Raw genomic sequence first — 56,919 nt, 5'->3', positions numbered from 1 at the left:
CGTCAGCCCGGACGTGGCGCAGGTGATGAGCACGGCGCGTAAAGCCAGAACAGAGGCCGTCCTGGCCTACTGGACAGAAGAGCGCATGCGCAAGGCGATCCCGGTCTCGCAATCCCCCAACAAGAATCCCGCTCAAGAGTCGCCGTCCGACGTCCAGGCGGCGGTCCCCAGAAGCGTCCAGCCCGCGGCGCCGCCGTCCCTCAAGGGGGTGGAACGCGGCAAGGCCGGCCGAGGCACCAGCCAGAACGTCAACGTGCTGGTCAACGCGTCGATCGCCGTCGGCAAGGTCTTCTACCGCAACGCCGTGGACGGACTCGACTACGTCTGCTCTGCCGGCGCGGTCAACAGCCCGTCCAAACGCATCGTGAGCACGGCCGGTCACTGCGTGCACGGGGGCAGCGGCGGGAACTGGCACCAGAACTGGGTCTTCGTCCCCTACTTCAATTTCGGAAACCGTCCGTACGGCACCTTCGCCGCGAATTGGCTGATCAGCTTCAACGGCTGGATCAACAACGGCAACTTCGATTACGACGTCGGCTTCGTCAAGACATTCAACAACGAGCACGGCCAGATACTCGTCGACACGGTGGGCGGTCACGGTTTCCAGACCGGACAGCCGAAATCACGCTTCCTGACCATGCTCGGCTACCCGTCGGAGTCCCCTTACCCGGGAGACTGGCAGTATTTCTGCCAGGGCACCACGTCCGCCTCCGGATCGAATCAGATCACGATGGGTTGTCCGCTGACGCGCGGCCAGAGCGGCGGTCCGTGGCTCTGGTCGTACGACGACAGCACCGGCCTCGGATATGTCAACGGCACATCCAGCACACTGAACAGAATTGTCAACCCCACCCAGTGGTGGAGTCCTTATTTCGACAATCCTGACTGGGATCTCTTCAACTACGCCGACCAGATATCCTGACGAACAGTGAGGCGGGGCGCCCCGGCTCCACGCCGGGGCGCCCCGCGCCCGTCCTCAGTCTCCCGTCGAGGGGAGGTCCTGGTCTTGTCCAGGACGGTCATAGCGGCAGCCGCGACCGCGGTCCTGATCGCCCTCGCCGTGATCGCGGTGCGCATGGCGACGTCACAGCCCGCGGAGGGCGCTCGCCCCACTCCCGGCGACACCGGCGTTCCAGCCTCGCCGACTGCTCACCGCGTCGCGACTCCCACGCCGGCTGAGGATTACTGGACGGACGAGCGGATGCGTCGAGCGTCACCGGCGCCCGCGCCCGTCCAGACGGAGTGAGCGCGCCTCCGTTCAGTGCCTGCCTGACGCGTACCGGGGCCCCTCAGCCTGGACGAACGGCCGGCCGCCCGCACGACGACCATGCGCCGGCTACGGCACATCAGCTACCGGCTCAACGTTGACGCCGCTCGCCCGACTCGGCATCGCACCTCAGCAAGGCCGCGGCCGCCCCCGTTGGGAGTCCCAGATGTCTTCAATCAGCCGGCGCCGGTTCATGCAACTGGCCGGAGGCACGGCCGCCAGGCTCAGCGGAGTCAGCGCGATACGCGCGTTCCCCGGCGGTCAGTCGTGGGTGATGATCACCTTGCCGAAGCCGCCGCCCGACTCCACGTAGCGGAAGGCATCGGGGACGTGCTCGAACGGGAACATCCGATCGAGCACCGGACGCAGCCGGTGGGCCTCGACGGCGCGGTTCAACTCGGCGAAATGGGCCCGGCTGCCCGTGGCGACGCGGTGCAGCGCCGCACCCGCCCCGAACAGGGTCGCCGGTTCGATGGGCCGGGCTCCCTCGGCGCCGGAGAGCCAGTAGCCGACGAAGGCCACCTCTCCGCTGAGCGCCACGGACTTCAGCGACTGCTCCAGCGGCCCCGTCGCATCGACGACACGATCGACGCCCACGCCGCCGGTGAGGGCACGGACCTTCTCCGACCATGCCGGTTCGTCCCGGTAGTTGATCACCTCGTCCGCCCCGAGGGCCTTCAGCCGGTCGGCCTTGGCGGCGCTGGACGTGGTCACGAGCACCCGGGCACCGGCCAGCTTGGCGAACTGCAGCACGAACAGCGACACGCCTCCCGACCCCAGGGTCAGCACGGTGTCCCCGGCGTGCGGCGCGCTGCCCGCGGTCAGGGCGTTCCAGGCGGTCACCGCCGCCAGCGGCAGTGCCGCGGCCTCCTCGAACGAGAGGTGCTCCGGGATGTGCACGACGCCGTCCTCGCTCACCACGGCGTACTCCGTCAACATGCCGTCGACCGTCGTTCCGAGCTGCGCGGCGTTGTCAGGCATGAACGGGCCGTCCAGCCAGCGGGGAAAGACGGTGGCCGCCACCCGGTCGCCCGGCTTCACCCGGCTGACCTCCTCGCCGACGGCCACGACCTCCCCCGCCCCCTCACAGCCGGCCACCACGCCGGGTCTGATGGGCAGCGGATAGTCGCCGGCGAGCACCCTCAGGTCGCGGAAGCCGAGCGAGTTCGCGCGAACCTTGATCACGACCTGCCCACGCCCCGGTGCGGGTTCGTCGTGGTCCTGGACCGTCAGCCCGGCGAGGCCACGTCCCGGATCAAGGTGATAACTCTTCATGAAAACGGCCTTTCACGCTCGTGGTCATGCGTGGAGGCCGGCCCCGCGATGCGTCGGCGGGCGGCCCCACGTTTCACGACGGGATCCTGCTGAGTGGCCGCGGCGTCCGGCAATTCCCTCGAGGGAATCGCCGGCGCCGATGGGGACTGGATAGAAATGTCTGGTGAGCAGCACGATCGAACGGAGCGGCGTCGGCACGGAGCTGAGCCGCTGGCGCCGGGCGCGCCGGCTCAGCCAGCTCGAACTGTCCGCGCTGGCCGGCACGACCCAGCGTCATCTGAGCTTCATCGAGAGCGGTCGCTCCCAGCCGGGGCGGGCCCTGGTGATCCGGCTGGCCGAGTCACTCGGCCTGTCGCTGCGGGAGCGCAATGACCTGCTCGCCGCGGCCGGGTATGCGCCGATATTCACGGAGTCGGGCTTGGACGAATCCGCGCTGCGGCCGGTCCGCGACGCCCTCGAGCAGATCCTGCACGGGCACATGCCGTACCCGGCGCTCGTCGTCGCGCCCTACGGCCGGGTGGTGGCGGCCAACGACGCCGTCGAGGTGTTCACCGAGGACGCCGCACCCGGGCTGCTCGCGCCGCCGGTCAACATGCTGCGCCTCATGCTCCATCCCGACGGGATGGGACCGAGGGTGCGAAATCTTGACGAGTGGGGCCGGCATGTCATCGAGAACCTCCGCGCCAGGGCGCGGCGGAGCCCGGACCCGCGCTTGGACGAGTTCCTCACCGAACTGGCCGGATACGTCCCGCAGACCCCGGTCGGCCCCGGGCACCTCGGCTTCTCCGTGCCGATGCGGCTGGCGTCGGCCGACGGTGAGCTGCGTCTGATCACCACGCTGACCTCGTTCGCCACCGCGACCGACATCACGCTTGCCGAGCTCCACCTGGAGGCGTTCCTGCCCGCCGATCAGGCCACCGCCGAACTCCTCCGGATCCGGGCGGAGCGGCGCCGAACCGGAAAGAGCGCGGGGTAGCCCGGGGCCGGTTCCCGGCTCCCTCGCGGCGGGTAAGGCCCTGGATGGAGAAATGGAACGTTCCCGTACTGGTTGGACAGAGTTTGGCAACAGGGGACGCGCAGGAACAGGCTGAGGGGATTAAATGGTTTCCAGGTAGGAAATATGTCTTAGCGAGGTGACTGCCATGAACCAAGCGACGGCGGCGATCGTGAAGCCACTGCCCGACCACCTGTTCAGGGTGCACGGCCTGAACGCGGAGATGCGGTGGGAGGCCATGTCGGGGCAGGGATACCACACCCCGATCGACCGGTTCTTCGTGCGGAACCACACCTCCACCCCGATCATCGACGTCACCACCTGGCGGCTGCGGGTGCACGGGGCGGGCGTCCGATATCCGCGGGAGCTCGGCTACGAGCAGCTGCGGGCCATGCCGTCGCGGACGTTCGACGTGGCGATCGAGTGCGCCGGGAACGGGCGGCGCTTCTACGGCACGCAGCAGCACGACTCCGCCCCGGGCACGCAGTGGGGTCTGGGCGCGATCGGGGTCGCGCGGTGGCGCGGGGTTCCGCTGAAGTACCTGCTCAAGGAGGTCGGGCTGCTGCCCGGGGCGGTCGACGTGCTGCCGACCGGGCTCGACGCGCCGTTCGAGGACTACGGGCACGTACGCAGGCCGCTGCCGCTCGGCAAAGCCATGGACGACGTCCTCGTCGCGTACGAAATGAACGGCGAGCCGCTGCCCCCCGATCACGGATTTCCGGTGCGCCTGGTGGTGCCGGGATGGGTGGGAATAGCCTCCATCAAATGGCTCGGCGATATAGAAGTGTCAACGACGGAGCTCCGCACGCCGTGGAACACGGTCTTTTACCCGGACGTCACGGTCCAGCCGGTGAAGAGCGCGTTCGAACTTCCCTGGAATGCGCGGCTCCCCCTCCACGGCCCGCACATCCTGCGCGGACGGTCCTGGTCGGGGCGGGGCAGGATCGTGCGGGTGGAGGTCAGCTTCGACGGCGGGCTCAGCTGGCGCCAGGCAGAACATCACGGGCAGCACCTGGTCGGCGCGTGGCTGCCATGGCACATTTCATGGGCGCCACGCCACCGGGGAGCTCGGGTGCTGATGGCCAGGGCCACCGACGAGACGGGCGCCACCCAGCCACTGGTCACGCCGCGGCACCCGTACGGGTACGGGTTCGACGCCGTCGTGCGCCATCCCATTGACGTGGTAAATGGATAGGTAATTGTCACCGATCCCGACTGAGCTGGGAATTCACTAAAGTCTGGTACGGCGCGCCTGAATTCATCTGAAAGACTCTCGCGGAAACCTGCCGGAAATCCCTTCGTGTGATGCTCCACACATCCCGGGAAAAGGAGAGCAGATGCGCCAGCTGACCGCACTCGACGCCCAGTTCCTCAATGTCGAGACCGCGACCACCGCCGCGCACGTGGCCGGACTGGCGATACTCGACCCGGCCGGCGGAGCGGTCAGCCGGGACGCCTTGGCGGAGCTCCTGCTCGAGCGCCTGCACCTCTCGCCCGCGCTCAGCCTCCGGCTGGCCGAGGTGCCACTCGGGCTGGACCACCCGTACTGGGCGGCCGACCCGGACTTCGACATCGGGAACCATCTCTTCGAGCTGACGTTGCCCGCTCCAGGGGACGGCTGGCAGCTGGCCGAGGCCGTGGCGGCCATCCACGCGCGCCGGCTGGACCGGGCACACCCGCTGTGGGAGATGCACCTGATCAACGGGCTGGCAGGCGGGCGGGTCGGCGTCTACACGAAGGTGCACCACGCCGCCATCGACGGCGTCTCGGGCGCGGAGACCCTCGCCACCCTGCTCGACCTCACCCCCGACGGCCACCTCACGAGAAGAGGCCTCTCCACCGACGGCCACCTTACGAGAAGAGTCCTCTCCGCCGCGGACGCCGACCGCGCCCGGCCACGTACTCGCCCCGCGGCGGCAGGCGCTCCGGACGATCATGGCGACGGCGGTCACGGCACGCCGGACGCGGATCGCTCCACCCGCGACGCCGGCGCGGCGACGGGCGGAGACGTTCCCGTGCCGGTGAAGCGGGGCATCCCCGGGCTGCCCGAGCAGGACGTGCCCGGGCTGGCCGGGATGCTGGCAGGAGCGGCCATGCGGACGGCGACCCACCCCGTACGGGCCGTCCAGTCGGTCGTCAGGGCGGCGGGAGACCTGGACGCCATCCCGCTGGCGGCGGGCATCCCCGGCGCCAGGTTCATCGCCAGGGCCGCGCGGCTGGTCGCCGGCGACCGGCACGACCGCCCCGAGCTCCCCAGCCTCACCGTCCCCCGGACCCCGTTCAACGGCCCCATCAGCGCCCGCCGCCGTCTCTCGTTCGGCTCGCTCCCGCTCAAGGACGTCAAGAACGTCGCCAAGACCAACGGCATGAGCGTCAACGACGTCGTCATGGCCCTGTGCACCTCGGCACTGCGCTCTTGGCTGCGGGAACGCGACGCGCTGCCGGAGGCGCCGCTGATCGTCGCCGTCCCCGTGGCGGTCCGTACGGCCGAGGCCAAGGACCTGGTCGGCAACCAGATCTCCGCCATGGTCGCCCCCATGCCCACGAACGTCCCCGACGCCGGGGAGCGCCTCCAGGCCGTCGGCGCCGCCATGCGCACGGCCAAGCGGCGTTTCGCGCTGGCCCCGGCGACGTGGCTGAGCGAGCTGTGCTCGGTGCTGCCCGCCCCGCTGACCAGCCTGGCCACGCCGGCGATCTCCCGGCTGGCGGGGATGGCGTTCCCGCCGGTCAACCTCATCGTCAGCAACGTGCCGGGCCCGCAGTTCCCGCTCTACCTGTGCGGCGGGAGGGTGCTGTCGTACTACCCGCTGTCCGTGCTGACCGACATGAGCGGCGGCCTGAACATCACCTGCTTCTCCTACGACGGCATGCTCGACTTCGGCATCGTGGCCTGCCCCGAGCGGATGGACGACGTGTGGGGGCTGCTCGGCCACCTGCGTACGGCGCTCGAGGAGTTGTCAGACGAGGGAATGGGCGATGAGTTCCGCGACGGCGTCGGGATCGATCTGGTGGCCGGTTAGCTGGCAGAGATTTTCCTGGTAGAGCAGGACGGCGGCGAACGTGGCCGCCGCCACCTCCAGCCTGGCCGCGTCCCCGCGCGCGCCGGGCAGCGCCAGCTCAAGCGCGAACCTGGCGCGCCTGATCAGCTCGCCGTTGAGCCGCCCGAGCCGTTCCTTGACCGAGCCGTGGGTGTCGGCCTCCCTGAACAGGATGCGCCGCATCGCGGGTGAGGCCCGCAGCGGGAGGCCGCGCGCCAGTTTGGACAGCGTGCGCGCCGGGTCGCCGGGCACCGCGTCGACCTCGCGCCCCTCCTCGACCAGCGTGCGTTCGTCGACGAGGGCGACCAGCACGTCGATCTTGTGCGGGAAGTAGTGGAAGATCAGCCCTTTGGGCACTTTCGCCAGCCGGGCGATGACCGCGGTCGGGGTGGCCTCGTAGCCGCCGCCCGCGAACAGCTCCTCGGCCGCGTCCAGGATGCGCGTACGCGCGTCACCGATCACCACAGCTCGCACCATAGCGCGACCTGCGACTTCACCGCCATCCCGGGAGAGCGAGACCCCCGTGCCGGGCCCTCGCAGAAGGCTCCACGCCATAGTCAATCATGTAGCATATGAGACGCAATTGTCTCAAACGATACGGAGACGTGTGATGGCGATGAGCCGTGAGCAAGTCATGAGCGCGGCGATCCAGCACCTCAACGAGAACCCGGCCGCCTCCATGGCCCAGCTCGCCGAGGCGGTGGGGATCAGCAGGGCCACGCTGCACCGCCACTTCAGCAGCCGCGAGGAGCTGATGCTGGCCCTGGCACACCGCGCCCACGACCAGTGGGAGCAGGTCCAGGTGAGCATCGGGATGGCCGAGGCCACCGCGTCCGGAGACCGCGAGGCGCTGGAGAAGGCATTGAACGCCCTGCTCACGGGCCTGATCGAGGTGGCCGACGAGTACGGCTTCGGCCTCACCGACGATGCCCTGGCCGTGCACCCGGAGCTCAAGCACCGCGCGGACGTGCTGGAGGAGCGCGAGATCGCGCTCTACACCGCCGCCCAGCGCGCGGGCCTGCTCCGCGCCGGCCTGCCGCCCCGCTGGGTGAGCAACACGGTGTACGGCCTGCTCGTGGCCGTCCGGGAGAGTCTGCGCCGCGGCGACGTGGCGCGCAGGGACGTGCCGGGGCTGCTGCTCGGCACGTTCCTGCACGGCGCCGGGGAGGACGCGTGATCGACAGGAGGTGGGTGGGCCTGGCCGTCCTGTCGCTCAGCCTGCTGCTCGTGGTCATGGACATGACGGTGCTCAACGTCGCGCTCCCCGCCATCTCCGAGGACCTCCGGCCGGACTCGGTCGAGCTGCTCTGGATGGTGGACGCGTACGCGCTGGTGCTGTCCGGGTTACTGGTCACGGTGAGCGCGCTGGGCGACCGCTGGGGACGCAAGCGGATGCTGCTGACCGGGTTCGGGGTGTTCGGGCTGGCCTCGCTGGCGGTGCTGGCGGCCGACAGCCCCGGGGAGGTGATCGCCGTACGGGCGCTGCTGGGCGTGGGCGGCGCGATGATCATGCCGTCCACGCTGTCCATGATCCGCACTCTGTTCACCGACCCCGCCGAACGCGCCAGGGCCCTCGGCGTCTGGGCCGCGACGGCCGCGCTGGGAGCGGCGCTCGGCCCCATCGTGGCCGGGGTCCTGCTGGAGCATTTCGGCTGGCACTCGGCGTTCCTGGTGAACGTGCCGGTCATGGGCGTGGCCATCGCCGCCGGGCTGTTCCTGCTGCCCGAGTCCAGGAACCCCGCGCCCGGCCGGTGGGACGCGCTGGCCACGGCGTTGTCGATGGCCGGCATGGCGGCGCTGGTGTTCGCCGTCAAGAATTTCGGCAAGCACGGCCTGGCCGATCCCGCGGCCCTGGTGGCGTGCGCGGTGGCGGCGGTGACGCTGGGCTGGTTCGTGGCGCGGTGCCTGCGCAGGCCGGATCCGCTGCTGGAGGTCCGGCTGTTCCGCAACGGCCCGTTCTCCGCCGGGGTGGTGACGGCGCTGGTCACGGCGATCGCGATGGCCGCCGTGCTGCTGCTGCTCGCGCAGTGGATGCAGCTCGTGCGCGGCTACTCGCCGCTGGAGACGGGCGTGCGGTTGCTGCCCGCCGCGCTGGCCGCGCTCATCGCCTCACCGCTGGCTCCGGCGCTGGCGGCGCGGATCGGCGCGCGTGCGGTGCTGGCGGGCGGCCTGGCGGTGACCGGGCTGGGGTTCCTGCTGCTCTACCTGGCGCCGGACCCGCTGGGGTACTGGCCGATCGCGACCGCGCTGACGCTGATCGGCGCGGGGAACGGCGCGCTGGCCATCGCCTCGGCAGTGATCATGTCGGGTACGCCGGCCGCGAAGGCGGGCAGCGCGGCGGCCATCGAGGAGACCAGCTACGAGGTGGGCGGGGCGCTCGGCGTGGCCGTCCTGGGCAGCGTCGCCGCCGCCGTCTACCGTGGCGAGCTGGCGTACGGGGGCGTCGCCGGCGAGTCGCTCGGCGGGGCGCTGGACGTGGCCCGCGAGCTGGGGACGGCCGGCGAGACCCTGGCCGAGCAGGCCAGGGCGGCGTTCACGGAGTCGCTGACGCTGACCTGTGGGGCCGGGGCCGCGCTGATGCTGGCGGGCACCCTCGTGGTGTGGCTGCTCACACCTCGCGGCCTCGACCTGTCGTCCGCCCAGCACTGAGCGAGGGGGTGCCATCGGGCAGGCTCGGCGAAGGTGCCGATAATGGCGTAATGAGATCAATAGGCACGACGGACCTGTCCGTTTTCCCGATTTCGCTCGGCACAAATGTCTTCGGCTGGACGGCTGACAAGGAGTCCGCGTTCGCGGTCCTGAACGCGTACGTCGAGGGCGGCGGCAACTTCATCGACACCGCCGACGTCTACCCGTACTGGGCGACCGGCGAGTCCACCTCCGAGATGATCATCGGCGAGTGGCTGCACACCCGCCGCAACCGCGACTCCATCGTGCTCGCCACCAAGGTCGGCATGCTGGAGGGGCTGAAGGGGCTGGCCCCGGCGACCATCCGGACGGCGGTCGAGGACTCGCTGCGCCGGCTCCGTACGGACTACATCGACCTCTACTGGGCGCACGTGGACGACCACGACACGCCGCTGGTGGAGTCGCTGGCCACGTTCGACGCGCTGGTCCGCGAGGGCAAGGTCCGGCACGTCGGGGCGTCCAACTACGGCGCGGAGCGGCTGGCTGAGGCTCTCAAGACCTCAAGCGAGGAGGGCCTGGCCCGGTACGTGGCCCTGCAACAGCAGTACAACCTGGTCGAGCGGGGCTACGAGGGCGAGCTGCGGGACGTGGTGGCCAGGGAGGGGCTGTCCAGCACGCCGTACTTCGGGCTGGCCCGCGGGTTCCTGACCGGCAAGTACACGCCCGGCGTGACGATCGACAGCCCCCGTGCGGGGATGGCGGCCGAGTACCTGCAGAAGGAGCACGGGCGCCGGGCCCTGGACGCGCTGACCAAGGTGGCGGCCGAGCGGGCGGTGGCTCCGGCCACGGTGGCGCTCGCCTGGCTCGCCGCCCAGCCCACGGTCGCGGCGCCGATCGCCAGCGCTCGGGACGTGGCCCAGCTCGAGCCCCTGCTGGCGGCCGCGGAGCTGGCGTTGAGCGAGGAGGAGCTGACCCTCCTGGACGAGGCCTCCCGCCCCTGACGCCTGTGCGCCGTCCTGCCGCGCCCGGCGGTCCCGCACGCACAAAGGGCGCGGCGAGGTGCCGGGGCAAGGCAGGAGGGTCAGTGGACGCGGTTCACCAGGGACGCGCAGAGCGCGCGCAGGTCCGTGGCGCCCGGCAGGCACTCGTCCATGACCGCCAGCGCCGCGGCAAGGTGCCCGTCGGCCCGGGACTGGGCGACGGCGCGGCCGCCGGCCTGCTCCACGAGGCGGGCGGCGTGGCGTAGCGAGTCCTCCTCCGGGACGCCGGCGGCAAGGAGGGCGGACAGCTCGCGGGCGGCCGGGTGGTCGGCGGCGAGGGCGGCGAGGACGGGAAAGGTCTTCTTGTCGCGCCGCAAGTCGGAGTACACGGGCTTGCCCGTGATGCGCGGGTCACCCCAGATGCCCAGCATGTCGTCCGCGATCTGGAAGGCCACCCCCAGATCCCGCCCCATCCCCCACATGCGGTCGGCGAGCTCCGGCGCGCCCCCCAGTGCGACCCCCGCGGCGACGGCGGCCCCGAGCAGGCTGCCGGTCTTGCCCGCGGCCATCTCCGTGTACTCGGAGATCGTGACCGCGTTGGGCCCGCGCCAGGGCCGGTTCTCGAAGGCCATGTCCGCGGTCTGTCCGTTGACGAGCTCGATCAGCGCCGCCGACAGGTACTTCATCGCCTCAGGCGACCCCGAGAGCTGGTTGATGGCCAGCGCGAGGAGCGCGTCGCCGGCCAGGAGCGCCGGGCCCACGCCGTACGCCTTCCAGAGGGCCTCCCGGTGCCGCCGCCGCTCGTCGTGATCGATGATGTCGTCGTGCACCAGCGAGAAAGCGTGCACCAGCTCCACCGCCACCGCCCCCTGGAGCGCCGACTCGGCCGTGCCGCCGACGGCCTCGGCGCTGAGCATGGCGATGGCGGGCCGCACGCCCTTGCCGCCGTCCCCGTTGTGCGGCCTGCCGTCCGCATCGGACCAGCCCAGCGCGAACGCGGCCATCCCGGCGCCCCACGGGTGCAGCGCCGAAACGGCCTCCCGTAGAGCCGGCTCGAACAGGCGCCGGCAGCGGGCCACGGCGTCGCCGCCCAACGGATGGCTGAGATTCAATCGGTGCTCCTACCCCGGTACGATCTTGAATCTACATGCACAAGCATGTGATACTCCACCCAACAATTGACATTTGTCAGGAAATGTCCGTGATGTGAGACGTGCACTGTACGCGACGGAGGCGACACAAGTGACGAGGACCCGCGGTCCCACCGCAGGAGCCGCCGCCGCCTCTCCCAAAATACGACAAAGCAGACATTTTCGTATAAATCATCTTTTTGCGCGATAGATATCCGCCCAGCTGTGTATCGCATCCTGGATTGGGGAACGCAGCCATGCCGCACACCACGGGAACATCCGTGATCAAACCCACCGTCGTTCCCTTTTACCGGGCCATCCCCCGCCTCGTGAGGAACCCCGTCACCGAGCTGGCCCGCATGGCTGCCGATGCCGCCGGGCAGGTCGTCCGGCTGGATCTCGGCCCCTTCCGCCCTTACCTGATCACCCATCCCGACCACGTCCAGCAGGTGCTCAAGACGGACTGGACCAACTTCGTGCGCGCGGGCATGTTCTGGCAGCCGCTCCAGCGTCTGATCGGTCAGAGCATCATGGGCGAGGGCGAGGCCTGGGAGTCCGCCCGGAAGATCCTCCAGCCGCTCTTCACCGCTCGCTACACGAACTCACTGGCTGAGGACATGGCCGACATCATCGCCGAGCGCATTGTCGAGCTCGACGACTACGCGCGGACGGGCCGCCCGATCGACGTTGAGCACCAGATGACCTCGATCGTCAACCAGGCCGTCATCCAGCTGCTGTTCGGCGGCCGCATCAACCGTGAGACCGCCGAAGAACTGGCGCCGCATTTCGCCACGTGCGCCGCCTCGATCGGCTTCCGGATGCTCTTCCCGTCCGCGCCGTACTCGATCAGGGTCCCGGGCGACCGCGCCTTCCTGCGCTCCACGAGGAAGATCCACGAGATCGTCGATCCCCTCATCGAGCGGGCGCAGCGCGAGAACACCGGGAGCAAGGAGGTCGTCTCGGCGCTGCTCACGGTCAGGCGCGAGCAGGGGGGCGGGGCGGACCTGCGGCAGATCCGCGACGACCTGGTGAACGTCTACGGCGCCGCTTCGGAGAACACGGCGATGTCGCTGATGTGGCTGTGGACCGTGCTGGACGAACACCCGGAGGTGAACGCCCGGCTGCAGGAGGAGATCGACCGTGTGATAGGCGGCGGCCCGGTGCGGCCGTCGCACGTCGCCGAGATGCCGTATATCCGTATGGTCCTGCAGGAGCTCGTGCGGGTCTACCCGAGCGCCTGGGTCGTCCCACGCCAGACCGTGGCGGATACGGAGATCGGCGGCGTCCGGATCAAGGCCGGCTCGCAGGTGCTGATCAGCCCATACGCCACCCACCGGCTGGAGGAGTTCTGGCCCCGGCCGACGGAGTTCGACCCCGAGCGCTGGGCCAACGACAAGACCGAACGCCGGCACCGCTACTCGTTCATCCCCTTCGGCGCGGGCCCGCACGTCTGCCTCGGCCAGCACCTGTTCTACATCGAGGCATCTCTGTTGATCGCCAACCTGTTCACCAGGTACCGGCCGGCGCTGCCCTACCCGCAGAAGCTGACGCCCGTACTGGGGGGAGCCACCTTGCGGCCCAAGGAGAAGCTCTTCCTCCAGCTGCACCCGATCGAACGGAATCTCGCGGCGTGAGCATCGGCGAAGCAGCGGACATCACCACGGAAGCGGGCGACCTCGTCGCGAGCCTCATGCTCAGGCCGTGGGGGCAGGTTTCCCCCTCGGTCTACGAGACCGGCCGGCTGGTCTCCCTCGCCCCCTGGCTGACCGGTCACCTGGAACGCATCGACTACCTGATCCGCACGCAGCGGCAGGACGGCGCCTGGGGCGCCCCCGACGGGTACGGCGTGGTGCCGACCTTGAGCGCCACCGAGGGGATCCTTTCCGCGCTGACTCGCGGGGACCGGGGCACGGACCGCGAACGCCTCACCGGCGCGGCGGACCGCGGCCTGCGGGTGCTCGCCACCTGGCTGAGCAGCCCGCTCGAGCTCCCCGACATGCCGGCGATCGAGCACATCGTCCCCTCCCTCGTCGCCCGCATCAACCAGCACGTCGAGGGCTTACCGGGCCGGGCGCCGATGCCGTTGCCCGAGGCCATGAGCTACGACACCCTCCACGCTGTCCGGTCGTGGGTCAAGTCCGGCGTGGAGGTGCCGGAGAAGCTGCTCCACGCCCTGGAGATCGCGGCCGAAGATGCCGCCGGAGCGCCCGGCATCCGGCCCACGCCCATCGGAAGCGTCGGCGCCTCGCCCGCGGCGACCGCCGCCTGGCTGGGAGAGCGCGGGGAACGCGACGCGCACGAATGGGCTCGGGGACATCTGGAGGCGGTGGTCCGGTTGTACGGCGGCCCCGTGCCTGTCGGGCTGCCCATCACTGTGTTCGAGCGAGGCTGGGTGCTGAGCTGGCTGCTCCGGGCGGGCGTGCCCGTCGAGGTGCCGCCGGAGATGGTGGCCGACATCAGAGCGGCCATAGGTCCGGCCGGAACCCCCGCGGGATCCGGGCTGCCGGCCGACGCCGACACGACGTCCGTGGCGCTGCACGCCCTGGCACTGCTCGGCGCGCCGCACGAACCGGACAGCCTGTGGGGTTTCCGCTCCGGCACCCACTTCTCCACCTGGCCGGGCGAGCAGGGCGTCTCGGTCAGCGTCAACGCGCATGTGCTGGACGCCTTCGGCGAGTACGTCCGCCGCAGGCCCGCCGCCGCCCCCCGCTACGACGAGACCATCGCCGAGCTGGCCGCCTGGATCCGCGATCGCCAGCAACCGGAGGGGAGCTGGACGGACCGGTGGCACGCGTCGCCGTACTACGCCACCGTCAGCTGCGCGCTGGCACTCGACTCCTTCGGCGGAGACGCCTCGGAGGAGGCGGTGCGCGCGGCGGCCGAGTGGACGCTGAGGACTCAGCGGCCGGACGGCTCCTGGGGGCGCTGGGAGGGCACAGCGGAGGAGACCGCGTACGCGATGCAGATCCTGCTGCTGACCCGGGGACGTACGGATCCGCGGCGCATGCGTGCGGCGGATCGGGGCCACGAGTACCTGGCACGCTCGACCGGCAGCGACCACCCGCCGCTCTGGCACGACAAGGACCTGTACGTTCCGCTCGCCGTGACCCGCGCCGCGGTGATCGCCTCGTCGCACCTCATCCGGCAGGCCCGGGCCCAGGCGGTCTGACTCTGATGAGCTTGCCCTCGTTCCTGTCTCGCCGGAATCTCGTGATGTCATTGGCCAGGCGCAGGCACGCTGCGCCGAGATCGGTGACCGGCCCGATGGATCGCCGATCGTCCGCCGGGGACGGGAAGATTGCCACCATCGTGCTCCCCGTCCCACGGCACGGCCGGCGCCAACGACGTCTCGGCCTCCACCGTGCGCCGCTGGGTCAGGGAGTGGGGATGGTGTTGCGGGCGCAGGTCTTTCCAGCCCCGGCTCAGACGGTCCAAAAATCACTGCCGTTGAAGTAAAAGCCCCAGGTGGTCATCATTTGCTGGCGAAGATCTTCGGCCACGCCCGGGCAGGACTGCGCGAGCCGGTCCAGCTCCAGGTCACATGCCTTGCGTTCGTCGGCGATCAGTTCCAGCAGAGCGTGCTCGTCGAGCCCGAGCATCCGTGCGTTCAGGTCCGCCCATTGGCGGTCGCGTTTGAAGGTGCGCAGGTCGTTGACCAGGCGCATGACCCGTTGAGTCGCATTGGCGGCGTCGATGATCGCCGGCAGGTGCTCGCGAGTGGCTTCCGGTTCATCGGTGCTGATCAAACGGCTCACTCCGACAACGGTGGAGCCGAAGTTCGCCGCATTACCCAAGTACTCCTTCAGGGTGGGCACGGCGGCGGTCTGCCGGGCCGCGGTCTTCCAATCCCATTCCCGCGCCATCGCATCGAGCATCGCGGCCAGCTCGGTACGCCATACCGGTCCCAGATGACCGAACGCGGGCGCGTGAGCCAGGTCATCGCGGATGTCAGCGAGAAGCCGGGTCAGGGGCGTATGGGGGTCGGCGCCGGCGATGACGTCCTTGCACTCCTCGACGATGGCCCGTACCTGCGATCGCTGTGTCGCATCACGGTCGATGGCCGCGTCGAGTGGGAAAATCCACAACGCCAGTTGGGAGGGACTCCGCAACATGCCCGTACCATGGCGCGGGGTGCCATAGACCATCATGTTCGCGATCTGACCAGGGGTGTCGGCGAACTCACCAGTGTCGAAGAGTTCGGGGTAGCTCGCGGCAGTGCGGCGAAGGTCACGGGCACATTCCGCTGCGCGGGCGGACAGCGCACCGGATGAAAGCTCGTCAGGGAGGGACGGCGAGGGGCTCATGACGGCTCCTGTCAGGTACTCCCAGCCAAAAGGGGTACCGCGGTTGAAACTGTGCGTTGTTCGGAATCGGTCAATGATCACACCGCGACTGAGGTGACACAACGCGGGCGGCACCCGCGCCACACGCCGACCCGGCGAGCGGGGGCCGAGCCTGTCTCCGTAGCCAAACGTCTGGGGTGTCGACGAACCGACAGGAGCTGGCAAGCCACTCCCGCCGACAGGTGATCATCCCCCATGTTCGGCACCCACTACCAGCCAGAGCACGCCCTCAACGGAACGTGAATCCGGCACGTACGCGTCGGCGCCGTCGTACGCCGGAGAGGACGGCGGACAGCCGCCGGAACAGGGCGGTGTAGGGGTGCGGAAGCCATGACACGTCAGGGACGGAGTCCAGCGCGAGCCCAGGACGTCGCCGCGATCCTGCAGCGGCACGCCCGCTAGCTGGTGCGATTGTTCAAGAAGATGGTCCGCGAGGTTGTTACGAATGCTGAAATAACTGGAGGCAGGGCCAGCCACCTGCGAAGCATACCGATTCTCGACACCTTTTGGTGCAAAATTGACTAATAGACGTCAGAACCTGACATCTGGGATTAATGTTTCTTGAGAGGCGCTTTGCGAGTGCGCTAGAGTTCCTTGATCGATACTGTATGCAACCTCGCCGCACTCAAGGTGTCCGGCAAACCAGATTTGACTTGCACAGGGTGGGTACGATAATGCGCTTCCGCAAGACGGGGCTGCGGACCAAGATCACGGCTCTGCTACTCTCCCTGACGGCCTTGTGGGTCTTCGCTGCGTGGGTCACCCTCCGTGAGGGAGTCAACCTCCTGTGGGTCTCCCAACTCGACTCCTCTCTGGCAAACCCCAGCGACCCGGTGCTCTTCGGCCTGCAAAAAGAGCGCCGGCTTTCGGCCGTGAGGTTGAGCGAGAAGACTGCCCAATCCCGCAAAGAGCTCGAAACACAGCGTAAGCAGAACGACCGCGTTATCGCCGCTTTCCAGGAGTCGGCCAGCGGCGGGCTGGTCAGCTGGGCGTTGGACGATCAGGGCGAGAAGCGGCTCGCCGACCTGCTCAAGCAGCTCGAATCGGTCAAGAAGATACGCGAGGCCGTCGACACGAGCAGGCTTAGCCGAGCGCAGGCGACGACCGCGTACAACGACGCCATCGACCCCATCTTCAACCTCTACGGCTCGATGGCGACGCTCGACGACAAGGAGATCGCCAAAGACGTCCGCACCCTCGTCGCCCTGAGCCGTGCCCGAGAGCTCCTCGCCCGGGAGGACGCGCTGCTCGCCGGCGCGCTCGCCGACGGGCGGCTGACTCCCGCCGAGCAGGCGGAGTTCAGTCAGGCCGTGGGCGCCTGGCGGATCGTCGCCGGACAGGCCGCGGCCGACCTGCCCGACTCCGAAAGGGCCCACTACGACAAGCTGGCCAAGGGCCAGTCGTTCGTCCGGCTCCAGAACATGGAAACGCAGGTCATGGAGCATGATCCGAACGCTCTGAGCCTGCCGTTCACCGCGGACGAGTGGAAGTCGGCGACCGAGCGCTTCCTGGACGACTTCAACACCATGGTGCTCGGCGGGGGCGACCGCATGGTGGACCGGATCGTGCCCGTCGCCGTCAACGTGATCATCCGGCTGGTCCTGGCCGGCGGTCTCGGCCTCATCGCGGTCATCGCCTCGATCATCCTGTCCGTCACCACGGCCCGCGACCTGCTCGCCCAGCTCAAGAAGCTGCGCGACGCCGCCCACGAGCTCTCCGACGACCGGCTGCCCGGCGTCGTCGAGCGCATCGGCCGAGGCGAGGAGGTCGACCTGGCCAAGGAGGCCCCCGACCTGGACTTCGGCGACGACGAGATCGGCCAGGTGGGCCAGGCGTTCAACACCGTGCAGCGCACCGCGATCAGCGTCGCGGCCGAGCAGGCCGAGCTGCGCCGCAGCATCCGCGACATCCTGCTCAGCCTGGCCCGCAGGACGCAGGGCCTGGTCCACCGGCAGCTCACCGTGCTCGACGTGATGGAGCGCCGCGAGACCGATCCCGAGGAGCTGAAGGAGCTCTTCCGGCTCGACCACCTCGCCATCCGCATGCGGCGCAACGCGGAGAACCTCATCGTCCTTTCCGGCTCCGCCCCGGCCCGTACGTGGCGCCGCTCGGTCCCCATGGTCGACGTCGTCCGCGGCGCCCTGGCCGAGGTCGAGGACTACACCCGCGTCACACTCATGCCGATGGGCGACGTCGTGCTCGTCGGCCGCGCGGTCGGTGACGTCATCCACCTGCTCGCCGAGCTGATCGAGAACGCCGTGTCGTTCTCGCCGCCGTACACGAACGTGCAGGTCAGTGGCCAGCTCGTGGCCAACGGGTACGTGATCGAGATCGAGGACCGCGGTCTGGGCATGAAGCCCGAGGACCTGGAGGCCAACAACGCGCGCATCGCGGACCCGCCCGAGTTCCGCATCACCGGCACCGCCCGGCTGGGCCTCTACGTGGTCAGCCAGCTCGCCAAGCGCCACGACATCCAGGTGGTGCTCAAGGCGTCGCCGTACGGCGGGACGACGGTCGTGGTGCTGCTGCCGCAGGAGCTCGTACAGCTCGACCCCACGCCCGAGCCGCAGAGCGGCCAGCAGCGGGAGCGCCTGCCGCGCAGGACGACGGCCGTGGCCACCGCGATCCGGCCGGTCACCGCGGAGAACGTACGCACGCTCAAGCCCGCGCGCCAGGCTCCCCCTCCGGAGCCCGCCCCTGCCCCCGTGCCCTCGCCGGCCCCCGCTCCTTCGCTCGCCCCTGTGCAATCAGAACCCGAAACGCCGGCCGAACCGGAGCAGAGGCCTGTGACCGAGTTCACGTCGAATGGGCTGCCCCTGCGGGTGCCCCAGACCAATTTGGCGCCAGCGCTGCGGGACGAGACGCCCACGCAGCCCGACTTCGAGGAGGACGATGACGAGCGCTCGCCGGAGGAGATCCGCGCGATGATGGGATCTCTGCAGTCAGGCACGCGTCTTGGCCGGAGCGAGGCCGCCAAGATGCTGGACGAGCAGTCGAGAGGTGAGGCATGACCCCCTCCCCCGGCACTGATCTCAACTGGCTGCTCGACGACCTCGTCGGCCGTGTCAAGGAGGCCGAGCACGCCATCGTGCTGTCGTCCGACGGCCTGCTGATGGCCTCTTCCGCCGGGTTGCAGCGGACCGACGGCGAGCACCTGTCCGCCGTCGCCTCCGGGCTGCAAAGCCTGGCGAAGGGTGTCTCGGACCAGATCTCCGGCGGCACCGTACGGCAGACGGTCGTGGAGTGGAAGCACCAGTTCCTCATCGTGACCACGGCCGGCGAGCGGGCCTGCCTGGCCGTCCTGTGCGCGCAGAACGCCGACATCGGGCTGATCGCGTACGAGATGGCGATGATGGTGGCCCGCGTCGGCCAGTACCTCACCTCGGGCGCCCGCAACGCCGAGGCCATCGCCGGGAGCGACCGGTGAGAGGCGTGGACGAACCGACGGACGAGCACTGGGTCGATCCGGAGATCATCCGACCCTACGTGGTCACCCGTGGCCGCACGCAGCCCGCGCACGGCCGGTTCGACCTGATCTCCATGGCCCTCGCGGTGGGCCCACCCCCCGGCCCCGACGCCGGGCTGGATCCCGAGCACCTGCGGATCCTCCAGCTCTGCCGCGAGCCCAAGTCCGTCGCCGAGATCGCCGCATACCTCGATCTGCCGGCCGGCACGATCCGGGTGCTGCTCGGCGACCTGTTCGACCGCGAACTCGTCTCTGCGCAGGAACCACAATCCGAGGTGGACATGCATGACATGAAGATGTACAGGGCGGTGCTCGATGGCCTTCGGTCGCTCTGAGCGTCCGCGCCTGCCGACGGCGATCAAGATCCTGATCGCGGGCGGCTTCGGCGCGGGCAAGACGACGATGGTGGGCGCGGTCTCCGAGACCCGGCCGCTGCGCACCGAGGAGGTCCTGACCGACCGCGGGATCGGCGTGGACGACCTCACCTCGGTGGAGGCCAAGCGCACCACCACCGTGGCGATGGACTTCGGCCGGATCACGCTGGGCACCGACTACGTCCTGTACCTGTTCGGCACACCTGGGCAGGAGCGGTTCTGGTTCGTCTGGGACGAACTGGCCGAAGGGTCGCTGGGCGCCGTCATTCTGGCGGACACCCGGCGACTGGCGGACTGCTTCCCCTCGGTGGACTATTTCGAGCGACGGGGCACGCCGTTCGTGGTGGCGGTCAACTGCTTCGAGGGGGCGCCTACGTTCGAGCTGGACGAGGTACGCCTGGCGCTGCAGCTGAACCCGTCGATCCCCATCATCATGTGTGACGCCCGGAAGAAGGACTCAAGCCGCGAAGTCTTGATCAGCTTGGTCAAACACTCGGCGCGCCTCCGCGCCGAACCAGTCGGAAGCTAGGGGTCGCGGGGGGGCGAAAGCAAGGCCTTCCATGGGGGGCGCTTCGCGCGCGGGATTCCAGACAGCGCCTCCCAGGGGGGCTCACGCCCCCCTTCGCCCCCGAAACCCCGCTCGCTTCGCTCGCCGTCACCCGCCCGTTGCCTGGTTACCGGGTTGGCCTGCTGCACCCCGTCACGGCGACCTCACCGGCCTATCCTCCGGTTTGGACGCGCTCGCGAAGCGGTTGCCGCACGGATGGCAGACGATCCTGTCCTCCGAGTTCCCCTCCGGCACCGACATCGGGGACGCCGAGTGGGAGACGGTCCTGCGGCTGGCGGACCGCGCGGTGCGCGCCGCGGCGTTGGGGATGGTGCACCCCTTGCTCCTGGTCGCCGTACTCCCCCTGTGCTGGCCCGGGGCGATTCACGGGAGCCTTCTCGGGGAATACCTGCTCACCGCTCACAAGGAGCACAGTTCCGTCGTGGGCGCCGCGTTGCGGCGGCGGTGCCGCGCAACCGTCCGCCGGTACCTGGCACAGCACCTGTGCCATGCAGCCGGCCTGATCACAGCGGCGCTGTGCGTCATGGCCGTGCAGGCGGCTGGTGGCGACGTCGGCCGTGTCGGTGTGCTGGTCGCCTTCCTCGCTCTCACCGTCCGAGGGCCGGGGCCTGCGTGGAGAACACGGCCCGCGCGCGGGTGACGGCGTAGGGTGGAGCCCATTGGCAACCGCCTGGGAAATGTTCGCATTGCGGCGACAAGATCAGCAGGCTTACCCTGCTCGTCGTGAACGAACCCGTCGAGATCGTGTCCTATCAAACCGAATGGCCGACGGCCTTCAAGGAGCTGGCGCAGCGCATGCGCTCGGCACTCGGGGATGTGGCGGTAAGAATCGACCATATCGGATCGACCTCGGTACCCGGGCTGGCGGCGAAGCCCGTGGTGGACATACAGGTGTCCGTGCGCTCCTTTGACCCCGAGGAGGCGTTCCAGGCACCGCTGGAGGCACTCGGGATGAAATATCGCCGAAACAATCCGGAGCGCACCAAGAGGTACTTCCGGGAAGCGCCCGGAAAGCCCCGTACACATATTCACGTGCGATTGCTCGGCAGTTTCTCGGAGCAATTTCCCCTGCTTTTCCGCGATTATCTGCGCGCCCACGAGCTCGACGCCGCCGAGTACGCGGCCGTCAAGCGACGTTGTGCCGCCAGGTTCCGCCACGACCGCGTCGGCTACGTGGCAGCCAAATCGGCCCACATGTGGGAGATCGTGCGCCGTGCCGACGAGTGGGCGCAGCAGATCGGATGGGTGCCGGGCCCGGCGGACGCTTGAGCAAACCCGTCAGGTCATCGGAATCGGTCCCACCTCGGAGCGGTGCGATCCGAAAAGGCGGTCGGTGAAGTCATGCGCCCACTTGACCGGATTGCCGTCGAGGTTGCCGTACTCGTCTAGATGGCCCAGATCCTCCGGCGCCAATGCATTCACCAGATCCAGCGGTACCGCGTCGGGAAACAGTTCGCGGCAGTAGTACAGGGCGTAGTGGACACCCCGCTGCGCTCCGTGCCGCAGCACCTGGTCCCGGAAGCTCTCGCAGAAATCATCGGAACCCCGCACGGCGAGGAACTCGGCGATGTCGACGAATTTGGCGATGCGCAGATCCCGGCCACGCCCCACAAAGAAACGCATTCCGCTTCTTTGTACAGATGTGTGCAGAGATCGATTAACTGGTCGACGGGGGCGCGGACATAATCCGGCTCGCCCATCAGCTCGGCAGGCTGGCATCGCGACAACAGCTCCTCGGTCGTCACGCTCACCGCCGCTTTCATCTGAAAGATGTTCAGGCATAGATCGACGGTGTAGCTGTCGATCCCGTCGTCCTCGGACATCTTTACGAACGGCAGCGCGTTGTTGACGTTCAGCTTCCGGAACGCCCGGGTCCCGCGGCTGAAGGGGACGACCGAGGTGCCTTCCAGGGACGGCCGCCCTTGAACGTATCCGAGGTCGCGCAGCACCTCCGCGACTTCGTCAAGGCCCGCAGGACCCGCGCGTACTCGGTCAGCTGCGCGGCGTTGCGGCTCCTGTTGCCTTCGAGCACGCAACCGTACAGCCAGAAGTTCGGTATGTGCTGTCCCTTGTCGGTGAAGCCGACACGGCCGCGTGAGACGTTCCACGCGATCTGCGGCAGCACCCGATGCCGTGCCGCCTGGTGCAGGAACCATCCCCAGTCCGCGTCGGCCCCGGTCCGTTCCACCAGCGCTCTGGCGGTGTCGCGCCGCTCAGCCGACATCCGGGGCCGGCACAGCATGAGCAGCAGTCGCGCCTCAGGGCGGAGTTGCTCGAGAGCGGCGACGTGACGGTGCTCAAGGCCTTTCGTTCGCGTCGCGTTTAGTGCGCCAACGCCGGAGGGTTGCCGGTTCCTCTCAGGCGTCCCACTTCGCGTTCGGCATACCTTGCAGCGGGATGGACGGGGCAGTCAAGCCCGATGCAAACTGATCCCCATGCACGATCACCAACCACGAAGGAATGCCGCCCTGCCGGGCGGGGAGCGACCGGCATGGGCGGTGATCGGCCCGGGAATCGCCGCGCTTACCGGTCTCTACCTGCTGACGATGACCTTCGGGCCCGCAGCGCGGCTTTCGCTGCAGTTAGATCTGGGTTTGACCAGCCAAACCACCCTGGTCATGGCTCTCGTCGCGTATCTGGTCAGCGCGGCAGCGGGTGGGGCGCTGGGCGTTGGCCTTGGTGGACGTCTGCTGACGACAGTGGGCACGGCGGCCATCGCCTTAATGATCATCGGTGTGCTGCTGAACGCGCTCGCCCCTGACTCCGGAATCTATCTGATCGGCCGGGTGCTGAGCGGGCTCGGTGGCGGCAGCGCGGTGGGGGCGACGGTGGCATTCGCGCGGCGGGCGGGCCGCCACTCGGGCGCGCTGGCCGGCATACTTGCAGGTCTTGGTATCTTCGCCCTGATTCTTGGCCCGGTCATCAATCATTGGCTGGCGAGCGCGTTGGCGTGGAGGTGGGGATACCTGATCACGATACTGCCATTGATCGTGGGGTTGGTTGCCACCGCCGTCAGCGGATTCGTGCTGCTCCTGACCCGGCGAGCCGGGCAGCCCAGTTCGTCCGGCATGCCTCATCCGCCAGCCGGGCAACGGCCTTGGAACGCCCCTCCGGGGGTCTGATCGACATATCGTCCGCGTCCTCGGCGGCCGGCCTCAGGACCTGCCGGCCCGGATCGAGCGGCACCGGCCGCTCAGGCCCAGCCCGAGGTGGGCAGTGGCCGCTTCGTGCTGGGCCGCTCCCACCCGCCCGCCCCTCGTGAGCGATCGCCCGGACACCGCTCAGACGGTCTTCAGGCGGGTGGCGTCAAGCCGAGTGACGCGATCAGGGCGATCATCTCGTCGCGGTAGATAGCGGCGGGCTCGTGGGTGAGCGTGCGCAGGTGGCCGTAGATCTCCAGGGAGACCAGCCCGTGCATGCGGCCCCACACCCGGACCGTGAGCGCCACCGCGTCCGGCGGCAGGCCCGGGAACGTGGCCTGAATGTCCTGCGCCAGGTCCGGGTCGAAGTGTGACCAGTCGTACTCGCCCTTGTCCGGCCCGCGCCAGGCCGCCGCGACCAGGCCGGTGAGGCCTCGGCAGGCCCGGTGTTCGGCCTCCTTCGCCGGGCCGTCCGCCGGGGGCTGGTAGCCGGGGACCGCGTCGCCGTAGATGAGGCGGAAGCCCTCCGGATTGCGCAGCGCCCACTCCCGTACGGTTTCCGCCCAGGCCAGGACGCGGCCGCCCGCGTCTTCGACGGGCACGGCGTCGCGGGCCGACTCGGCCGCGTCCACCAGGGCCGTGTAGAGGTCGGCGATGAGCGTGGTGACCAGGTCGTCGCGGGTGGCGTAGTAGCTGTAGATCGCGCCGGCGGTCATGCCCATCTCGCGGGCGATGGCACGTAGCGAGATGGCGTCGGGGCCGCCGGCGGCCATGAGTTTGAGCGCGATCTCCTTGATCTCCGCCGTGGTCTCCGCGCGCAGCCGCTCGCGCCTGCTCATCGTCTGATCACCCACCCTTGACAGTCTACAGAGTTGGGCTACTGTTCTGCGTGCTGAGATTGAACAGCGTGTAGTAATCATTCGCCGTATAGAAATCCTTCCTGAGGAGGCCTCTCGTGACGCTTGCCGCCTCTCGTGCGCCGACCGACGTGGGCCGTTCCGGGCTCAGGCTGGCGCTCCTGGCGTTCACCCAGCTCATCGTGGCTCTTGACTACAACATCGTTTACGTGGCGCTCCCCGACATCGGAGCGGCCCTGGGCTTCAGCGCGCGATCCGTGCAGTGGGTGGTGAGCGCGTACGCCATCGGGCTCGGCGGGCTGCTGCTGCTCGGTGGCCGGGCCGTCGACAAGCTGGGCGCGCGGCGCATGTTCGTGCTCGGCCTGTCGCTGTACGCCGTGGCCTCGCTCGCGGGCGGCCTGGCGACGGGATCCGCGACTCTGGTCGTGGCCCGTGCCGTCCAGGGCGCCGGCGGGGCGCTGCTCACGCCGGCCACACTCGCGTTGATCTACCACGGGTTCGAGGAAGGGGCCGCGCGCAACCGGGCCCTGGGCGCCTGGGGCATGGCGGGGAGCGCGGGGTTGGCCGCCGGGTCGCTGCTGGGCGGCGTGCTGACCAACTACCTGGGCTGGGAGTGGGTGTTCTTCGTGAACGTCCCGCTGGCCATCGGCGCCGCCGCGGCGGCGCCCCGCCTGCTTCAGCCCGACTCCGGAGACGCGTCCAGGCCGGGCGGGTTCGACCTGCCGGGGGCGCTACTGGCCACGGCGGGCTCGACGCTGCTCGTGTTCGGCCTGGCGAGCGGGCCGGAGTCGGGATGGGGGTCGGTACGCGGCGCCGGGGCGCTGGTCGCCGGCGTGGCGCTGCTGGGTTTGCTGCTGCTGGCCGAGTCGCGTACCCGGGATCCGCTGATCCCGCCGCGGCTGCTGCGCCGGCGCGGCCCGGCCACCACGATGATCGTGATCGCCGTGTTCCAGGGCACGCTGGGCGGCGGCTACTACGTGCTCACCTCATACCTGCAGCCGGTCCTCGGCTACAGCGCCCTGGCGGCGGGGCTGACGTTCCTGCCGCTCACCCTCGTCTGCATGGCCGCCGCACTGAAGGTCGCGCCGGTGCTGCTCGGCAGGTGGGGAGTCCGTACGACGCTCAGCACCGGGATGCTCGGCACCGGAGCCGGGATCGGCGTGCTGACCGCCGGCATGTCCATCGACGGCGGATTCTGGACGCTGCTGCCCGGCAGCGTCGTCTGGGGATTCTTCGGCGGCGTGGCCTTCGTCGCGCTGTTCGCCTCGGCCGGCGCCGGGGTGGCGCCCGAGCAGCAGGGCGTGGCCTCCGGCCTGGCCAGCACGGCCAAGGAGGTCGGCGGCGCGATCGGGCTGGCGGCCTTCGTCGCCGTCGCCACCGCGACCCAGGCCACCGGGATGCTCGGCGGCCTGCAGACGGCCGGTTGGACGGCCGCGGCCGTCACCGCCGCGGGCGGCCTCATCGCTCTCGTACTCGAACCAACCGGGAAAGGAACCACATCATGATCAACGACCTCATCGGCAAGTACCTCGACGTCTGGAACGAGCGGGACGGCGCCGCCCGTGACGTCCTCATCAAGGACGTGCTGACCGGCGACTCCGTCTACTCCGACCCCGACTACGCCGGGCTGCGGGGGCACGGCGAGCTGTCCGAGGCGATCGGCCGGGCTCAGGAGAAGTTCGGCGATCTGGTGTTCACCCTCGGCACGCTGATCGGCGCCCATCACGACACGGCGCTGTTCACCTGGAGGCTGGGCGCGCCGGGCTCGGACACGCCCGTGGCCACCGGGTACGACGTCGTGGAGTTCGAGGGCGACCGCATCCGCCGCGTGGTCGGGTTCTTCGACTAGACCTCGCTTGTGCTCGGCGAGTCCGGGCGGGCGGCCTCGGCATGGCCGCTCCCCGGACGCTCGCCCTCACGTGGAGACCCGGCGAGCCGCGATCACGAGCAGCACGATCGCGGCGACCGTCATGATCGCGTTGCTGGTCAGGTCGGCCGCCAGTCTCACCGGCTCGGTCGAGATCACCTTCCACGGGAAGGAGTGCCACGCGTACGTGAGCGTGGCCCCCGCCGCCAGCGCGAGCCGGTGCGCGTCCGACCAGTTGGACCGGTGCGACCAGCGCCTGACCAGGACGCCGACCGTGGCGAACAGTGCCAGGTAGATGAACACGCTGGCCCAGGCCGGGATCGGGATCGCCAGCCACGGCGACAGGCCGGTGGGGTCGACCGCGTAGAGGAGGACGAAGACGGCGTCGGCCACCAGGGCGAAGGCGAACACCGCCCACGGGCCGGGCGCCCGGCCCTCGACCGCGAGGCCATGACCCCCTGAATCCGCCCTCCCGAGCGGTGTGGACAATGGTCGGATGCCCGTGCGACACACCCCCTGGGACCGGCCGGAGACGCGGCCCGCCATGGCCAACACCGACGACCCCCGGCCCGGACTGGCCCTCACCGACCGCTCCCTCTGGCGTGACAGCCGCCGGTGGATCCCCGTGACGGGCGAGCTGCACTACAGCCGGGTGCCGCGCGAGCGCTGGCAGGACGCCTTGCGCCTGGCCAAGGCGGGCGGGGTGAACGTGCTCTCCACGTACGTCTTCTGGATCCACCACCAGGAACACGAGGACCGGGAGCCGGTGTTCGACGGCGGGCTGGACGTGGCCGCGTTCGTCGGGCTCTGCCTGCGGACGGGGCTCGAGGCGATCGTACGCGTCGGGCCCTGGTGCCACGGCGAGGTTCGCAACGGCGGCCTGCCCGACTGGGTCGCTCCGGCCCGCCGCGACGACCCGGCGTACCTGGAGCAGGTGCGGGCCTGGTTCGGCCACCTGGGCAGGGAGCTCGGCCCGCTGTGCGGCCCTGACGGGCCGATCATCGGGATCCAGCTCGAGAACGAGCTGTACGACCAGCCTGGCCACCTCGTCACGCTGAAGCGGATCGCCCGCGAGTCCGGCCTTCACGCCCCGCTCTGGACGGCCACCGCCTGGGGCAGCGCGGACCTGCCCGTCGGCGACGTCTTCCCCCTGTACGGCGGCTACGCGGACGGCTTCTGGGTGGACACGGCCGACGGCTGGGACGACACCTTCCGCGCCCACTTCCGCTTCTCCCACCAGTGGGACGACCCGGGCATCGGCAAGGACCTGGCCGGGGACCGGGCGGGCGGCGTCAAGCACCCGGACTTCCCGGCCGCGACGTGTGAGCTGGGCGGCGGCATGGCCACCGCGTACCACCGCCGCCCGCTGCTCGAAGGCGCGGACATCGCCGCGGTGGCACTGACCAAGCTGGGCAGCGGCTCGGCCTGGCAGGGCTACTACATGTACGCGGGAGGCGCCAACCCGCGCCCGGGCCTGCAGGAGTCGCACGCCACCGGCTACCCCAACGACCTGCCGGAGTTCAACTACGACTTCCACGCCCCCATCGGGGCTCACCTGCAGACCCGCGACAGCTTTCACCTGCTGCGCAACCAGCACGCCTTCCTGGCCGCGTTCGGCGACCGCCTGGCCGCCATGAACGCCACCATCCCCGGCCAGGAGTCGCTGCGCTGGTCGCTGCGCTCGGACGGGCGCAGCGGGTTCGTCTTCGTCAACAACCACCAGCCGTACGAGCCGCTGCCCGCGCACCGCGACGTGCGCTTCGACGTCGAGCTCGACGAGGCCCGCGTGCGCTTCCCGCACCGCCCGGTGGACGTCCCCAGCGGCGCGTTCTTCTGCTGGCCGGTCAATCTCGACGTCCGCGGGGTCACGGTCAACTGGGCCACCCTCGGCGTCCTGACGCTGGTGGAGGACTCCGTACTGGTCCTGACGAGAACGGACGGGATCCCCGCCCACCTCTCCCTGCCCGCGGGCACGTCCGTCACCGGCCATCCGGCCCTGGAGCGGGACGGCGAGGTGATCCTGGAGGACCTGCCGGCGAGCCGCGAGCCGATCACCGTCGAGACCCCGGACGGGGCCCGGCTGCGCCTGCTGGTCCTCGACGCGGCCGACGCCCGGCGCGCCTGGACTCCTGGCGGCCGGCTGGTCATCTCCGACGCCGACATCGTCGAGGCCGACGGCGCGCTGACCGCCATCACCACCGGCCCCGCGACCGTCGAGATCCTCAGGGACGGCGCCTTCGAGCGCCACCACCTCGACCATCCGGCGGCCCCCGCCCTGGTGAAGATCGTGCGGACGGCCGAGGCCACGCCACCGCCGGCCCGCCCGATCACCGTCCCGGGTCGCGCCTCCGCGCCCGATCCGGAGACGCTGGCCGCCCACGCGGCCCGCTACACGATCACCGTGCCCCCGGGCGGCGAGCGCACGCTGCTCCGCCTCGACCTGGTCGGCGACGTGGCGGTGGCCAGGGCCGGCGACCGCACGGAGGACCTGTACTGGGACGGCGCGCCCTGGGACATCGACATCTCGGGCGGCATCGAGACGGTCGAGGTCATGATTTATCCGCTCACACCGGACACGCCGGTCTGGCTGCCCGAGGCCGCGAGAGGCTCCGAAGGCGCCCGCATCCTGGACGCCACCGTGATCGACTACCGCGCCCACCCGTTGGGCTCACTCCACCGGTAGGCGCCGTCGATCACCAGGCTTCCACCGTGCACGCGCCCTTGCGGACGCCCAGCTCGACCAGGTCCGTCTCCACCGCGGAGAGCGGATCGTCGAGCGGGATCCGGAAGGTACGGATCTGGTTGGGCCCGAAGTCCGCCGTGAGCCTGATCCGGGCCAGCGGGATGTCCAGGGTCGCCAGGGCGGCCCTGCCCGTGGTCTCGACAGCCCTGACGACCAGGTCGCGCGGCGTGTCCTCGTGCAGCTTGACCGCGGTCACCATGACCTGGCCGCCGCCGTCGTCCAGGTGGCCGCGCGCCGCCGGGAGCGTGCCGTCGTGGAAGCTCTCCAGCATCGCGCGTACCGGGGAGCCGAGCAGCGCGGCCCGGCGGGTGAGCCCGGCGGCGCGCCAGTCGCCCGCGTGCGGCACCAGCAGGTACGTGAACCGCTGCACCCCCTGGTCCTGGTACGAGTAGTGGCCGTCCGGGTCGAGCAGGCGCGGGTCGTGCCAGGCGTAGACCGGGCTGCGCACGGCCGTGATGCCGATGCTGTGGCCGCGGCCCGGGGCCGGCGGGGAGACGTCGTAGCCGTGCTTGGCGTTGTTCACGACGGCGAGACCGGCTCCGGCGCCGGACAGGTCCGCCCACGACTGGGCGGGCTCCTCGGCGCCGTCGATCGGCCTGGTCAGGTGCCCGAACGGGATCTCGTACGTGGCCACCGGGCTCTCCAGCGCGACCGGGAAGCGCAGCTTCATCAGATGCGCCTGCTCGCGCCAGTCGAGCGTGACCCGCACCTCCACCGCGTCGTCCCCGACGCCCAGGATGAACTCCTCGGCCATCGTGGAGCGGCCCCACTCCCGCTCGACGCGGATGCGGGCGCGCAGCGGGCCGCTCTCGCGCAGCACGATGCGGGTCGTCGTCATCGCCTCGCCCGGCCAGTCGTAGGACACCACGCGGTGTCCCCAGGTGTCGGTCGGGTCCGCGCAGATCTGCGTGTGCTCGCCCGCCGCCCCGGCCACGAGGTCCACGCCGGTGCGCTTGTCGAGCAGGCCGGTCAGCCAGCCCGTCTGCGGGTCGATCTCCAGGCGGAGCACGTCGTTCTCAATGTGGTGCTCGGACGCGCTCAGGCCGCTGGTGTACGGCGTCTCGCCCTGGCGCAGCCGGTAGAGGCGGTAGCCCAGGGCGGGCAGCTCCGCCTGGAACACGGTGGCGCCGCGCCCCTTGTCGTCCGTGGTGGCGACCGGCTGGATGGGCTGGCAGGGCACATCCTGGCCGTCGGCGTCCACGACCCGCACGCCGGTGGGCGCGAGGCCGTACTGCAGCTCGACCCGGGTCGTGACCGGCCACGGGTGCGGGTTGAAGACCACCACCGGCTGCGTGCCGGGCTCCTCGGGCACGTCGATGTCGCGGGCGATCACGTTGTGCGCCCGGGTGATGATCCGCTTCGAGATCGCGACCGCCTCGCCGAGCTGGTCGCGGGCGTCGTCGTAGGCAGGCTCGATGGCCGAGCCGGGCAGCACGTCGTGGAACTGGTTGAACAGCACCTGCTTCCAGGCCCGCCCCAGCTCCTCGCGCACGTCGTGGCCCGCGACGGCGGCCCAGCGCTCGGCCGACAGCAGCGCCGCCTGCGCCCTGCGCTGCCACGCCTTGATCCCGGAGTGCGAGGAGTAGCAGCCGGCCGCGTGGTGCTGCAGGTCGTCGCGCCAGACCGGCAGCTCGGCCAGGCCCTGCTCGCCCAGGCGCTTGGCCACCTCGTCGAAGTAGCGGCGCGGCGAGGACATCGTCAGCTCGCCGAACGTGCCCATCCGGTCGTAGCGGTGGATGGACTCGATGTTCGCCTTGGTGGGGCCGCCTCCGTGGTTGCCCACGCCGTAGAAGATCATCAGGTCGCCGAGCGAGCGGTCGAGCTGGCCGAGCGCCTTCTCCGTCTGGCCCGCGACCTCGCCGGGCGGGCTGCAGTACTCGAACGGGATCCGGTAGGCCAGCACCCGGCTGCCGTCGGGGCTCTCCCACCAGAACATCGTGCCGGGCAGCTCGCTCTCGTGCGGTCCAGGGCGCAGGAAGCAGTAGGAGTCCATGCCCTGGCCGCGCAGGATCGCGGGCAGCATGGCGTTGTGGCCGAACGGGTCGGCGTTCATGCCGACCGTGGCCGTGACCCCGAACTTCTCCTTCAGGTAGCGCTGGCCGTACAGGCCCTGGCGGGCGAACGACTCCCCCGACGGCATGTTGCAGTCGGGCTCCACCCACCAGCCGCCGACGTTGACCCAGCGGCCCTCGGCCACCCTCTCCTTGATGCGGGCGAACAGCTCGGGGTCCGACTCCTCCACCCACGACAGCAGGACGACCTGGTCACAGGTGAAGACGAAGTCCGGGTACTCGTCCATGCGGTGGATCGCCGACCAGAACGTCGCCCGCGCCTCCTGGTAGCCCTCCTGCCACGGCCACAGCCACACCGGGTCGAGGTGCGCGTTGCCGATCATGTGCAGGGTGCGGTCGGGGGTGGCCACCGGCCTCGGCGCCCTCGGGAGACCGCGGGGCTGGCTGCCCGAGGGGGCGTTCGACATGGGGGCGCTCGGGGGCCTGGTCATGCGGCCGCCCATGCGTCGACCTTCTCGCTGATCATGTGCAGCATCAGTGTGTGGATCTCCTGGATGCGCGGGGTCTCGGAGGAGGGGGCTAGGAGGAGGCGGTCGGCGAACTTGGCGGCGGCGCCACCGTCGCCGCCGCCGAACAGTACCGTGACCGCGCCATTGCTCTGTGCGGCTTCCAGGGCGCCGACCACGTTCGGGGAGTTGCCACTGGTCGTGAACGCGGCCACGACGTCGCCCGGGCGGACCAGGGCCCGGACCTGCCTGGCGAAGACGTCCTCGTAGGAGTAGTCGTTGGCGATGCACGTCATGACCGTGGCGTCGGTCGTGAGCGTCACGGCGGGCAGCGGGCGGCGGTCGCGCTTGTAGTGGCCGACCAGCTCGCCGGTGAGGTGCTGCGCGTCGGCCGCGCTGCCGCCGTTGCCGAGGGTGTAGAGGGTGCCGCCACGGGTGAACGCCTCGATGAGCAGGTCCGCGGCGGCCTCCACGGCCGGGAGCAGCCGCGCGACGCCCTGGGCGGCGGCGAGGTGGGCCTCGACGTGCTCGGCCAGCACGGACGCCGCCGAGGCGGACGGCGCCGCGCCGGACCGGGACGTGTGCCCATTCACGGCCGGAGGAGATGCGAGCCCGTTCTGCCGGGACGCGGGTGGGTGCAGGCGGATCGGGTCAGGCATGGCACTTCCCTGAGGCAAGAAGGTCGTGGGCCACGGCGCCGGCGCCGACCACGCCGACGCCCTCGCCCAGCTGGGCCGGCTCGATGCGGGCGGTGCGGGCCGCGGGCGGCATGGCGTCCCGGGCGACGGCGGCGCGTACGGGGTCGAGGAGCCGGGCGCCGGAACGGGTCACGCCGCCGCCGAGGACGACCAGCTCCGGCTCGAAGGCGTTCACCAGATCCGTGATCGCGCTGCCCAGTGCCCATGTGGTCTCGTTCCACACCTCGGTCGCGAGCGCGTCGCCGGCCTCGGCGGCGCGGAAGACGTCCTCGGCCGTCGGGAGCCCGATCGCGGACAGGGACGAGGCGCGACCGGCGGCGAGGGCCTCGCGGGCGCGCTCGGCGATGGCGGTGCCGGACGCGTACGCCTCCAGGCAGCCCAGGCGGCCGCACGAGCACTTGCGCCCGCCCGGCCGCACCACGACGTGCCCCAGCTCGCCGCCGTTGCCGGCCGCGCCCCGGTGCAGGCGGCCGCCGATGACGGACCCGCCGCCGACGCCCGTGGAGATCGTGAGGTAGAGCATCGTGCTGGTGCCGCGGCCCGCGCCGTACCGGAACTCGCCGAGGGCGGCGGCTGTGGCATCGTTCTCAAGCGCGGACGGCACGCCGAACTCCGCCGCCGCCATCGGCCCCACGGGGACGTCGATCCACCCGGGCAGGTGCGGCGGGCACTCCAGCACGCCGGTCGTGGTGTCCAGCGGTCCCCCGCAGGAGATGCCGACGGCCGCCACCTCGGGCAGTCCCGCCTCCGCGACGGCCTTCCTGCCCAGGTCGAACAGCCTGGCCAGGACCCGCCGCGGCCCTTGCTCCCTGCGGGTCGGGGCGACCTGCCAGCCGTGGATCAGGCCGTCGCCGGTGACCACGCCCGCGGCGAGCTTGGTGCCGCCGATGTCCAGCGACAGGACGGGGGGAAGATCGTGCTCCATTGGGCCTCCGACGGGAACGAGTGCCACGTCAAGGCGGTGTGACATCGTTCCCACACGGATCCTAGGGCGACCCTTTGCCATGGGTCAACGCGCCCGACTGGGTGAAATGTCAGATCATGGGAGGCGGTGCGGTGGATTCGCGGGTGACGAGCCGGACCCCCAGCACGGTGGTGACGGAGTCGGCGTCCGGCAGCTCGATCCGCTCGTCCAGTCTGCGCACGGCGGTCGCGCCCAGGTTGAACGTGTCCTGGGAGACGGCACTGACCTGCGGCGAGACCATGCTCATCCACGGCGCGTCGTCGAAGGCCACCAGGCTGATCTCCTCGGGCGCCCGCAGCCCCAGCTCGCCGATCGCCCGCCAGACGCCCTCGGCGAGCACGTTGTTGGCGGCGAAGACGGCCGTCGGCCGGTCGGGCCCGGACAACATGTCGAGCGCCCTGCGCCGCGAGTCGGCGACGTCCCAGCCAGACGAGACGACCAGGTCGGGATCGACCTTGATGTCTGCCACGCCGAGCGCCTCCAGATAGCCGTGGTAGCGCTCGTAACCGGTGGTCCAGTCGGTCTCGTCGATGAACAGCGCGATCCTGCGATGGCCCAGCTCGATCAGATGGGCCGTGGCGGTGCGGGCTCCCACGCGGTTGCCGACCACGACGCCATCCGTCGAGCCCGCCGCGAACTGCCGGTCCACCTCGACGACCGGGATGCCGTGGGAGCTGAGGTAAGTGGACACGGCCGGGGAGTTGGGCGTCACGATCGCCCCGGCCACCCTGAGCGCGACCAGCGCCTCGGCGGCCTCGCTCTCCGCCTCGGCCGACAGGCTCGTGTCCGCCAGCACCATCGTGTAGCCGCGCTCGCGGGCCTCCCTGCTGGCCCCCGCGGCCAGCTCCGCGTAGAACGGGTTGCGCAGGTCGCTCACCAGGACGCCCACCGACCTGCTCACCTGCTGCTTGAGTGTGCGCGCCATCACGTCGGGCACGTAACCGAGCTCTGCCGCCGCCCGCAGCACGCGCTCGCGTACGTCGCTGGCGGCGTACCCGCGCCCGGTCAGCGCCCGCGAGACGGTGGAGCGCGAGACCCCGGCGGCCTCCGCCACGTCCTTGATCGTGGGCCGCCTGGAACGGCTGGCGGGGCTGCGCCGCTCCATGGTCATCGATCCCCTTCCCCGACCACGTCGACCAGCGCCTCGGCGTGCTGCCCGAGGCGCAGATCGCCGATGGTCAAGTCGACCGCGAGGCGAACGCGGCGCCGCGGCACGACGTCCGCGCCCAGACGGAGATGTACCTGGTCCATACCCCCCGCGGGGAGCCTCAGCGTCACAGAGCCCGGTTCGCGGCGCCAGCCCGGCGGGACGACCGGCTCGATGGTGGCCACCGCCTTGTCCGGCCACGGGTTGCGCACGGTGGCCGTCAGCACGATCTCACCGCCCGCGGGGACGCTCGAGTAGTACGGGGTCAGGCGGCACAGCACCCCGTCGGCTCCCAGGTCGAGGCGGTCGAGCGGGAGCAGGTCGTGGTGGAGGGCGACCAGCTCCTCGCCGCGCTCGGTCAGCATGTGCAGGTAGTCGTCGTCCACCCAGCGGGGCCGCCAGTGGCCGCTGACCATCAGGTCGGGGCGCAGGCGGCGGTAGAGCGCGGCGCTCTTCCGGTAGTCCTCGATCTGAAACCGATTCTTGTACTGAAAATTCAGGATCTCCTGGCGTGCCAACTCACTGGCGTCCGTGGTGCCCATCCCGTCCTGCTGGTCGCCCGTGACCAGCACGCGGTGCCCGTCCACCTCGAACTCGTACGCCGCCGCGAACAACGTGTGCCCGGGCAGGTCGTGCACGGTGATCTCGTACTCGCGCCAGCGCACCGTCTCCCCCAGCCCGAGCACCCGGTCGGCGGGGATGGGCTCGAACCACTGGCACGGCAGGTCGTGGTGGAGGGGCGTGGCCAGGATGGGGGCGATGTGGGAAGGCGCCCAGATCTCGGTGCCCTCGACGTCGCGCAGCAGCGGCATGCCCGCCACATGGTCGTCGTGGTAGTGGGTGGGCATGGCGACCTCGACGCTCGTGACGCCGTAGTGCTCGCGGAGCGCGGGCATGGAGGCCAGCCAGGGGCGGCGGGCGGCGCGGGAGGTGTTGTGCACCAGGCCGGTCGACATGTCGTACCCGAAGTCGAACACCATGGCCGCGCCGGACTCCGACAGCAGCACGTAGCTGTGGGACTGGCTGCTCTTGTTCATGAGCAGGTGGGGGGTCACCTGGACGAACGGGTTGGCCAGGAGGCCGCGGAGGTCCCAGGGGTGGGGGTGGGGGCGGCGGAAGTTGACGTACCGCTGCATGGCGGTGGAGAGCTGCTTCAGTGCGTCTCGGGGGTCGGTCATCGGCTCGCCGTGCGACGGCAGTAACACCTCGAGCTCCTCCCGCTGGAGGAGTTCGGAGCTCAGGACGACCATGGCGGGGCCCTCGTTCTCGGTGTACGACCACTGGGTGGCCGCCAGCGACCACACCTTGCCCGGGGCGTAGATCAGATCACCGGTGAAGGCGACCTTCCCGACGACGTACGTCACGGACCCGGGGGTGTGCCCTGGGGTGGGCAGGACCCGTACGTCTATGCCTCCGTAGTCGGCCGTCCGGTATTCGGGCACGACGCCGTCGATCCGCACGGGGTCGAGCAGCGAGAACCGGTCGTCGCGCAGGTCGTAGTCGTTGCTGATCTGCCGGCCCGCCCACATCTCGTCGACCCGCTCGAACAGGTCGCGCTCGACGGGCGGCACGTGCACCCTGACGCCTTCGTCGACCGCCCTGCGCAGGCCCTGGGCCTGGTCGCGGTGGTGGTGCGTCATCAGGACGTCGGTGAGGCGGTCGAGGCCGAGCTCGCCGAGGAGATCCAGCACGCGACCCGAACCGAAGTCGATGGCGATCCCAGTGCGTTCCGCTCCTTCGGCGGGAGCGGCGATGACGTAGACGTTGCAGGTGTCCTCAATACGGAACACACCGGGCACAACTTCGGTGACATCCTTGCTCACAGGGCGGGATACTATCCGCAATCGTTCCCACAATGGACGCATCACCTCCTGAACCCCCACCATTTCGCCACGAGGTCGAGGTCCTCGCCGCTGATCCGCTCGCCGGAGTTGTCGATGGACTCGACGTAGTACAGGGCGGGCACGCCGAGCGCGGGCTGCGCCTCGGCGTAGGCGAGCCAGTCCGCCCTGCTGGGCATCGGCCACTGGTCGGTGTCGATCAGGTGCCCGGGCATGGCGCGGGTGGCCACCGCGTGCCGGAAGCGGAGCTGGTCGACGGTGGGGACGGGGTCTCCGTGGGGGTCGCACTCGAGCACGTCGTTGAGCCGGATCATGTCGCTGACGTCGCCGAAGGCGGGATGCGGGGTGTGGGTGACCATCAGGGCGTCCGGCTTGACGCTCTTGGCGGCCTCGTACATGGTCCTGAGCAGCTCGTGCAGGAGGGCGAGCCCCCAGGTGGTCCCGTACGACTTCAGGTGCGAACCGCTGGGGAACCTCTGCGTGAAGTCGATCTTGAATCCGTCGGCCCCGAGGTCGCCGAGGAGCCTGTCCATGATCGTACGGATCCGGCGCCGGTAGGCCGGGTTCGAGGGGTCGGCGGCCACGGGGCGGCCGCCCGCGTCCGTCACGCACTCCTCGGCGGGCAGCCCGTCAGGCGCCCATGCCCGCCACCACAGCAGCACGCGCTGCCCGCGCGCGTGCCTGGCGGCGATCCACTCCCCTAATGCGGGCCACTTGGCCGGGTCGGGCACCGGGTCGCCGTACGCGAGCTGCCACCGGTCGTCGATCACGATCGTCCCTGGCACGATCCCGTGCCCCTCCAGCCTGGACAGCCACTCGTCGTAGAGCTCCTGCCGGGACAGCTCGGTCGGCGAGACGCCGTCGGCCCTGGCGCACTGCGCGCCCCAGCCGCAGAAGATCGGCCTGCTCCACCAGTCGTGCCGCTCGCCGGCGGATGCGGCCAGGCCGTGCGCGAGCAGGTCCTGGCGGTGGTGCGAGATCGCCTCCCACGGCGACGACGCGGCCCGGAACACGACCGCCGGGGAGCGCCAGCTCCCGCTCACCGAGGTGCGGCACTCGTAGTCGAAGCGCAGCAGCGCCCCGCCGTCGAGCGGCTCGTAGCCGAGCTCGGTGAAGGTCAGGTCCCCGATGCCGGCGCGTACCGAGGCGCCGAGCCAGGGCCCGCCGGGCACGGCGGTTGGGCCGTCCGGCTCCTCCTTGCAGAAGGCCAGCACCAGCGGCGGCGGCGAGAAGACCGCGTGGAGGCGGCCCGGCGAGGCGTCGCCGATGACGGTGAGCGCGACCGGCACGGACACCGGCCGCACCACCTGCACCGGGTGGGTGGGCGTGGGGTTGAAGACGCCGCGCGCGTGCAGCCCCGTGCGGAACGTGCCCGCCGCGCGGGTGTGGAGCACGGCCCGCCCGCCGAGCAGCGTCACGTCGCTGATCACGCCGTGGCCCTCGACGCGCACCTCCACCGCGATCGTCTCGGGAGTGCAGGTCAGCCGGACCGTCTTCGCCTCCCACCCGGTCGAGCGCTGGGGGAAGTCGAAGATCACAGCGCCCTCGCGCTCGGCGAGCACGGGCGGCAGCGTCTCGTACGTCTCGTCGCGCCCGCCCGCGGTGTTGACCGAGGCGATCAGGCTGAGGGTCATCCAGCCTTCCAGCTCGGCGCTGGGGTCGGTACGCGAGACCGTCAGCCGGTAGGAGCCGGCGTCCAGGTGGTACGCCTGGTCGGTGGGAGTGATGTGCATGTTCTAGCCGAACGCCTCGATCCGGTGCGCGGACGTGCCCGCGCCCCGCCTGTGGCAAAACCTCATCCCTTGCTCCCTGTCGTCGCGATGCCCTTGATGAAGTGCTTCTGGCCGAGGAAGAACAGGATGACCATCGGAATCGTGGTGATCACGCTGGCTGTCATGACGATCTCCCAGTGCCACTCGCCGCCGAACCCGAACTGGTCGAGCAGCGCCTTCAGCCCGCGCGGCACGGTGAACGTGGCGGAGTCGCGCAGGTAGATCAGCGGCCGCATCAGGTCCGTCCAGGCGGCCTGGAACTCGAACATCAGCGTCACCACGATCGCGGGCCGGCACAGCGGCAGCGCGATCTTGGTGAAGATCTTCCAGTTGTTCGCCCCGTCGATCCTGGCCGCCTCGAACGGCTCGCGCGGCAGCCCCATGAAGAACTGCCGCAGCAGGAAGATGTAGAACGCGCTGCCGAACAGGTTCTGGGCCCAGAGCGGGGTGAGGGTGCCGACCATGCCGAGCGAGTTCCAGATGAGGAACACCGGGATCATGGTGACCGCGCCCGGCAGCATCATCGTGGCCAGCACGACGCCGAACAGCACTCCCCTGCCGGGGAAGCGGAAGTAGGCGAACCCCCACGCCACCATCGCGCTGGTGATCGTGACGGTCACCGCCGCCAGCACCGTGACCAGCAGCGTGTTGAACATCCAGAGCGCGAGCGGCGCCTCCTGCCACACCTTGACGTAGTTGTCGAGGATGAACGTCTCGGGGATCAGGCGGTGGTCGAACACCTCACTTCGCGGCTTGAAGGAGGCGCTCAGCAGCCAGACGAAGGGGTAGATGAAGGCGACGGTGAACACGCCGAGCGCGGCCCACGTCAGGATCCTGCCGGCCCGCCTCACGACTGTCCCCCCTCGTAGTGGACGAACCGCCTGGTCACCAGGATCTGCACGGCGGTGATCGCCATGATCACGATGAACAGCAGCCAGGCGAGGGCCGAGGCATAGCCCATGTGCAGGAACTCGAACGCCTGCTGGAACAGGTAGATCGCGTAGAAGAGGGCCGCGTCGTTGCTGTAGGTGGTGTTGCCCGAGCCGAAGAAGGCGGTGTACGCCTCGGTGAACGACTGCAGGGCATTGATGCTGTCCACGATGAACAGGAAGAACAGCGTCGGGCTGATCATCGGCACGGTGATGCGCCACGTCCGCCGCCACCAGCCGGCCCCGTCGACGAGCGCGGAGTCGTACAGCTCCTGGGGGACGCCGCGCAGCGCGGCCAGGATGATGACGATCGAGGCGCCGACGGTCCACAGGCTCATCAGCACCAGGCCGGGCTTGACCCAGTCAGGGTCGGTGGTCCAGGCGGGCCCCTCGATGCCGAAGAGGCCGAGGAAGCTGTTGATCAGGCCGTTCTGGCCGTTGAACAGCATCAGCAGCAGGATGCCGATCGCGACCGGCGGCGTCATCTTGGGCAGGTAGAAGGCCGTGCGGAAGAAGCCGGTGGCCTTCGTGGCGCTGTTGAGCAGCAGCGCCAGGGCGAGCGCGACGACGAGCTGGGCCGGGACCGACATCACGGTGAACAGGAAGGTGTTCCGGAGCGCGAGCCCGACCTTCGGGTCCTCGAAGAGCGCCTTGTAGTTGTCGAAGCCGACGAACGACGGGTCGTTGATGACGTCGTAGTCGGTCAGGGACAGGTAGGCGCTGTTGATCACGGGCCACGCGGTGAAGATCAGGAACCCGATGACCCAGGGGCTGATGAACAGCAGGGCCGCCCGGGTGTCCTTCCACCGCATGGTCCGCCAGAAAGGCGGTCGGGAATGGGGCATCTCAGTTCGTACGCTTCGTCCAGCCGGCCCATGCCTGGTCCAGGGCGGCCTGGGCGTCCCGCTGCGCCTTGTCGAGCGCCTGCTGCGGCTTGTCCTGGCCGTTGAGCACCCGGTTCACCGCGTCCTGCCAGGCCGTCTTGAACTCCTTGTCGGCCGGGTTGGCGGGGAGGCTGAAGGTGTGCTTGGCGGCCTCGTAGAACGCCTTCACGCCGGCGTCCCAGACGGGGCCGCCCGAGGTGAGCATCTTCTCGATCTCCGCGTCGGCCTTGACGTTGCCGGTCAGGACGCCGGTGAACGGCTTGCCCTCCCCCTTGCGCTTGTCCAGCCGTGCCTGGGCGGCGGCCTTCCAGGTGTCGACGAGCGTCATGGTCTTGGCGAACCGGCAGGCGGCTGCGGCGTTCTTCGACCCCTTGGGGATCGCCCACGAGCGGCCCGAGGAGAAGGCCAGCGGCACGCCCTGCGGCGTGCGGAAGGTGTCGAAGACCAGGGGCGCCTTGGGTGAGACGTCGTTGAGCACGTTGACGTACCACTGCTCCATGGGCATGGCGCCCAGCTCGTCCTTGGCGAACTGGTTGCCCTTGCCGAAGAAGTCGGCGGAGTCGCGCAGGGCCTTGACCTTCGCGAAGCCGCCCTGCGCGTCGTAGACGCCGACCGCGAACTCCAGCGCCCTGACCACCTGCGGGCTGTTGAGCTGCGCCTTCCTGCCGTCGACCGACAGCAGGTCGGCGCCGTTGGCCTTGGCCCACAGCGGCAGGAACTCCGGCAGCTTGCTGTCGTAGCCGATCACCTGGAGCTTGCCGCCCGGCGCCTTGTACAGCTTCCCGGCCGCGGCGGCGATCCTGTCCCAGCTGGAGCCGTTGACGTCGTCGATCGTCAGCCCGGCCTGCCTGAGCAGGTCGCCGTTGGCCATGGTGATCTGGACCTGGTTGAACTCGGGAACGGCCCAGACCTCGTCGCCGAACGTCACCTGGCCGAGCGCGTCCTTGTCGTACATCGAGGTGTCGATCTGCTCGCCCTGGATGCACGGGGTCAGCGGGATGATGGCGCCCCGGGAGGCGAACGTGCCGATCTGGTCGCGGCCCGCGTAGATGAGGTCCGGCGGGTCGCCCGCGGCCACCGAGGAGAGGAACTGCTGGATGTCGAGGTCCCCCTCGATCAGCTTGATGTCCGCGCCGCCGAGCGCCTTCTTGGCCAGGTCGACGCGGGTCGCCCCGATCTCGTCCGTCGCGCCGAAGCCCATGACGGAAATGGTGCCCTGGAACGTGGCGCCGGGGTTGAACTGACCCGCCGACGGAGTCGCCGACGCCCCGCCGCCGGTGCCCTTGGCGCACGAGGCGAGTGCCAGTGCCAGGGAAACCGACAGGACGGACCAGCGGACGAGCGGGGTTCTCATCGGGGGATTCGCCTCCACTGGTGTGGCAACGTTCACACATCTGAGAACGTACCCATACCGCCTAAACCCCGTCAACAACTCATTACCCAGCGTTTCAGTGTGCGACCTTGAGCACGAGCTTGCCCGTGGTCGCGCCGGACTCGATGCGCCGGTGCGCCTCGGCCGCCTGATCCAGTGTCAGCGCCTCGACGCGCAGGCTCAGGTCGCCTGCCGCTGCGGCGGCGACGGCACAGCGCAGCGCACGTCCCGCCGCTTCCGGGAAAGCGGCGGAGAAGGCGGCCAGGTTGAACCCTGACACGGTCTTGTTGGTGAACCACAGCTCGTTGGCGGGAATGCCGACGTCGTCGGCGCCGCTGGCGTTGCCCATGACGATCAGGCGGCCCATCGGGTTGAGCGCGTCGATCCCGGCACGGCGCGCCGTGCCGCCCACCATGTCGACCACGATGTCGAAGCCGGAGGGGTGCTCCTCGCGCAGCACCACTTCCTGGTAGCCGAAGCCCTTGGCGGTCTCGATCTTGGCGGGGCTGCCGACCGTGCCGACCACGCGGCCCGCGCCGAGCAGCCTGGCGGCCTGACCGAGCTGGCTGCCCACCCCGCCGGCGGCAGCATGCACCAGAACGCTTTCGCCGGGCGCGATGCGGGCCACTCTGTCGAGCACGAGGAAGGCCGTGGTGCTGTTGGACGGGATCGCCGCGGCGACGTCCAGCCCGAGGTCGAGGCCGTCGAGCGGGGCCACCAGGTCGGCGGAGGTGGTGACCACCTCGGCGTAGCCGCCGCTGTCGACGATGGTCAGTGCCGCCACGGGCTGGCCGGCGCGCAGGCCGGTCACGCCGGAGCCGAGGGCGCGGATGTGGCCGGAGACCTCGATGCCGGGCACGAAGGGCAGCGGCACCGGCGCGACGCCCTGCCGGTAGAGGATCTCGGCGAAGTTGGCGCCCGCGTAAGCGACGTCGATGGCGACCTGGCCAGAACCGGGCTCGGGCACCTTCACCTCGGCCGCCCGAAGGACGTCCGCACCGCCGAACTCAGGGATCGTGATAGCTCTCATGCCCACGATCGTGCCGCCGGCCAGGGGAGATACCCAGACTCCAGTTATCGTGGGTGTGCCGGCACCAGCTTGTCGAGCCTCGCCTCGGTCTCGGTGCCCGGCCGGGGGTTGTGCAGCACGAGGTGCAGGCCGGGGTGGTCGTTCAGCGGCATCTTCAGTGCCTCGAAGTGGAGGTCGCCGGCATCCGGGTGGCGGATCGACTTCACCGCGGCGTTGCTGTTGGTGACGTCATGTCGGGCCCAGATCTCGGCGAACTCGGGGCTGGCCGCACAGAGTTCGCCGGCGATGCGCTCGAACTCCGGGTCACCGGGGTACTGCGCGGCGTCCGCACGGAATCTGCCCACCACCTCGGCGGCGTGCTCTGCCCAGTCCAGGCTCACGGCGCGGAAGCGCTCGTTGGTGAAATAGGCGACCAGGCAGTTCTGATCAGTCCGGCCGTAGCCGAAGACCGCGCGGGCGGCGTCATTGACTGCCACGAAGTTCCAGTGCCTGTTCATGATGTAGGCCGGGCGAGGGGACCAGGCGTCGATCACACGGCGCAGCTCCGCCGTGACCGAGTCGGCCGCCGCCGCGCCGCGTGGCGGCGGGTTCAGGCCGGACAGCAGGTACAGGTGCCGTCGTTCGGCCTCGTCCAGCCGCAACGCCCGGCCGATCGCGTCGAGCACCTCGCTGGAGACCGTGATGTCGCGCCCCTGTTCAAGCCAGGTGTACCAGGACACCCCGACGCCCGCCAGCACCGCGACCTCCTCGCGCCGCAGGCCGGGGGTGCGCCGCCGGCCCGCTTCCGGCAGCCCCACGTCGGCGGGGGTCAGCCGGGCGCGCCGCGATCGCAGGAAATCCCGCAGCTCCGCATGACGGTAGTCGTTTGCCATGAACGTCAGGATATGGACGGACGGAATCGCGGAAGAAAGGGGCCCGGTCTCGGGGCGAGACCGGGCCCCTGGGGGCAGGCGCCTTCGGAGGGGCAGGGAGGCGCCTTCAGGGAGACGTCAGTGCTCGGTGGCCTTCTCCGCGCCGACGCCGGTGAGGGAGCGGACCTCCATCTCGGCGTACTTCGCGGCGTTGTACTCCTTGCTGAGGATCGTCCCGAGCCACCCGCACAGGAAGCCGATCGGGATCGACACGATGCCGGGGTTGCTCAGCGGGAACCAGTGGAAGTCCACGCCCGCGATCAGCGCCGTCACCGCGGTCCCGGGCGGGGGCGCGGGCGCGGAGACGACGGGCGAGAAGATGACCAGGATCAACGCGGACCCCAGGCCGCCGTAGATGGCCGAGACGGCGCCCGTCGTGTTGAACCGCTTCCAGAACAGGCTGTAGAGGATCGCGGGCAGGTTGCCGGAGGCGGCGACGGCGAAGGCCAGGGCGACCAGGAAGGCGACGTTCTGCCCCTGGGCCAGGATTCCCAGGCCGATCGCGACGGCGCCGATGACCAGGGCGGACACGCGGGCCACCACGACCTCCTGGCGCTCGGTGGCCTGGCCGCGCTTGAAGACGTGCGCGTACAGGTCGTGGGAGAAGCTGGAGGAGGAGGCCAGCGTGAGGCCGGCCACCACGGCGAGGATCGTGGCGAAGGCGACGGCGCCGATGAGGGCCAGCAGGATCGTGCCGCCGACCGGGCCGAAGATCTCCTCGCCGACCTTCTCGGCCAGCATCGGGGCGGCCGTGTTGCCCGCCTTGTCGCCCTTGACGATCGCGTCCTTGCCGACCAGGGCCGCCGCGCCGAAGCCGAGGACCAGGGTCAGCAGGTAGAACACGCCGATGATGCCGATGCCCCACAGGACCGACTTGCGGGCGTCCTTGGCGGTGGGGACGGTGTAGAAGCGGATGAGGATGTGCGGCAGGCCCGCGGTGCCGAGGACGAGGGCGAGGCCCAGGCTGATGAGGTCGATCTTGCCGGCCAGCCCTTGGGCGTCCGTGCCGTACTTCAGGCCGGGGATGAGGAAGTTGCCGGGGTTCGCCTTGGGGCCGCTGGTGGTGGCGGCCTGGCCGAGCAGGGACGACAGGTTGAAGCCGAACTTGCCGAGCACCAGCACCGTCACGAGCGCGGCGCCGCCCATGAGCAGCACGGCCTTGACGATCTGCACCCAGGTGGTGCCCTTCATGCCGCCGAAGACCACGTACACGATCATCAGCGCGCCCACGCCGACGATCGTCCACGCCTTGCCCGCCTCGCTGGTGATGCCGAGCAGCAGGCCGACCAGCGCGCCCGCGCCCACCATCTGGGCCAGCAGGTAGAAGATGCTCACCACGATCGTGGACACGCCGGCCGCCGTGCGCACGGGGCGCGGGCTCATCCTGAACGCGAGCACGTCGGCCATGGTGAACTTGCCGGAGTTCCGCATCAGCTCGGCCACCAGCAGCAGCGCGACCAGCCAGGCGACCAGGAACCCGATCGAATACAGGAACCCGTCATAGCCGGACAGCGCGATGATGCCCGCGATGCCGAGGAAGGAGGCTGCCGACATGTAGTCGCCGCCGATGGCCAGGCCGTTCTGCACGCCGCTGAACGACCTGCCGCCCGCGTAGTAGTCGGCGGCCGTCTTGGTCTGGCGGCTCGCCCAGAACGTGATCCCCAGCGTCGCGGCGACGAAGGTGAGGAAGAGGATCATCCCCAGGGTCGTGGAGCTCACTTGGACTTCTCCTCAACCTCGTGGCGGAGCTTGTCGGCGATCGGGTCGAGCTTCTTCTCGGCGTGCCTGGAGTACGCCCACGCGATGAGGAACGTGGAGACGAACTGGAGCAAACCGAAAACAAGGCCGACGTTGATGTCGCCGAGCAACTTGATCCCCATGAAGCCGCGCGCCCATCCGGACAGCACCACGTAGAGCAGGTACCACACGAGGAACGCCACGGTCATGGGGAACGTCCAGGCGCGGAAGCGCCGTTTCAATTCCTGGAACTCACTGCTCTCCTGCACTTGTTCATATACCGACGCGTCATGTTCTCTGGTCGTCACGAGACCTCCACTGTGATGCGGATCACGCCCAACGTAAGAGCGCAACCTACCCGTCGGGGAGGTCCGTGATGGCGTTGTTCGGCGAGGCGCTGGGCTCTGGCGCTTAGTTGGTCATGGGCTGCGGTGAAAGGTCTGTTGTGTGCGATGAGCGGTAGCCCATCCCTTTCACCGCGTTATGGAAGCCCCCATGCCGGAGCGCTCCCGTTCGCCGGAACGTCCCAGGCCTGCGACGGCCGGACGCCGCGCCGGGCGATCATCGCGGTCGCGCCCTTGCGCAGCGGGATCTCGATCGTCTCCTCCCCTCGGTACGGCAGGCGCCTGCCGCGCTCGTCGCTGACCTCGAACGGGCCGTCGATGCCGTGCCTCAGCCGCAGCGGCTCGCCCGCCTCGCTGCTCACCCGCACCCAGTCCGTACGCCCCCGGCTGCGCGAGGCGTCCACCAGGAACGCCCCCTGCGTCCGCAGCCTCTCCACCGAGGCGTCGGCCCAGGTCGCCGAGACCGCCGGGAACACCTCGACCACGCCGCCGTGGCTCTGGATCAGCATGTCGAGCAGCGACTGCGCGGCGGCCGGCGGGCTCTCGACGGCGAGGTTCGAGCCCTCCCTGTACATGGTGTTGGGCGTGATCGCGCAGTTGTCCGCCACGTTCCCGTCGATGAAGAAGCGCAGGTAGGACAGCGCCTTCTCCGGATTGCCGAATAACGTCTCCATCGAGGAGGCGGCCGCGAAGCTGTAGCCGTGCCAGCGCTCGCGCATGCTCGCCCAGTGCTCGAAGCTCGTCCGGTCGAGCGACTCGCGCAGCGGGTAGAGCCAGAGCAGGTGCGAGTAGTGCCGGTGCGACTCGGCGAGCGGCACGTCCGCCCCGATCATGACGCCCTGCTGGTTCCGGTGGTACGGCGTCAGCCGGGCGAGGATCTCCCGCCACCGGGGCACGAGCGGATCGTCGGCGCGCAGCCGCTCCGCGGTGTCGAGGAGGGTCCGGCAACCCCAGCGGATGAGCGAGAGATCATAGGTGGCGTCGGAGGCGTTGGCGTACTCGGGCGAGCGGGTCTCCGGCAGGTGCAGTCTCCCGTCGGCGCCCTCGACGAGGAACCGGTCGTAGTACGCGATCGCCCGCGTGAGGACCGGATACAGCACGTCCTTGAGCACCGCGGCGTCCATGCTGTGCCGGTGGGCGAGCCAGACGTTGTGCATGGCCCAGGTCAGGTTGCCCGTGTGGTCGTTCGGGCTCACCCCCGGGATGCCGACGTAGCGCGGCCCGGGACGGAGCATGCGGTCGCCCGGGTGGCAGAGCGCCCAGGACTTCCCGTCGCGGTACTCGGGCCGGACGTTGAGCTCCAGGTTCTCGTGATATTTCCGGAACGTCGTGGTGATGGCGTCCAGCTCCGGGTGGTTCGAGCCGTTGATCATCGGATAGGCGACCTGGACGTTCAGGTTCCACCAGATGTTCGTCCAGCTGTTGCCCACCTCGGGGAACCACGGCCCCCACTCGGTCACCACGGGGGCGTTCTCCCGGGTGGCGCAGGCCATCTTGTAGAGCTGGATCCAGTAGAAGCGCTGCAGCTTCTTGTCCGGGACGGAGACCAGGCTGCGCCGGTAGAACCGCTTCCACCAGTGCCGGTGCGCCAGGACCTGCGCCTCCGGGTGGCCGTCGAGCACCTGGCGCACGGTCCGTACGGCCTGCTCGGCGCCGGTCGAGTCGGGGTAGCCGTACACGATCGTGGCGGCGAGCAGCCGCCTGCCGCCCTGGGTGAGCTCGCGCCAGGCGGTGGTGTAGCCGCCGCCCGCGTGCATGGGCTGCTCGACGTGCCCGTCGGCGACCACCGGGTCGGGGTTGGCGGTGTAGTCGGGCGGGCGGCGGATCGTCCTGGTGGTGGCGGACGGCAGCGGCGTGAAGCCCCAGACCGCCGCCTCCTCCCCCGCGCTGGTCTCCAGCGACACCAGCAGGACGTCGCGCTGGTTGAGCACCAGCGCGGTGAGCCGCACGCTCCCCTGCGAGGTCGTCACCGTGCCGGTCAGCTCGGCGTGCTCCAGGTCCAGCCGCCAGTCCACGGCCGTGACGGACCCGGCGAACGTCAGCGTGAGATAGCCGATGGGCAGCCGCGAGTAGCCGATCGCCGCCTCCCACTGGCCCCGCTGGTCCTGCACGAGGGAGTGGTTAAGCATGAAGCGCAGCACGTCGCCCTCGCCGGCCTTCTGGTAGACGTGCACACCGAGGAACCCGTTCCCCATGAACGGGCCCTCCTGCCAGCCGGCGGGCGGCCGCCGCCACACCATGGCGGCGTCGGCCAGGACGTCTCCGTGCACGTCCCCGCCGGGCGACGCCTGGGCCCACGCCACGGGCGAGGTCACCGCCACGGCGGCCGCTCCGGCGCCCGCCACGAACGCTCTGCGTGAGATGCCGGTCATCGGGGTCCTTCCAGCGAGAGCGCGAACAGGTGCAGCTGGGGGCGGGTGAGCGCGGGCAGGGTGAGCGAGCGCAGCTCCTTGGCCGGGTCGAGGGCGGCCTGGATCTCGAACAGCCCCACCCGCAGCGCGTTCGTGCCCGTGCGGCCGTGGCGGTGGGTGCAGCGGAGCACCTCCGTGGCCCCGGCACCCGGCTGGCCGCCCCAGTCGGGCATGGTGAACGGCACCTGGGCCGTGGCGCCGTCCGCGTACGTGGCGGTCAGCGTCGAGGTGACGGGCCCGGAGCTGGCCGAGCCCAGGAGCCGGACCTTGGCGTACGTCCCGGCGGGCACGGTGATCGTCTGTCCCTGGCCGGTGGCGTTGTTCTTGGCGGCGTCCCCGTACGCGGGGAAGACGAAGCTCAGGCCCTCGTGGACGAGCGGCCCCGCCGGCGGCAGCTCCTCTGCCGGGTAGGTGTAGCCGGACCCGTCGAAGTCCCCGTCGGTCATCGCCTCGTGCGTGGAGACCCCGTCGTTGTCGAGGTATGCCGACAGGTCCACCGGCGTGGTCGGGCCGGGCGGCGGGATCGGCGGCAGGCCCCACGCCTGCCCGGGCAGGCTCACCGGCACGGGGGCGATGACCGGGTCGGGCCGCGTGCCCGTGTGGACGAGCACCTCGCCCCCCTTGTCCAGGGCGATCTCCACCACGCCCGCCCCCAGGTCCTTCACCGCGACCGGCCGCCCGTCGGAGAGCACGGCGGCGGGCGGCCCGTCCAGGCCGTGCTTGAGCCTGAGCGGCGCCCCGGCCAGGCTCCTGATCCGGATGAACGCGGTACGCCCGCCCTTGCGCACCGCCGAGACCAGGAACGCCCCCTGCGTCCTGAAGTCGTGGATCGCGACGTCCTTCCACGCGGCGGGCACGGCGGGAAAGACCCGGACGATCCCGCCCCAGCTCTGGCAGAGCATGTCGTGGATCGACTGGGAGGCCGACAGCGGCGTCTCGATGACGGGGCCGCCCTCGGCGTAGTGGGTGTTGGGCCGGCACGGGTAGCGGCTGGCCGGGTCGAAGAACCGCGAGAGGTAGGACAGGGCGGTGTCGCCTCGGCCCATCATCGCGTAGAGCGAGGCGGCGCCGGTGTAGCTGTAGCCGCGGTGCGCGCTCGTCAGCGACTGCCAGTGGGCCACCGACTTCTCGATCAGCTCCCGGTGTTCCGGCTGGTCCCAGTTGACCAGGTACAGGGGGTAGACCATGAGCAGGTGCGAGTAGTGGCGGTGCGACTGCGCGTACGGCGTGTTCGCCCCGATCATGAAGCCGTTCGCGTCGACCGGGTAGGCCACGAGCGTGTCGAGCACCTCGCGCCACTTCGCCTTGAGCGGGTCGTCGATCCCGAGCCGCTCGGCCGACTCGATCAGCGTCTGGCAGCCCCACCGGATCAGCGCCAGGTCGTAGTTGGTGTCCTGCGGCGGCGTGACCGGGTACTCGGGCGACAGCGTGCTGGGCAGGTGCAGCTTCCCGTCCGCGCCGGGGGCCAGGAAGTGCAGGTAGTAGTTGACCGCCCGCCTGAGCAGCGGGAAGACCGTGTCGCGCAGGAGCCGATCGTCCATGGTGTGCCGGTAGGTGAGCCAGACGTTGTGCAGCGCCCACGTGAGGTCGCCCACCTCGGCGCCCGAGCCCGGCGTGCCGACGCTCCGGTTGCAGAACATGTCGGAGCTGCGCCCGATCCCCGCGGAGTCGTCCCTGTACGCGGCGGGCACGTTGGCGACGAGCTGGTCGCGGTTGCGGTCGAGCGTGCTGGTGAGCGAGTCGAGCTCGAGGTGGTTGGCGCCGTGGATGAGCCAGTACTCGAGCTGCACGTTGAGGTTCCACCACACCGCGGGCCACGGCGTGGTCTCCAGCCAGGGGCCTGTCGTCGCCATGACGGGGCCGCCCGTCCGGCTGGCCGCGGCCACCTTGTACAGCTGGATCCAGTAGAAGCTCTGCAACCGCTGGTCGGGCAGGGAGACGAAGCTCTTGCCGTAGAAGTCGTGCCACCAGTCCCGGTGCCGCTTCCTCATGATCCCGTACGACCGCGCGTTCCGGATCTTGTTGAGCGCGGTCTCCTGGGCCTCGGTGCCGGACGGGAAGCTGTGGGCCACGGTGACCAGGAGCGTTCCGTCCTTGACGCGGTAGGCGGTGGCGGTCTGTCCTCCGCCGGTGAGCGGCTGGAGCACCTGCTGGACGTCACCGGCGGTCGCGGTGGTCCAGGCGGGGTTGGGCGTGTAGCCGCTGGGCGGCGCCTCGGAGGCCGATCGGGGGCTGACGGCGTCCTCGGGGTGGAACGTCCAGCGGACCTGCTCCTCGCCGTCCGCCTCCGCCCTGGCGACCAGGAGCTCGTCGTGGATGAACGCGGATAACGAGAGCGTGCCCTTGTCCGTGGTGACGGTGCCGGTGAGCTCGGCGTCCCAGAGGTTGAGCCGCCAGTCGACGGCGGTGATCGTGCCGACGGGGTCGAGCGTGACGTGGCCGACGGGCAGGCGGCAGGTGCCCCAGCCGCTGCCGAACTGGGGCCGGTGGTCCTGGACGCGGCCGTGCTGGACGGTGAAGCGGATCTTGTTCTGGCCGGGCTCCTGGTAGATCATGCTGCCCAGCAGCCCGTCTCCGAGGAACGGGCCCTCGTACCAGGACCTGGGCATCCTGCCCCAGAGCAGGTCCTGGCCCTTCATGAACTCCGGCCAGGGCACTCGCTCCCGGAGGCGCCAGCCGGAGCCGGATCGAGTCTCCGCTCGGGCGGCGGCAGCGGTGGCCGTGGAGGGGACGAGGGCGAGCGCCAGGCCGCCGGCGGCCGTGCCGATCACGGCTCGGCGGGTTGGATCTTCCATGGGGGGTGTCATTCGAGGGCTCCAGGACGCAGAGAGAGGTCGGACCTTTCGCCTGTATGACACACGGAATCACTGCCGTCAAGGAACCTTGAGCGGCGTTGTCAATGCTCTGGAAACCTTCCTTATAGCTAGGAAAGGCGATGAGCTGCGGAAATCGCGCCGTCAGCGCTTGACGGTCATGACGATAACCGATTTGGCCGTTTCGCTAATCATCGGATGCATCTGGACAGGAGCGGTTCTACGCCGGTACAAAGCAAGGGCTCGGTCACCCCCGCCGTGGACAAGGAGCACCCCATGCCACTCCAGCGCACGATGGCCCTCGCCGGCGTCACGATCCTGCTGGGCGGGCTCTCCGTCGCCGCCCCCTCCCAGGCCGCCTCGCGGCTCGACCCGACGACCGGCTGGCGGCAGGCGAGCTTCACCTACAAGATGCAGAAGCCCTGGAATCTGAGCCTCAGCCAGCGCTACTCGTACGACGCCGCGACCGGGACGCACCGGATGTGGGTCTACTCGACCGACGAACCCATGGAGGAGGGCTCGACGACGGACCCGCGCACCGAGATGCGCTGGTTCCAGGAATACTCCGCAGGCCGGCACATGTGGGACGCCGACGTGTACGTCGCCGCCGGCACCGACGGCGCCACCGTCATGCAGATCCTGCGGGTCAAGCGCCCGTCCGGCACCCCGGCCACGGACTTCATGGTCAACGCCTCCGACGACAACGGCGGCACGTTGCGGATCTACAACGGCACCGTGCTCAAGACCGGCGTCTACAACACGTGGCTGAACCTCAAGGTGGCCCACGACGCCGGCGCCGGGAAGATCGACGTCTACGTCGACGACCGTCTCGTCGCGACCGTCGACGACCGCGGACCGGCGACCCGTCACTTCAAGAACGGCGTCTACCACCACGGCGAGGGCCGCGCCGAGTCCCGTTACCGAGACATTCGCTACTGGGTCAGGTGACGCGCCCCGGCCTCCGTCAGCCTTTGACGGCGCCCGCGGTGAGCCCCTCGACGATGTAGCGGCGGATGGCGGCGAACAGGACGAGCGTCGGCAGGACCGACACCACGGTGGCGGCCGCCATGGACCCCCAATCAATGTCGTACTGCGTGATGAAGGAGTTCATGGCCACCGGGATGGTCTTGGCGTCCTCACTGTCGATGAAGGTGATCGCCAGGAACAGCTCATTCCAGCACTGGACGAACGCGAAGATGAATGTGGCCGCGATCCCCGGCAGCATGACCGGGATCACCACCCGGACCATGGCCACCAGCCGCGAGGCCCCGTCCACCTGCGCGGCCTCCTCCAGCGCGACCGGCACCCGCTCGTAGAAGCCGCGCATGATGATCGTGGCGAACGGCACCAGCATGGCCACGTACACCAGCATCAGCCCGGCCAGCCGGTTGAGCAGGTCGAGGTCGGACATCAGCAGGTAGAGGGGGCCGAGCGCGATGAACAGCGGGATCATCTGCGTGACCAGGAACGCCAGCATCAGCGCGCCCCTGCCGGGGAAGGCGAAGCGGGCCAGCGTGTAGCCGCCCAGCACGCCGATCGCGGTCACCGCGGCGGCCGCGACGAGGGAGACGAGCAGGCTGTTCAGCAGGTACACGCCGAAGTCGGCGAAGGAGAACAGCTCCTCGTAGTGCTCGAACGTCACGTTGCCCGGCCAGTACTTGAGCGGCATCGAGAAGATCTCGGACTTGGGCTTGAGCGAGGTGACGACGATCCAGTAGAGGGGGAAGAGGGTGATCAGCAGCCAGGCGCCCAGCACGACGACCTTGGCCGCGGTCGCAACACGTCTCATCTGGCTTTCTCGAATCTCGTCGCGTTGAGGTAGAAGACGCTGAAGGACAGCAGCAGGCCGAGGATGAGCAGGCCGACCGCGCCCCCGCGGCCGTAGTCGCCGCCGATGACCTGCTGGATGAGGAAGGTCGTGATGATGTCGGTGCTGCCGGCCGGGCCGCCGCCGGTCATCGAGTAGATGAGGTCGGGGAAGTTCAGGATCCAGATGATCCGCAGCAGCACGATCAGGGCGAGCGTGGGCCGGATGTGCGGCAGCGTGACGTGCCAGAACTGCCGCAGGCGCGAGGCGCCGTCCACCGACGCCGCCTCGTACAGCTCCTTGGGCACCGACTGCAGCGCGGCCATGATCATGATGGCGAAGAACGTGACGCCGTACCAGATGTTGGCCACGATCACCGACGTCATCGCCCAGCCCGGGGTGGCCAGGAAGCCGATGCGCTGGTCGATGATCCCGGTCTTGAGCAGCAGGTCGTTGAGCACGCCGAACTGCCCGTTGAACATCCACCGCCACAGCAGCCCGATCAGGAACCCCGACATGGCCCAGGGGAAGAACACCCACGCCTGGTAGAAGCCCCTGCCGCGGAAGTGCCGCCGCAGCAGCAGCGCCAGTCCGAAGCCCAGGAAGAACTGGAAGAACAGCGACACGACCACCCACGTGCCGGTGTTCCGCAGCGCCGTCCAGAAGCGGTCCTCGGCCAGGACGGCCCGGAAGTTCTCCAGGCCGACGAAGGGCGTGGAGGTGATGTCGAACAGGTTGTAGCGCTGGAAGGCGATCACCGCGCCGCGGATCACCGGGTAGTACGTGAACAGGGCCACGAACACCACGCCTGGCAGCAGGCACAGCGCGATGAATCCGGCCTTGCGGGAGGTGAAGGTGCGCGCCTGGCTCATGAGACCTTCTTGGCCTGGTCCGTCCAGAAGGCGTCCCACGACTTGAGCACCTCGGCCACGGTCTTCTTGCCGGTGATCAGGGCCTGGACGTCACGGTCGGAGTCGACGAGGAACTGGCTCCAGCCCGGGTAGTCGACCGGCCTGATCGTGATCACCTGCTTGGGGTCCTGCTGGGCCTGCAGGTACGCCTTCCACGCGCCCTGCGAGAACTGCGGGTCGCTCTGGGCCTGCTTGGAGATCGGGATGAGCGAGTTGCCCTTGGCGAAGGCGATGCTCTGCTTGGCCTCCGACAGGAACTGCACCAGCTTGACCGCCTCCTTCTGGTGCTTGGAGAACGACGTGGCGCCCCATCCGGCGTAGCCGACGGGCTGGAAGGCGTACCCGGACGGGCCCTTGGGGATGGGGGCCGTCGACCAGGCCGTGACGCCGCTCTCCTGGACGGTCTTGATCACTTCGGGGTCCTGGATGAGCATGCCGGTGACGCCCGAGGTGAAGCCCTGGACCATCTCGGGATACCCCCAGGAGACGGAGTCGGGCGGGGACGCCTCCTTGAAGATCTTGACGTAGAGGTCCAGGGCCTGGGCGGCCTCGGGGGTGGAGAAGATGGTGCGCTTGTCCTTGAGATAGAAGGATTTTTCGGGATTCAGGGCTTCGCCGTTGTACGCGCTGATCATCTGGACCGCGTAGTCCGCCCCGCCCTTGCCGCCCCGGAACGAGTAGCCGTAGCGGTTGCCCGAGGTCAGTTTCTTGCCCGCCTCGTAGAGCTCCTGCCATGTGGCAGGGGGCTGGGCCATGCCCCAGTCCGTACGGTAGAAGAGCGTGCGCTGGTAGAAGCCGTACGGGATCAGGTACGCCTTGCCCCCGACCTCGACCGCCTTCTTCTGGGCCAGCTCGGTCAGGTCCGGCCAGCCGGGCCACTCCGTGGTGGGCAGCTCGGCCAGCCAGCCGTTGTTGGAGTAGGACTTGGCCGTGTGGTCGCGGACTTCCAGCACGTCCAGGTCCTTCTTGGTCTGCAGGATCTGGGTGATCTTCTGGTCGGCGCTGTCCAGGGGCGGCGAGACCAGCTCGACCTTGATGCCGGGATTCGCCTTCTCGAAGTCGTTGAGCAGGGACTTGATGAGCTTCGTGCGTTCGGGACTGGTCAGGCTCTCGATCATGCGGAGCCGTACCTCTCCCGAGGACGACGAGCCGGAGCCGCACCCGGCGAGCACCAGTGTGGCGGCGACGGCGGCCGCCAGGAAGGGCTTGGTCATGACGAGCCTCCCGCGTTTAGACAGCGCTGTCAGGTCACGCTAGGCGACCAACCCCCTCCAGCGCTAGACCGAGATCCTTGATCAAAGTGTCCGCGGGCTCCAGACCGACCGAGAGGCGGACGAGACCGACCGGGATGCCCATGGTGGCCCGCACGCTCTCCTCGGTGGACAGGGCGGGCGCGTTCACCAGGCTCTCGAAGCCTCCCCAAGACACCCCGATCCTGAAATGTCGCAATTTATTGAGGAAACCGCCGACCTCTTCCCGCGACTCCGTGTCCAGCACCAGGCTGAACAGGCTGGAAAATCCCGACATCTGCCGCAACGCGGTGGCATGCCCCGGATGGGAGGGCAGGCCGGGATGGTTCACCGACCGCACAGCCGGGTGCCCGTTCAGGAACTCCGCCACCGCCAGCCCCCGCTCCTGGTGCGCCGCCATCCGCACCGGCAGCGTCCGCAGGCCCTTGATCACCTTGGCCGCGTCGTGCGGCGACATGGCGGCCCCGTACAGCTGGTACTCGGTCAGCGCCAGCGGCCTGATCAGCCTGGACGGGCCGACCACCACGCCGCCGACGAGGTCGCTGTGCCCGCCGACGTACTTCGACAACGAGTGCACGACGAGATCGACGCCCATGGTCAGCGGCTTCTGGAAGATGGGCGTGGACCAGGTGTTGTCCATGACGGTCACCAGCCCGTGCTCCCGAGCCCATGCCGTCACTTCCGCGATGTCCACCACGGCGTAGGCCATGTAGGAGGGCGATTCGAAGTAGAGTAGGCGGGTACTCGGCCTGATAGCGCTGTCACATCCCGCGAGGTCGCTGACGTGCGTATGCGTGACACCAAATTTCTCCAGGTAACGGAGGAACTGGGTGGTGGGCCCGTACACCGCGCCCAGCACCAGGACGTGGTCCCCGGCCTGCACGAGCGAGGAGATGGTGGCCGCGATGGCCCCCATTCCCGACCCGAAACACTTCGCCCGCTCTCCCCGCTCGAGCGCGGCGAGCTTACGCTGGGCGAGATCGACCGTCGGGTTGGTCCCCCGCCAGTAGACGTACCGCTCGTCCTCGTCCCTGATGGCCGCGCCGAGCTCCTCCGCCGTCGCGAAGGTGAACAGCGAGTTCTCGAACACCGGCGGGTTGACCGCGCCCAGCACCCAGGGCTCGTCCTCGCCCATCCGGCCACAGATCCATTCGTCATCCATGGGGGCAGACTATGACAGAGCGGGATCTGGGCGGCGACCAAGCGGCCACGCGCAAGCCGACCATGGCCGACGTGGCCCGTCACGCGGGCGTGAGTCTCAAGACCGTCTCCCGGGTCGTCAACCAGGAACCGCACGTCAGGGCCTCGCTGCAGGAGCGGGTGCAGGCTGCGATCAGCGCGCTCGGCTACCGCCGCAACGAGGCCGCCGCCCGCCTGGCCAGGGGCGCGACCATGCTGACGCTGGGCCTGGTGATGGAGAACATCTCCAACGAGTTCTACTCGCGCCTCGCCGCCGCCGTCGAGTCCGCCGCGGCCGAGCACGAGGCGCTGGTGGTCTTCGGCTCGTACGAGGAGAGCCCGGACAAGGAGCGCATGCTCATCGAGTCCATGTACGCGCGCGGCGTGGACTCCCTGATCGTCGTCCCGTCGGCGGCCGATCACGCCTGGCTGGCCGAGCACGCCTCGCTCACCATGGTGTTCGTGGACCGGGTGCCGCCCGGGCTCGAGTCGGCGGACGTGGTGCTGCTGGACGACGTGCGGGGCGGCCGGGCAGCGACCGAGCACCTGCTGGCCCGCGGCCACCGCCGGATCGCGCTGATCTCGGACGACGAAGGACTGAGCTCGGTGCACGACCGCGCGAGCGGCTACCGCATGGCGCTGCACGCGGCGGGGGTGGCCGCCGACGACGCGCTGGTGGTGCGCGGGATCTTCGACCCGTGGCGGGTCTCGCACGAGGTCACCCGCCTCCTCGACCTCGCCGACCCGCCGACGGCCTTCTTCGCCACCAACAACCGCGCCGCGATCGGCATCCTCCAGGCGCTGCGGGAGCGGCCCGAGCGGCCCGCGTACGTGGGGTTCGACGACTTCGCCCTGGCGGACGTCTTCAACCCGGGGGTGACGGTGGTCCGCTACGACACGACCCGCCTGGCCCGCAGCGCGGTGGACCTGCTGCTGAACCCGTCACCGTCCCCCCGCCGGGTCAAGGTCCCGGTGGAGCTGGTGGCGAGGGGCTCGGGCGAGCTGCCGCCCCCCTGACCCGTCACCGGCCTCGTGCCCCCGCCGGGCACGCCGTTTCGGCCACGACGCCCGGACGCGCGGCGTGATGGGCGGCTAGGAGGACCGCGGGCGCCAGTCGCCGCGGTCGAGGTCGAGGTCTTCCGGGGCGTGCAGCCGCACCATGGTCCTGGCCACCCCGGGCGGCACCCGGTGCGGCGTCAGGAACGACACCGACACCATCACCGCGAACGCGATCGGCACCGTCCACGCCGCCGGCTGGGCGAGCAGAGCCCCCGCGGGCCCGTCGTGCGGGCCGGCGGTGATCGTGACGAGCACCGCCGCGCACGCCAGCCCCCCGCCCACGAGCAGCCCGGCCAGCGCTCCCGTGGTGGACAGGCGGCGCCACCAGATGCCCAGCACGAGCAGCGGGCAGAACGACGAGGCCGCCACCGCGAACGCCAGCCCCACCACGTCCGCCACCGGCAGCGCCCGCGCCCACAGCGCCAGGGCCAGCGGCACCACCACCGCCATCAGCGTGGCGATCCTGAACGAGCGCACCCCGCCCTTGAGCAGGTCCTGCGCGATCACGCCCGCCACGGACACGGTCAGCCCCGACGAGGTGGACAGGAACGCGGCGAACGCCCCCGCCGTGACCAGCGCCGTCAGCACGTCGCCGAGCGTGCCGCCGACCATCCGCGCGGGCAGCGTCAGCACGACCGTGTCGGTACGCACCAGGTCGGGCGCGTAGAGCCG

The 56,919-nt window shown here is 69.9% G+C and carries 50 protein-coding genes (2 of these 50 only partly in view); 22 read left to right on the top strand and 28 right to left on the bottom strand.

Features of this window, described 5'->3' with window-relative positions:
• On the top strand, nt 1–922 hold the 3' portion of the coding sequence (locus ACIBVN_RS00735) for a trypsin-like serine peptidase (RefSeq protein WP_397131158.1). 80 nt of this gene lie to the left of the window's left edge; only the last 922 of its 1,002 coding nucleotides appear in the window; the start codon falls outside the window, past its left edge; the stop codon is at nt 920–922.
• A gap of 84 nt (nt 923–1,006) precedes the next feature.
• Entirely contained in the window at nt 1,007–1,246 is a 240-nt protein-coding gene (locus ACIBVN_RS00730) for a hypothetical protein (RefSeq protein ID WP_397131156.1), read from the top strand.
• A 282-nt stretch (nt 1,247–1,528) separates the two neighbouring features.
• Here the strand turns inward: ACIBVN_RS00730 and ACIBVN_RS00725 are convergent, their stop codons facing one another.
• Nucleotides 1,529–2,542 (bottom strand): NAD(P)-dependent alcohol dehydrogenase, encoded by a 1,014-nt coding sequence (locus tag ACIBVN_RS00725; protein WP_397131154.1) that lies wholly within the window; start codon nt 2,540–2,542, stop codon nt 1,529–1,531.
• Nucleotides 2,543–2,705: 163 nt separating this feature from the next.
• On the opposite strand from ACIBVN_RS00725, the gene ACIBVN_RS00720 reads away from it, so the two are divergent.
• From ACIBVN_RS00720 to ACIBVN_RS00710, 3 genes are all read left to right on the top strand, one after another.
• Complete coding sequence (locus ACIBVN_RS00720; protein ID WP_397131152.1) at nt 2,706–3,518, top strand: helix-turn-helix domain-containing protein; 813 nt, start codon at nt 2,706–2,708, stop codon at nt 3,516–3,518.
• A gap of 166 nt (nt 3,519–3,684) precedes the next feature.
• A complete protein-coding gene (locus tag ACIBVN_RS00715) occupies nt 3,685–4,731 on the top strand; it encodes a sulfite oxidase (RefSeq protein ID WP_397131150.1) in 1,047 nt (348 codons plus the stop codon).
• A gap of 142 nt (nt 4,732–4,873) precedes the next feature.
• Entirely contained in the window at nt 4,874–6,556 is a 1,683-nt protein-coding gene (locus ACIBVN_RS00710; protein WP_397131148.1) for a wax ester/triacylglycerol synthase domain-containing protein, read from the top strand.
• Here the strand turns inward: ACIBVN_RS00710 and ACIBVN_RS00705 are convergent.
• A complete protein-coding gene (locus ACIBVN_RS00705) occupies nt 6,494–7,039 on the bottom strand; it encodes a TetR/AcrR family transcriptional regulator (RefSeq protein ID WP_397131146.1) in 546 nt (181 codons plus the stop codon). The two genes, ACIBVN_RS00710 and ACIBVN_RS00705, sit on opposite strands and share 63 nt — an antisense overlap.
• A gap of 151 nt (nt 7,040–7,190) precedes the next feature.
• On the opposite strand from ACIBVN_RS00705, the gene ACIBVN_RS00700 reads away from it, so the two are divergent.
• From ACIBVN_RS00700 to ACIBVN_RS00690, 3 genes are read left to right on the top strand one after another with little or no spacing between them, the layout of a single operon-like run.
• A complete protein-coding gene (locus ACIBVN_RS00700; protein WP_397131144.1) occupies nt 7,191–7,751 on the top strand; it encodes a TetR/AcrR family transcriptional regulator in 561 nt (186 codons plus the stop codon).
• On the top strand, nt 7,748–9,223 hold the full coding sequence (locus tag ACIBVN_RS00695; protein ID WP_397131142.1) for an MFS transporter: 1,476 nt from the start codon (nt 7,748–7,750) through the stop codon (nt 9,221–9,223). The genes ACIBVN_RS00700 and ACIBVN_RS00695 overlap by 4 nt, the downstream gene beginning before the upstream one ends.
• A 50-nt stretch (nt 9,224–9,273) precedes the next feature.
• Complete coding sequence (locus ACIBVN_RS00690) at nt 9,274–10,203, top strand: aldo/keto reductase (RefSeq protein ID WP_397131141.1); 930 nt, start codon at nt 9,274–9,276, stop codon at nt 10,201–10,203.
• A gap of 80 nt (nt 10,204–10,283) precedes the next feature.
• Here the strand turns inward: ACIBVN_RS00690 and ACIBVN_RS00685 are convergent, their stop codons facing one another.
• On the bottom strand, nt 10,284–11,294 hold the full coding sequence (locus ACIBVN_RS00685) for a polyprenyl synthetase family protein (protein ID WP_397131139.1): 1,011 nt from the start codon (nt 11,292–11,294) through the stop codon (nt 10,284–10,286).
• Between the two features lie 275 nt (nt 11,295–11,569).
• Here ACIBVN_RS00685 and ACIBVN_RS00680 point away from each other — a divergent pair, with 275 nt between their 5' ends.
• Nucleotides 11,570–12,946 carry a cytochrome P450 gene (locus tag ACIBVN_RS00680; RefSeq protein ID WP_397131137.1) on the top strand — a complete coding sequence of 459 codons (1,377 nt, stop codon included), beginning with the start codon at nt 11,570–11,572 and terminating at the stop codon, nt 12,944–12,946.
• Nucleotides 12,943–14,481 carry a prenyltransferase/squalene oxidase repeat-containing protein gene (locus ACIBVN_RS00675; RefSeq protein ID WP_397131135.1) on the top strand — a complete coding sequence of 513 codons (1,539 nt, stop codon included), beginning with the start codon at nt 12,943–12,945 and terminating at the stop codon, nt 14,479–14,481. Before ACIBVN_RS00680 ends, ACIBVN_RS00675 begins: the two co-directional genes overlap by 4 nt.
• A 253-nt stretch (nt 14,482–14,734) precedes the next feature.
• Here the strand turns inward: ACIBVN_RS00675 and ACIBVN_RS00670 are convergent, their stop codons facing one another.
• Nucleotides 14,735–15,616, bottom strand: a complete 882-nt coding sequence (locus ACIBVN_RS00670) for a terpene synthase family protein (RefSeq protein WP_397131133.1) — start codon at nt 15,614–15,616, stop codon at nt 14,735–14,737.
• A gap of 713 nt (nt 15,617–16,329) precedes the next feature.
• Between ACIBVN_RS00670 and ACIBVN_RS00665 the strand changes: the two genes are divergently transcribed.
• From ACIBVN_RS00665 to ACIBVN_RS00640, 6 genes are all read left to right on the top strand, one after another.
• Nucleotides 16,330–18,666: a nitrate- and nitrite sensing domain-containing protein gene (locus ACIBVN_RS00665; protein ID WP_397131131.1), complete on the top strand. Its 2,337-nt coding sequence runs from the start codon at nt 16,330–16,332 to the stop codon at nt 18,664–18,666.
• Nucleotides 18,663–19,082, top strand: a complete 420-nt coding sequence (locus ACIBVN_RS00660; protein ID WP_397131130.1) for a roadblock/LC7 domain-containing protein — start codon at nt 18,663–18,665, stop codon at nt 19,080–19,082. The genes ACIBVN_RS00665 and ACIBVN_RS00660 overlap by 4 nt, the downstream gene beginning before the upstream one ends.
• Before the next feature lie 5 nt (nt 19,083–19,087).
• Entirely contained in the window at nt 19,088–19,456 is a 369-nt protein-coding gene (locus ACIBVN_RS00655; protein ID WP_397131128.1) for a DUF742 domain-containing protein, read from the top strand.
• Nucleotides 19,437–20,024 carry an ATP/GTP-binding protein gene (locus tag ACIBVN_RS00650; RefSeq protein WP_349454719.1) on the top strand — a complete coding sequence of 196 codons (588 nt, stop codon included), beginning with the start codon at nt 19,437–19,439 and terminating at the stop codon, nt 20,022–20,024. The genes ACIBVN_RS00655 and ACIBVN_RS00650 overlap by 20 nt, the downstream gene beginning before the upstream one ends.
• 202 nt (nt 20,025–20,226) lie before the next feature.
• Nucleotides 20,227–20,703: a hypothetical protein gene (locus ACIBVN_RS00645; RefSeq protein WP_397131126.1), complete on the top strand. Its 477-nt coding sequence runs from the start codon at nt 20,227–20,229 to the stop codon at nt 20,701–20,703.
• A gap of 83 nt (nt 20,704–20,786) precedes the next feature.
• Entirely contained in the window at nt 20,787–21,332 is a 546-nt protein-coding gene (locus ACIBVN_RS00640; protein WP_397131125.1) for a GrpB family protein, read from the top strand.
• A 9-nt stretch (nt 21,333–21,341) separates the two neighbouring features.
• On the opposite strand, the gene ACIBVN_RS00635 is transcribed toward ACIBVN_RS00640, so the two are convergent.
• Together ACIBVN_RS00635 and ACIBVN_RS00630 are read right to left on the bottom strand one after the other, a co-directional pair.
• Entirely contained in the window at nt 21,342–21,686 is a 345-nt protein-coding gene (locus ACIBVN_RS00635; RefSeq protein WP_397131123.1) for a hypothetical protein, read from the bottom strand.
• A gap of 229 nt (nt 21,687–21,915) precedes the next feature.
• Entirely contained in the window at nt 21,916–22,287 is a 372-nt protein-coding gene (locus tag ACIBVN_RS00630) for a hypothetical protein (RefSeq protein ID WP_397131121.1), read from the bottom strand.
• 211 nt (nt 22,288–22,498) lie between these two features.
• Here ACIBVN_RS00630 and ACIBVN_RS00625 point away from each other — a divergent pair, with 211 nt between their 5' ends.
• Entirely contained in the window at nt 22,499–23,185 is a 687-nt protein-coding gene (locus ACIBVN_RS00625; RefSeq protein WP_397131120.1) for an MFS transporter, read from the top strand.
• A gap of 170 nt (nt 23,186–23,355) precedes the next feature.
• Here ACIBVN_RS00625 and ACIBVN_RS00620 read toward each other — a convergent pair whose 3' ends face one another.
• Nucleotides 23,356–24,057: a TetR/AcrR family transcriptional regulator gene (locus ACIBVN_RS00620; protein WP_397131118.1), complete on the bottom strand. Its 702-nt coding sequence runs from the start codon at nt 24,055–24,057 to the stop codon at nt 23,356–23,358.
• Between the two features lie 101 nt (nt 24,058–24,158).
• On the opposite strand from ACIBVN_RS00620, the gene ACIBVN_RS00615 reads away from it, so the two are divergent.
• Together ACIBVN_RS00615 and ACIBVN_RS00610 are read left to right on the top strand one after the other, a co-directional pair.
• Nucleotides 24,159–25,565, top strand: a complete 1,407-nt coding sequence (locus tag ACIBVN_RS00615; RefSeq protein ID WP_397131116.1) for an MFS transporter — start codon at nt 24,159–24,161, stop codon at nt 25,563–25,565.
• Entirely contained in the window at nt 25,562–25,909 is a 348-nt protein-coding gene (locus ACIBVN_RS00610) for a nuclear transport factor 2 family protein (protein WP_397131115.1), read from the top strand. The genes ACIBVN_RS00615 and ACIBVN_RS00610 overlap by 4 nt, the downstream gene beginning before the upstream one ends.
• A 66-nt stretch (nt 25,910–25,975) precedes the next feature.
• Here ACIBVN_RS00610 and ACIBVN_RS00605 read toward each other — a convergent pair whose 3' ends face one another.
• The gene (locus tag ACIBVN_RS00605) at nt 25,976–26,416 is read right to left on the bottom strand and encodes a hypothetical protein (protein WP_397131113.1); all 441 of its coding nucleotides are present in this window, start codon (nt 26,414–26,416) and stop codon (nt 25,976–25,978) included.
• A gap of 7 nt (nt 26,417–26,423) precedes the next feature.
• On the opposite strand from ACIBVN_RS00605, the gene ACIBVN_RS00600 reads away from it, so the two are divergent.
• Nucleotides 26,424–28,610 carry a beta-galactosidase gene (locus ACIBVN_RS00600; RefSeq protein ID WP_397131111.1) on the top strand — a complete coding sequence of 729 codons (2,187 nt, stop codon included), beginning with the start codon at nt 26,424–26,426 and terminating at the stop codon, nt 28,608–28,610.
• A 10-nt stretch (nt 28,611–28,620) separates the two neighbouring features.
• On the opposite strand, the gene ACIBVN_RS00595 is transcribed toward ACIBVN_RS00600, so the two are convergent.
• From ACIBVN_RS00595 to ACIBVN_RS00525, 15 genes are all read right to left on the bottom strand, one after another.
• Nucleotides 28,621–31,173 (bottom strand): alpha-mannosidase, encoded by a 2,553-nt coding sequence (locus ACIBVN_RS00595; RefSeq protein ID WP_397131109.1) that lies wholly within the window; start codon nt 31,171–31,173, stop codon nt 28,621–28,623.
• Nucleotides 31,170–31,847 carry an SIS domain-containing protein gene (locus tag ACIBVN_RS00590; RefSeq protein WP_397131107.1) on the bottom strand — a complete coding sequence of 226 codons (678 nt, stop codon included), beginning with the start codon at nt 31,845–31,847 and terminating at the stop codon, nt 31,170–31,172. The genes ACIBVN_RS00595 and ACIBVN_RS00590 overlap by 4 nt, the downstream gene beginning before the upstream one ends.
• The gene (locus ACIBVN_RS00585) at nt 31,840–32,811 is read right to left on the bottom strand and encodes an ROK family protein (protein ID WP_397131105.1); all 972 of its coding nucleotides are present in this window, start codon (nt 32,809–32,811) and stop codon (nt 31,840–31,842) included. Before ACIBVN_RS00585 ends, ACIBVN_RS00590 begins: the two co-directional genes overlap by 8 nt.
• 109 nt (nt 32,812–32,920) lie before the next feature.
• Nucleotides 32,921–33,961 carry a LacI family DNA-binding transcriptional regulator gene (locus ACIBVN_RS00580; RefSeq protein ID WP_397131103.1) on the bottom strand — a complete coding sequence of 347 codons (1,041 nt, stop codon included), beginning with the start codon at nt 33,959–33,961 and terminating at the stop codon, nt 32,921–32,923.
• Nucleotides 33,958–35,820: an MBL fold metallo-hydrolase gene (locus ACIBVN_RS00575; RefSeq protein WP_397131101.1), complete on the bottom strand. Its 1,863-nt coding sequence runs from the start codon at nt 35,818–35,820 to the stop codon at nt 33,958–33,960. The genes ACIBVN_RS00580 and ACIBVN_RS00575 overlap by 4 nt, the downstream gene beginning before the upstream one ends.
• 41 nt (nt 35,821–35,861) lie before the next feature.
• Nucleotides 35,862–37,571 (bottom strand): hypothetical protein, encoded by a 1,710-nt coding sequence (locus ACIBVN_RS00570; protein WP_397131099.1) that lies wholly within the window; start codon nt 37,569–37,571, stop codon nt 35,862–35,864.
• A 62-nt stretch (nt 37,572–37,633) separates the two neighbouring features.
• Nucleotides 37,634–38,461: a carbohydrate ABC transporter permease gene (locus tag ACIBVN_RS00565; RefSeq protein ID WP_397131097.1), complete on the bottom strand. Its 828-nt coding sequence runs from the start codon at nt 38,459–38,461 to the stop codon at nt 37,634–37,636.
• Nucleotides 38,458–39,351 (bottom strand): carbohydrate ABC transporter permease, encoded by an 894-nt coding sequence (locus tag ACIBVN_RS00560; RefSeq protein WP_397131095.1) that lies wholly within the window; start codon nt 39,349–39,351, stop codon nt 38,458–38,460. The genes ACIBVN_RS00565 and ACIBVN_RS00560 overlap by 4 nt, the downstream gene beginning before the upstream one ends.
• Nucleotides 39,352–39,385: 34 nt before the next feature.
• The gene (locus ACIBVN_RS00555) at nt 39,386–40,777 is read right to left on the bottom strand and encodes an ABC transporter substrate-binding protein (RefSeq protein ID WP_397131093.1); all 1,392 of its coding nucleotides are present in this window, start codon (nt 40,775–40,777) and stop codon (nt 39,386–39,388) included.
• Between the two features lie 94 nt (nt 40,778–40,871).
• Nucleotides 40,872–41,825, bottom strand: a complete 954-nt coding sequence (locus ACIBVN_RS00550; protein ID WP_397131092.1) for a zinc-binding alcohol dehydrogenase family protein — start codon at nt 41,823–41,825, stop codon at nt 40,872–40,874.
• A 44-nt stretch (nt 41,826–41,869) separates the two neighbouring features.
• On the bottom strand, nt 41,870–42,697 hold the full coding sequence (locus ACIBVN_RS00545; protein ID WP_397131090.1) for a helix-turn-helix transcriptional regulator: 828 nt from the start codon (nt 42,695–42,697) through the stop codon (nt 41,870–41,872).
• Nucleotides 42,698–42,814: 117 nt separating this feature from the next.
• Nucleotides 42,815–44,434, bottom strand: coding sequence for a cation acetate symporter (locus tag ACIBVN_RS00540; RefSeq protein WP_397131636.1), 1,620 nt, complete (start codon nt 44,432–44,434; stop codon nt 42,815–42,817).
• A gap of 17 nt (nt 44,435–44,451) precedes the next feature.
• Entirely contained in the window at nt 44,452–44,781 is a 330-nt protein-coding gene (locus tag ACIBVN_RS00535) for a DUF485 domain-containing protein (protein ID WP_397131088.1), read from the bottom strand.
• 173 nt (nt 44,782–44,954) lie between these two features.
• Nucleotides 44,955–47,189 carry a glycosyl hydrolase family 95 catalytic domain-containing protein gene (locus ACIBVN_RS00530; protein ID WP_397131086.1) on the bottom strand — a complete coding sequence of 745 codons (2,235 nt, stop codon included), beginning with the start codon at nt 47,187–47,189 and terminating at the stop codon, nt 44,955–44,957.
• Nucleotides 47,186–50,023 carry a glycosyl hydrolase family 95 catalytic domain-containing protein gene (locus tag ACIBVN_RS00525; protein ID WP_397131084.1) on the bottom strand — a complete coding sequence of 946 codons (2,838 nt, stop codon included), beginning with the start codon at nt 50,021–50,023 and terminating at the stop codon, nt 47,186–47,188. Before ACIBVN_RS00525 ends, ACIBVN_RS00530 begins: the two co-directional genes overlap by 4 nt.
• Nucleotides 50,024–50,317: 294 nt before the next feature.
• Between ACIBVN_RS00525 and ACIBVN_RS00520 the strand changes: the two genes are divergently transcribed.
• Nucleotides 50,318–50,989, top strand: coding sequence for a hypothetical protein (locus tag ACIBVN_RS00520; RefSeq protein WP_397131083.1), 672 nt, complete (start codon nt 50,318–50,320; stop codon nt 50,987–50,989).
• A 16-nt stretch (nt 50,990–51,005) separates the two neighbouring features.
• Here ACIBVN_RS00520 and ACIBVN_RS00515 read toward each other — a convergent pair whose 3' ends face one another.
• The 4 genes from ACIBVN_RS00515 to ACIBVN_RS00500 are packed head-to-tail and all read right to left on the bottom strand — an operon-like array spanning nt 51,006 to nt 55,171.
• Complete coding sequence (locus ACIBVN_RS00515; protein WP_397131081.1) at nt 51,006–51,830, bottom strand: carbohydrate ABC transporter permease; 825 nt, start codon at nt 51,828–51,830, stop codon at nt 51,006–51,008.
• Nucleotides 51,827–52,720, bottom strand: coding sequence for a carbohydrate ABC transporter permease (locus tag ACIBVN_RS00510; RefSeq protein ID WP_397131079.1), 894 nt, complete (start codon nt 52,718–52,720; stop codon nt 51,827–51,829). The genes ACIBVN_RS00515 and ACIBVN_RS00510 overlap by 4 nt, the downstream gene beginning before the upstream one ends.
• Nucleotides 52,717–53,973: an ABC transporter substrate-binding protein gene (locus ACIBVN_RS00505; RefSeq protein WP_397131078.1), complete on the bottom strand. Its 1,257-nt coding sequence runs from the start codon at nt 53,971–53,973 to the stop codon at nt 52,717–52,719. Before ACIBVN_RS00505 ends, ACIBVN_RS00510 begins: the two co-directional genes overlap by 4 nt.
• 34 nt (nt 53,974–54,007) lie before the next feature.
• Complete coding sequence (locus tag ACIBVN_RS00500) at nt 54,008–55,171, bottom strand: trans-sulfuration enzyme family protein (protein ID WP_397131076.1); 1,164 nt, start codon at nt 55,169–55,171, stop codon at nt 54,008–54,010.
• Between the two features lie 11 nt (nt 55,172–55,182).
• Here ACIBVN_RS00500 and ACIBVN_RS00495 point away from each other — a divergent pair, with 11 nt between their 5' ends.
• Nucleotides 55,183–56,205: a LacI family DNA-binding transcriptional regulator gene (locus ACIBVN_RS00495; RefSeq protein ID WP_397131074.1), complete on the top strand. Its 1,023-nt coding sequence runs from the start codon at nt 55,183–55,185 to the stop codon at nt 56,203–56,205.
• A gap of 75 nt (nt 56,206–56,280) precedes the next feature.
• Here the strand turns inward: ACIBVN_RS00495 and ACIBVN_RS00490 are convergent, their stop codons facing one another.
• A protein-coding gene (locus ACIBVN_RS00490; RefSeq protein ID WP_397131072.1) for a cation acetate symporter crosses the window boundary here: on the bottom strand, nt 56,281–56,919 show its 3' portion. Its footprint extends 849 nt past the window's final position; 639 of the gene's 1,488 nt are visible here — the last part of the coding sequence; the start codon falls outside the window, past its right edge; it ends in the stop codon at nt 56,281–56,283.

Origin of the sequence: Nonomuraea sp. NPDC049400, from assembly GCF_044466425.1 — a bacterium.
GTDB lineage: Bacteria > Actinomycetota > Actinomycetes > Streptosporangiales > Streptosporangiaceae > Nonomuraea.
The sequence above is the reverse complement of the archived record's forward strand: the minus strand, read 5'-3'. Positions and strand labels throughout refer to the sequence as shown.

Bases quoted from the DNA above. Each gene is read 5' to 3' on its own strand.
- ACIBVN_RS00725 (WP_397131154.1), bottom strand. From the start codon at position 2,542: ATGAAGAGTTATCACCTTGATCCGGGACGTGGCCTCGCCGGGCTGACG.
- ACIBVN_RS00715 (WP_397131150.1), top strand. From the start codon at position 3,685: ATGAACCAAGCGACGGCGGCGATCGTGAAGCCACTGCCCGACCACCTG.
- ACIBVN_RS00710 (WP_397131148.1), top strand. From the start codon at position 4,874: ATGCGCCAGCTGACCGCACTCGACGCCCAGTTCCTCAATGTCGAGACC.
- ACIBVN_RS00700 (WP_397131144.1), top strand. From the start codon at position 7,191: ATGAGCCGTGAGCAAGTCATGAGCGCGGCGATCCAGCACCTCAACGAG.
- ACIBVN_RS00690 (WP_397131141.1), top strand. From the start codon at position 9,274: ATGAGATCAATAGGCACGACGGACCTGTCCGTTTTCCCGATTTCGCTC.
- ACIBVN_RS00680 (WP_397131137.1), top strand. From the start codon at position 11,570: ATGCCGCACACCACGGGAACATCCGTGATCAAACCCACCGTCGTTCCC.
- ACIBVN_RS00670 (WP_397131133.1), bottom strand. From the start codon at position 15,616: ATGAGCCCCTCGCCGTCCCTCCCTGACGAGCTTTCATCCGGTGCGCTG.
- ACIBVN_RS00665 (WP_397131131.1), top strand. From the start codon at position 16,330: ATGCGCTTCCGCAAGACGGGGCTGCGGACCAAGATCACGGCTCTGCTA.
- ACIBVN_RS00660 (WP_397131130.1), top strand. From the start codon at position 18,663: ATGACCCCCTCCCCCGGCACTGATCTCAACTGGCTGCTCGACGACCTC.
- ACIBVN_RS00650 (WP_349454719.1), top strand. From the start codon at position 19,437: ATGGCCTTCGGTCGCTCTGAGCGTCCGCGCCTGCCGACGGCGATCAAG.
- ACIBVN_RS00635 (WP_397131123.1), bottom strand. From the start codon at position 21,686: ATGCGTTTCTTTGTGGGGCGTGGCCGGGATCTGCGCATCGCCAAATTC.
- ACIBVN_RS00630 (WP_397131121.1), bottom strand. From the start codon at position 22,287: ATGTCGGCTGAGCGGCGCGACACCGCCAGAGCGCTGGTGGAACGGACC.
- ACIBVN_RS00625 (WP_397131120.1), top strand. From the start codon at position 22,499: ATGCACGATCACCAACCACGAAGGAATGCCGCCCTGCCGGGCGGGGAG.
- ACIBVN_RS00610 (WP_397131115.1), top strand. From the start codon at position 25,562: ATGATCAACGACCTCATCGGCAAGTACCTCGACGTCTGGAACGAGCGG.
- ACIBVN_RS00600 (WP_397131111.1), top strand. From the start codon at position 26,424: ATGCCCGTGCGACACACCCCCTGGGACCGGCCGGAGACGCGGCCCGCC.
- ACIBVN_RS00595 (WP_397131109.1), bottom strand. From the start codon at position 31,173: ATGACCAGGCCCCCGAGCGCCCCCATGTCGAACGCCCCCTCGGGCAGC.
- ACIBVN_RS00590 (WP_397131107.1), bottom strand. From the start codon at position 31,847: ATGCCTGACCCGATCCGCCTGCACCCACCCGCGTCCCGGCAGAACGGG.
- ACIBVN_RS00585 (WP_397131105.1), bottom strand. From the start codon at position 32,811: ATGGAGCACGATCTTCCCCCCGTCCTGTCGCTGGACATCGGCGGCACC.
- ACIBVN_RS00580 (WP_397131103.1), bottom strand. From the start codon at position 33,961: ATGACCATGGAGCGGCGCAGCCCCGCCAGCCGTTCCAGGCGGCCCACG.
- ACIBVN_RS00570 (WP_397131099.1), bottom strand. From the start codon at position 37,571: ATGCACATCACTCCCACCGACCAGGCGTACCACCTGGACGCCGGCTCC.
- ACIBVN_RS00560 (WP_397131095.1), bottom strand. From the start codon at position 39,351: ATGCGGTGGAAGGACACCCGGGCGGCCCTGCTGTTCATCAGCCCCTGG.
- ACIBVN_RS00555 (WP_397131093.1), bottom strand. From the start codon at position 40,777: ATGAGAACCCCGCTCGTCCGCTGGTCCGTCCTGTCGGTTTCCCTGGCA.
- ACIBVN_RS00550 (WP_397131092.1), bottom strand. From the start codon at position 41,825: ATGAGAGCTATCACGATCCCTGAGTTCGGCGGTGCGGACGTCCTTCGG.
- ACIBVN_RS00545 (WP_397131090.1), bottom strand. From the start codon at position 42,697: ATGGCAAACGACTACCGTCATGCGGAGCTGCGGGATTTCCTGCGATCG.
- ACIBVN_RS00540 (WP_397131636.1), bottom strand. From the start codon at position 44,434: ATGATCCTCTTCCTCACCTTCGTCGCCGCGACGCTGGGGATCACGTTC.
- ACIBVN_RS00530 (WP_397131086.1), bottom strand. From the start codon at position 47,189: ATGACCGGCATCTCACGCAGAGCGTTCGTGGCGGGCGCCGGAGCGGCC.
- ACIBVN_RS00525 (WP_397131084.1), bottom strand. From the start codon at position 50,023: ATGGAAGATCCAACCCGCCGAGCCGTGATCGGCACGGCCGCCGGCGGC.
- ACIBVN_RS00520 (WP_397131083.1), top strand. From the start codon at position 50,318: ATGCCACTCCAGCGCACGATGGCCCTCGCCGGCGTCACGATCCTGCTG.
- ACIBVN_RS00515 (WP_397131081.1), bottom strand. From the start codon at position 51,830: ATGAGACGTGTTGCGACCGCGGCCAAGGTCGTCGTGCTGGGCGCCTGG.
- ACIBVN_RS00510 (WP_397131079.1), bottom strand. From the start codon at position 52,720: ATGAGCCAGGCGCGCACCTTCACCTCCCGCAAGGCCGGATTCATCGCG.
- ACIBVN_RS00505 (WP_397131078.1), bottom strand. From the start codon at position 53,973: ATGACCAAGCCCTTCCTGGCGGCCGCCGTCGCCGCCACACTGGTGCTC.
- ACIBVN_RS00500 (WP_397131076.1), bottom strand. From the start codon at position 55,171: ATGGATGACGAATGGATCTGTGGCCGGATGGGCGAGGACGAGCCCTGG.
- ACIBVN_RS00495 (WP_397131074.1), top strand. From the start codon at position 55,183: ATGACAGAGCGGGATCTGGGCGGCGACCAAGCGGCCACGCGCAAGCCG.